The sequence below is a fragment of the Pantoea sp. MBD-2R genome, assembly GCF_039134845.1.
In the GTDB taxonomy this organism is placed as follows: domain Bacteria; phylum Pseudomonadota; class Gammaproteobacteria; order Enterobacterales; family Enterobacteriaceae; genus Erwinia.
Map to the genome: position 1 here is coordinate 1,773,480 of NZ_CP152417.1, position 57,671 is coordinate 1,831,150.

Consider the following 57,671-nt stretch of genomic DNA (forward strand, 5'->3'; position numbering starts at 1 on the left):
TTTGCTTTTCAGCAGCGCGGGCATGAAGTAGTGGACGCAGTGGAAAACCCCATCCAAATCCACCTTCATCAGGTTTTTCCAGTCATCCAGGGAGACTTCATGAATTCGTCCCTGCACGATCACGCCAGCGTTATTAAGCAGAACGTCAACCTGACCATATTTTTCCAGCACCTGGCGTGACAGAGCCTGTACCTGTTCCGCTTCACCCACGTCACACGGGGCGACAAGGTGATTACCCTGAGGCAATATTGCCAGCGTTTTTTCCAGCTTCTCTTTTGTACGCCCTACCAGCACCACCGAAGCGCCTTCGCTGGCAAAACGTTTTGCGGCCGCCTGGCCAATACCCGATCCTGCGCCGGTCACGACAACGACTTTTTGCTGAAAACGAGCCATTTTAACCTCCTGTTGCATGTTAACTGTTACCGATAACTTTGGCAGTCTCAGCCGGAAGCGCAAGGTAAAGAGAAAGGGTTTTTAATTAAATAGCTGATAGTAATAGGTTTTTTAGCAAATCATAATGTAAGCAGATTTAACGGAGGAAGGACAGAAAACCTTATTCAGGAAGATCGATTACCATCTTCATGCAGGCCAGCTCACCCGCCATGGCCGAGTGATAGACGGCTTTTTTAACCAGCCGAAAGCCCTGATGCTGATAAAAGCGCCAGGCGTTCGGCGTTGAAGCCAGGGTTAAGGTGGTAAAACCGCGCGCCAGCGCTTCTTGTTTAATAGCCTGCAAAATAGCGGTGGCGTAGCCAAAACCCATATAGTCGGGCAGGGTAAAGATCGCTTCTACGCTGTGCGCTTGCAGATCCAGAAAGCCCGTTGCTACCGGGATCGCCTGATCCGGCGCATCCGTCACAAAAAAAGGGTTTTGGACGATCGCACTAACGAAACCCGGCGGCATCTTATCCGGCGTCCAGGCCGCTACTGCTGCATCGCCATAGGCTTCACGACAGCCTCCGCGGATAGCCAGGTTACGTATGCGCCACAAGGCTTCGGCTTCTTCCGGTCGCGCGCGTCGGGTTCTCATGCCTTCCTCACCGTTTTTCTCCACTGGCATCGTAATAAATGATGGAAAACCCTTCGTCAGGCTGAGGCGTGACAAAGTAGCGACTGATTAAATCGTACTGTGCTTCGGTAGCCTCAAAATCATGCTCACCGTTTTGATTTCTGGCGAGAAGGCGTGCTTTACAAGTGGCATCGGGCACATTAAGAAAGTGCAGCCTGTGATGGCAGTTTGACGTGATAATGATGTCTTTGATGGCTTCGCGGTGGGCGAGGGTATTGGCCGGGAAATCAAGCACCACCGAGACGCCAGCATTCAGTAAATCAGTCAGGTGCGGCTTTATCGCTTCCCACAGTCGTGCGGAACAATCAACGTAATCTGCAACGCTGGTCATCCTGTCAGCGTAGAGCGCTGCCAGCCAGCGATCTTCGCTTAACAACACGGTTAGCGGCGCGTTGGCCAGTTTTCTGGCCAGAGTGGATTTACCGGAGGCGATTTTCCCACAGAGCAGATGAAGCATGGCGGGTTGTTGGCTGAAATGGTGTGACATACAGGCACCTCTTTCGTTACCGACACGCAAAAATTATTCTTCGCGATGTCGCAAAATGAAGGTCGCGATTTCGAACAGCATATCTTCAACTTTTATCATCAATGGGCTGGAGGTAAACACCCAAAAAATCAGCAGTACTACGACTAAAGCAAGGCACACGTACAAAAGGCCTCGAAGCATTGTCAGTCCTCGACTATCCTGGTTCTGTTGATCCAGTAAAACCGGATAAAATCATACAGATAGTTAAATGTTATCGTGTACGGAAGAAAAAACGCAACCAGACCAATCTGCAAAAAAAAGGCTTTCATTAACGAGATACTGAACCACCAGCTCGCCACCGGCATCAGCACGCTGATGAGGCCCGCTTCAAAAAGCACCGCATGGATAATCCTGACGTTCAGGGTTCTTTTGAAACCTTTTCGCTGCTGAACTCTGTCAAAAACACGATTAAAAAGGCCGTTCCACAGCATGGCCGTCGCCGCTGACAATGCCGCCAGGACGGCTGATTTTGTGACGGGTACCGACAAAACCAATGATAGTCCGACAGCAATAATTATGTTAGCTAATACCTCGAACAGAATGGAGTGAAAAATGCGTTCTTTGAGGGATTTATTTAATTCGACTTCCATTTAGCTGCTCCAAAACTGTCGTTAGTTATCGCGATTCACGCAAAGCCATTTAGCGGATTTTTGGGGGCGTCAGCGTAGCAGCGTGGGATGAGACAAACGTTGTTTCACGTCATCGCAGCTTCCAATAAATTTTGCTTTCCGGCCGCACGGCCAGTTTTATAAGATAGCCATCAATGCTGAAGTGCTTCGCTATAACGCCATAATCTGTCGACAGCGACGGGGAAAAGTTGATAAAAACCTGGTCATATCCGTTGCCGTTCTGATGGCCCGCTGCGTACGCGTATCGCGGCCGTCAGCCAGCCGCTTACCCTGACAGCGGCAGAGACTGCTGTGGCGCAGGAAGACGCCATTCTTTTATCCAATATAAAGAAAGCTATCAGGGCGGATTATTATTGCACCATACGAAAATATGCGGTTATTAATTCCGTAGAATCAGCTCCATAAATAATTTTATAAAGCGCTCACGCGTACGCAATTAGCAGGCTAAGGTAATAACATCAATCACTACATTACGGTGAGATGGCTTTTTTGCCCGGCCCTGCCGGGTTTTTTGTTTCTCAAATGCTGAGAAGACGCTGAAGCAAGAGGGGGCTCTATGTTCGTTCATGAGATTGCAATTAGCATTGGGGCAGTATCTTCATCAGGAGCGAGTGTGGTGAGCCATTTAGGAGGCATAAATTACAGCGTGCTGTTTGGTGCATTCGCCGGGGCTGTTTTTTATGTCGCGGGCGCAGCCGATTTAAGTTTGCTGGTGCGGGCGGCCTATTTTATCGTTTCCTGGATTGTCGGGGTTTTTGGAGCCGGACTGGCCGGGGCTAAACTGGCCGATCTTTTAGGCTATAGTGAACACCCGCTCGACGGTCTGGGAGCCGTGCTGCTGTCTGCATTGGCAATCAAAACGTTAACTTTCTTTAGTCAGCAAGATCCCGGATCCTGGCTGGCGCGCTTTAAAGGAGGTTTCCATGGTCACAAGTGATCCGCTGGTTATCACCAACGTTGTGACGTGTTCAGCCATTGCGCTGCGGATAATGTTTTTCCGTAAGCCTGGCTCACATCATCAATGGTGGGCTTCATGGCTGGCCTATCTGCTCGTCATTGCCTATGGATCGATCCCATTCCGCTATTTTTTTGATCATTACGATCATACAAGCTGGTCATCACTGCTCATCAATTTAATTATTGGCGCAGCGGTGTTTCGGTCAAAAGGTAATGTGGCGGTAATTCTGGCAGTACTACGTCCTCCGAAGAAAAACTGAAGGTTCCGCAAGGTCTGTAGGTGACAATTCGTCTGTTAACTCGGTTATAAAGTGGATCTGTCAACCTTTGTCCAGGTCTTGAATCTGGCTCCTCCCGGGGTGAACGTCTGCTGGTTTCTTTCCACGGATTTAAAGCGCGGCAATGACCATACAGACCTTGCGGAAGAGTGGTACTCAAAATTTTAACAACATTTTCTGCTGATTTTTCACGGGCGCGCCCCGCTAAAGGTTGTGTTTTTGTTAATTTAAATTAAGTTAAATGTTATTGGTGGTTATCGGAGCATTATGAAATATATGGCTTTTTGATCGTTTCCCGGTGGCAAGTAGCCTATCCTTTGGGATTTAACCGACTATTTATGCCAGGAATATTCTGCTTTTTTCTCTTTGTAAGCCTTATTCAACCGAGTTAGCCGTGTTTTACAGCTAAAATGCGTAAAAAAAGCGCGCACGGTGAAATCAAGGGTTGAGCTGGCAGCGCTTTCATCCGTAAAATAGGGCCAAAATTCAAATCGGGAGAATTCTGTGTCTGAAGCTGCGTCCATTGCACAAAGTCTGGAACGACTGGAAGAAGCGAAAAATATCGCTTTAGGCTGGCGAATTGTGGGTCAAATGGAGCCTGAGTCGCTGGAGGATGCCATCCAGATGTTGCGGGACGGTTCAGCCTATGCGGCACAGGTTTATGAGCTGCTTTACACCGAAATCAGCGAGCGCGCCAAAGCGTAATAACGCATGAGATCGGGCCGTTTATGTCAGATTAACGGCCCGATAAGAAGCCCACTGCTCCCAGCAGTTCAGCGGATCGATATCACTGTATCCGCGTGAGGGTTCTAAATGCCGCGCAATATTATCCGGTACAAAAACACAGGTCGCATTATCACGTACCTCTTCCACTTCCTGCTGTGTTAACAAGCTTCCCTTCTGCCGTTCCGCTCGTATCAGCAATGCTGCCAGCGACGGGATAAAAACAATCGTCATGCTCACTTCCTCTGCCTCTTCCGCTTTCAAAGATCTTCGGCCTTGCGGTAAAAAACTTTAGGCAAAGCAACGCTTGCGGCAGGAAAGGGGAGAGGACCGGACTCACTGGTGCAGTGTATTGTCAGAAAATCGTCAGGAAAGCGTCAGAAGCCGGTGAAAGATATCAGGAAAGATTGAGTTTCAGGTAAAAAAATGCCCGCAAAAGGAACATTACGGGCCAACACCAGGGAAACTTAATGATTAAATTCTGGCATGCTGGCCGCAAAATGCAAAGAAAAAAAGACAAAAAAACCGCGTTTATTCAGTTAATTTGCTGAAGGAATGCGATCTGATTCAAAATTCTTCAGAGATCAACCACTGGTCGGCTTCATCGAACATTTCTTCAATAATTCTCAACATTACTGATTTGTCGCTTTTGCTGGCATCGGTTTTTACGCCATTCGCCTGCATTGGCTTCACTTTCACTTCTGCATCAGGAAAAACGCGCTGAATACGCTTTTCCAGCTCGCTTAAAATCAGCTGCTGCGCATTGGGTAAGCCAGCAACGTTACGCTTATCATAAATCAGTTCAACAAACATGAGGGGATCCTGGTTAAAGATGCTGGATAAAAATACAGTATTCTCGCCGCGTGTTCAATGAAAATTCTGTTTAGGGGGCAGCAAAATGGCTTATCTGGCAAGGCCTCACGGCGTTGCGCCATTTATCCTGCGGCAGTCCAGGGATGTTCCGATTGTCAGGCGGCGGCGAGAGGGGCAGGATGTTGCGCCAGGCATTTCGTCTGCCATAAGCCAATTTATAAGAAAATAACGGGAGTAACCTGCTCATGTATCGCCTGATCGCTGCTGGAAGCCTGCTTGTCTGCACCACTTTCGCTGCCTGGGGATCCGACGCCTCGCCGCCTTTACTGAACAGCAAGTTCCAAATTACCTGCCCTGGCCGCCCAACCATGACCGTCAGTAACGCTCAGTATGGGCTAACGACGGTGATGTGGGCAGGCGATCACTTCCAGATTGCTTCCGGCACGCAGCAGTCAAAAACCGACAACGGCGACAAAGTGTCTATTGTGCTGTTTCGCAATGGCGATCAAATGATCGTGAATAAAACGGACAGTGAAACTTTTTTCTCCTACAGCGGTGAAAAAAATCTGGTGTCGTGTAACCGGACAGGCGAGCGGGAAAACAGCACTGTCACCTTGCAGCGTACCGATGCCAGCGGCAACGTCGAATCCTGATGGCTTAATAAGCAATTATAAAGATCTTATGCCTCTTATACTTACTCGTTCTTAATGCGGTAGCGGCCATGCGCAATAATCGCATTTTCGTTGGGCTGCCCCGTCCAAAGGTTACTCTCCTGGCCGCTGGCGTAAATCCAGCGGGGTGTTTTCCGCTTCATCCAGTAACGCCAGCCATTCCCGCATGGTCACTTCCTGCCAGGAGAGATGCCCGGTCGTCGTGCCCATCAACACCACATCCGGCCGCAGCGCCCGGTAAAACTCCAGCGTCTTTTTTAAATCAGCTTCGTTACTTTCCGGCACCCGCACCGTGACCCAACGATCGTGATAAAGGCTGATGGTATCGCCAACGAACAGGTAAGTTTTGCCAAAGGGAGAAGCATACAAATAGGTGGTGCTACCCGGCGTATGGCCCGGCGTCGGGACGACGTGGAAGCTGCCACAGTGAACTTCCGCCTGGTTAAACGTATCGTCTGCTTCGGCGAAGGGGCTGATCGGCCCCAGCGCACGATTGTGACAATAAAGCGCTGAATTAAAACGCTGCTGTAAAATACGTGTTCCCGGGCCGGCTTCATGCCAGTGGGTAAGATAGTGACGAATGATGCCGCCAAGGTCATCAATCGCCTGGTGATCATCTGGATTTTCAACTCTTGAAATCAGTAAGTTACCCCGGAGATGCGCGAGCAAAAAACCATGCATCATCCGTTCTGGATCCTGTTCATCAGGTGGAAACTCCGGCGTAGAGACCCAGAGATCCTCATACAACTGCTTCATGCGTGCTCCCTGAAAATTAACGCAGCGTAGGATGACCTGATAACGTCAGCGAACCGGCTGTTCCGTTCACCTGTAAATGCCCTTGCGCACCCAGCGGCAGCGTCACGGTATTCCAGTGATGACCAAATTCCAGCCCGGTAACAATCGGCAGGCCGGTTATCTGCCGTATCAGTGTCCACACGCTGTCAAAATCGTAGCCGTTATCGTATTCGGTGAGTTTTACACCGGTGAAGCTGCCGGTGACAATGGCTTTCTGCCGCGCCAAAACGCCCTGTTGAGCCAGCTGTAACAACATTCGCTCAACCCGGAACGGATGTTCATTAATATCTTCTATTACCAGGATGCCATCCTGAATCTGCGGCATCCAGGGGGTTCCTGCCAGTGAAGCGAGCATGGCCAGATTGCCGCCCCATACCGTTCCGCTGACGGAAACTTGTTGCGGCTCCGTTTGCCACTCCAGCGTTAATTTAGGCGAAGTCAGGGCGCGCCAAAAGTGCTCAATGGTGAATTCAGACAATGTCTCAGCGCCAAAATTACCGGCAAGCATCGGGCCGCTAAAAGTAAACGCGCCCTGTTGCAACAGCGCCATCTGAATAACCGTAAAGTCACTGTGGCCACAAATTGCCATCGGCTGCTCACGCAGGCGGGCGGTCAGCCGGGCGCTGTCGAAGTGGGGAAGCAAGCGGGTCGCGCCGTAGCCGCCACGCACTGGCATCACAATATCTGCCTGTAAATCCTCTTGTGCCAGATCCTCTAAATCTTGCAGACGCGCACTGTCACTCCCGGCGAAACGGCTATCGCGACGTGAAATGACCTGCACGTTGTTGATTTTATGACCCTGATCGCGCAGGCGCTGCACGCCAAGCTGCGCGGCCTGCTGATTTTGACAATAGCCGGAAGGAGCGATGAGATGAAAAGAACGTGGAGAAACGGACATAATATTCACTTTATTCGCTCCATTGGTTAAAGATTAGCCATGTTTCAATAAGATCCTGTAAGAGGATGAGTAAGCTGTTCGCCTCTGGTCGCGCCGTAGCGAATTTTTGACGTCCCAAAGTGAATTATTTTATGTCACTGACGGTCCAATACGCCTGATGATGACGAAAAGGTTGGCTGAAGTCATCAGTGCTGGCGTGAAATTCAGAGTTACGGTAATTTTTTCCAGGCAGGCAGCCGCTATGATAAAGCGCGAGGCTAAGGCTCAGAGGAATAATATAGCGTGAGAAGCGTGAAAACAGTTGCAATATTAAGTGTGCTTTTGCTGGCAGGGTGCGCCAGCCAGTCACACAAACAGGCTAACAATCAGCAGCAAACGCCATTAACCAAAGCGCCGCCGCACAAAGTCGCACAGGCCTGGTCGCTGTTTACAGAGGATGCAGCACACAATTACGGCATCGATCAGAAACTGGTAGATGCGATTATTTCGGTCGAATCGGGCGGCAATCCAACGGTAGTCAGCAAGTCGAATGCCATTGGATTGATGCAGATTAAAGCTTCCACCGCAGGGCGTGAAGTGTATCGGGTGCAGGGACGTCACGGGCAGCCAACGAACTCAGAGCTGCGCGATCCGGTGAAAAACATCAACATCGGCACGGCATACCTGAAAATTTTGCAGGAACAGCCGCTGGCAGGCATCCGTAACCCGGAAACGCTACGCTACGCCACGATAGTCTCTTACGCCAACGGGGCTGGCGCACTGCTTCGCACTTTCTCGCGTGACAGAGATCGGGCTATTGCCATGATCAACGCAATGACGCCGGAAGAGTTTTATCAGCATGTGCAAAACAAGCATCCTGCGGCGCAGGCACCGCGTTATTTGTGGAAGGTCACGACGGCTTACCGCACCATCTGATGTTATCCGGCATGCCTCGCATGCCGGTTCGCTTTTCAGGCTGGTGTAACGTGACAGGCACCCTGTACATCACTCAATGCAGGAAACGAGCTTTGCCCGCCATATTTTTGCACCGAGAGTGCGCTCACGCGTGAAGCAAAACCGATGGCATCCTGAAGGGCGTTCCCCTGGACGATGTTATAAGCCAGTGCGCCAATAAATGAGTCGCCAGCACCGGTGGTATCCACAACCTGCTTGCAGGGCGAGGCCGGAAAATGCTGGAGCAGCGACGCTGACTTCACCACCGATCCTTTTTCTCCCAGCGTGATGATGACCACGCCGTTAATTTTCTCAAACAGCTGTCCGGCAGCACGGCGAGCGGCTTCAACATCGGTCACCGATTCACCCGTCATCAATGCGGCTTCGGTTTCATTGATCACCAGGTAATTGACCTTCTTCAGCACCGCCTCATGGATATGCCGCGCAGGGGCATTGTTCAGCAGCACCGGGCAACCGTGCGCAGAGGCTTGTTCAACGACATCATTGACGACGCTTTCTGGAATTTCAGATTGCAGGATCACCAGCGGAGCATGCTGAAAAAAGGCCGGGCTGATATCGTTACTGCCAATAAGATAGTTAGCGCCTTTGATGATGGTGCTGCAATAGTCACCTTCACTCAGGATCTGAACGATACCTACGCCTGACGTACCGCTGCGTTTAATATTGGCGGTCTGAACACCGTGTTTTTCCAGCGACTGGATAAGCTCCTGACCATAGAGGTCCTGACCGACACAGCCAACCATATTCACCCTCAGCCCCAGGCGAGCGCACTGAACGGCCTGATTAGCGCCTTTTCCCCCGGGCATCGTCATCAGCGCATTACCGGTAAAGGTTTCACCCAGCTGCGGTAAACGATCCTGCTGAATAAGAATATCGTAATTTAAACTACCGACGACCAGCACATCATATTGCATAATTTCCCCCGGTTAATCAGACGCTCTTTTGGTTAAAATAGAATTTCGTGTTTTTTGCAGATTCGACTGGCTTAACTGACTACGTTTATGGGCGACAACCGTGAATAATGCATCGAGGATAGTTAAATGCACGATACGGGTTGATGCATTTTCACCGGTAATAGGGTTATTACGTACGGCGGAAACCAGTGCGTAATCTGCCATGCGGCTTAGCGGGCTGTTAAGATAATTGGTCAGGCAAATCGTTTTTGCCTGATTGTCTTTTGCCGTTTTCATCATATTAATAATGTCGGTGGTTTTCCCGGAATGCGAAACGCCTAACAGTATATCTTCTGGCTGCATTAACGAAGCCGCCATTTGCTGCAAATGGGAATCGTGATAAACGTTAGCAAAAATTCCAATCTTCAATAATTTATGATGGAAGTCGTCACAAATTGCCCCCGACCCTCCACAGCCTGCAAGAATAATTTTTCGTTGCCCCTGTCCGTTGGCTATTAATTCAACGACCTGATTAAAAGTCTCCATATTGACCGTCGCCAGCGAATCCTGAAGCGCAAGGATAGCGCTGAGAAAAGACTCTTCAACAATCGCCCGGGAGCTGCCGCTCTGTTCAGGGAAGGACTGAAAGTAGTCGTCGTCGCGATCGACAACAATTGCCATATGGCTTTTCAACTCATGAAAACCGGTAAAGCCTAATTTCTTGGCGACTTTAGTAATACTGGAAACGCTAACTTTTAAGAACTTCGACATGTCGGTTATACAGGTCTTGGCCAGCGTATCCGGATTATTCTCAATAAAGCGCGCGATAGCCCGTTCTTTTTTACCTAAAGAGGGCGCTAACGTTCGTGCCAGAAGCACAATTTCATTACCATTGAGTTTTTGCTGAATCATTTTTAAGTTCCGTCAAAACGTGGCGAGCCGTTGCAGTATTTGACAGTAGCACAGCCGCTGCACAGGAAAGTGTTAACTGGCTCACAATAAAAGTGTTAATTTTACTCATATATTTTACTCATTTTACTAAGAGTAAAATTATGGCCGTTAAAAACTCACCTTAAAAAAACTTTCGGTAACGCTTTCATATTCTGCTTTCTTTTTTTAAGCGGTGGTTCATAGAATGTTTCATCGCTATCACACCGAGGAAAGAATATGAAATTTTCATCCAGAATTAACTCTTTTAAATCACGCCCTGATTTATATGGCGGTCAGGATAAATTAACCACGCTGGATTTAATTAAGCGTATGGCTACGGTAAAAGGCCTGACGCATATTGAGCTGAATTACCCTGAGCATTTTATTAATCAGGACGTTGGTCAAATTAAAGAAACCATTGCCGCCGTTGGACTGAAAGTGGGGGGTATTGCCTTACGCTATCAGAAAGATTTTGCCGAGGGCGAATTCAGTAACCCGGAGGCGGCCCTGCGCGAAAAAGCCGTGCAGATTACGCTTGAAGCGGCTGAGGTTTGTAAAATACTTGGCGGAAACACCGTGACGCTGTGGTTTGCCAATGACGGTTTTGATTATCCCTTCCAGCTGGATTACACCCGTGCTTACGACAACGTAGTGGCGTGCCTGCGGCGCGTTACCGCTGAACATCCGGATATGACGTTTAGCTTCGAATATAAGCCTTATGAACCGCGCACGTTTTCACTGATTGGCGACGTGTCGTCCACGCTGATGCTGATTGACGATGTTGGCGCGCCCAACCTGGGCATTACGCTCGATTTCTGTCATATGATCATGAAAAAAGAGAATCCGGCCTTTTCGCTGTTTTTATCAGCGCGGCGCAACAAGCTGGTTGGCTTTCATTTGAATGACGGCTACGGACATTTTGATGATGGTCTGATGCTGGGTTCTGTACATCTGATGCAAACGCTGGAATATATCTATTATGCGAAAAAAGTGAATTTCGACGGGCTGGTCTATTTTGATACCTTCCCAAGCCGTGAAAACCCGGTGGCGGAATGTGAACAAAATATCAGGATGTATCAGCTGCTCGCCGGCTATATCGACAAGCTGTCCATCAATGAAATCGAATCTATTATCCAGTCGCAGGATGCCATCCGCGTACAAAAAATGCTGCTGTCGCTGATTGCAGGCAATAACGAATAACGGACTCCGCGCGGCGCTTTACGATCTGACTCACTACCTTACCGATATCTTTCCGCCAGCGTAACGCAGGTTACGCTGAGGAGGCGCTATGTTAGAAAAAATGGGTTTACCCGCCAATTTGTTCTGGGGATATGTTGGCCTGACGTTGTTTATGGTCGGCGATGGCGTCGAACAGGCCTGGATCTCCCTCTATCTGGTCAGTAAAGGCATGAGCGTCTCTGGCGCGTCGTTCTTGCTGACCTTTTATGGCATCACCGTCACGCTGGCCGCCTGGTTTTCCGGCGTGCTGGTGCAAACGATGGGACCGCGAAAAGTGATGCTCTGGGGGCTGGCCACCTTCTTTATTGGCAGCATCGGCTTCATTGGTTATGGCCTGCCGCAGATGAATATGGCAGTGATGTTGCCGTTTTACGCCATTCGTGGCATTGGCTATCCGCTGTTTGCCTATTCATTCCTGGTGTGGATTAACTACAGCTCTCCGCTTGAAAAGCGGGCGACGGCGGTGGGCTGGTTCTGGTTTACCTTCTCGCTGGGGCTGAGCGTCATCGGCCCCTGGTTTTCATCAGTGGCGCTGCCGGTGATGGGCGAAATGAAAGTGCTTTGGGCTGGCGTGGTATTCGTGGTGGTGGGGGCGTTTCTCGCGGTGGTGGTTAACCGTGATAAGGTGCCGCCGGATGAAATCCATCCCTTTAATCTGCAAGAGCTGATGATGGGGATTACCATTTTGCAACGGCCCCGTATTGCCATCGGGCTGGTAGTGAAATCGATTAACGGCATTGCCCAGTACGGTCTGGCGGTATTCCTGCCGCTCTACCTGATGGATTTCGGCTACAGCAAAACCGAATGGCTGCACATGTGGTCGGCGGTGTTTATCGTGGCGATTTTTGCCAATCTGTTTTTCGGCTTTTTTGGCGATAAATTTGGCTGGCGGAATACGATTATGTGGGTTGGCGGCGTCTGTTACGCGTTGGTATTGATGCTGGTGTGGCTGGTGCCGCAGATGGCAGGGCATAACTTCTGGCTGATGACGTTTGTGCTTTGTTTGTGCGGTATTACCATGGCTGGCTATGTCCCGCTTTCGGCACTGTTTCCGCTGCTGGCGCCGGACAATAAAGGGGCGGCAATGTCGGTGCTGAACCTGGGGGCCGGATTAGGTGCGTTCCTGGCGCCTGCCATTGCGGGCGCTTTTTACGGAAGCTGGGGAGCGGGCGGAGTGCTGAGTATTTACGCCGGGCTCTATATTCTCAGCGCCGTACTCACGCCGTTTTTGAAAACGCCGGAAGAGTTGAAAGGCGAAATGGTGTTAAAAGATCGGATTATCTGATTGAAACAGGGGCGTCCATGGCCCAGGACGCGTTGTTCCAGGCCTGTGCTCCCCGCGCTTTGAGTTTGTCATCAGTCTGCACAGGGCCGCTTAAGCGGCCCTGATTGTTGTTACTGGAAGCGGGTCGCTTTCTCGCGAGCAAGCCTTTCCAGCGAAAAAATAACCTGTTGCAACAGCCGTTCCTGGGCAAAATTCAGCGTTAAAAAGCGGAAGCTCAGGCGGGGCGTTACCACGGTTTCATTTTTATTGCCCACCACGCTGCGCTGACCGACGTTGATCAGATTCGCATCCACTTCAAAACGGCCATATTCCCCCAGCTCAACACGCAGGTTTTTGAAGCTTTCCCCACCCTCCAGCGTTTCCGGGATAGGGGAATCGCTGAGCACGCCGATGCCGCCCAGCGAGAGATCTTGCAGACGCATCCGGCCTTCGCCACTGCCGTCCGGCCACTTGACGTAGCAGTAAAAAATAGGGTCGAGCGGGGCGGAAACGCGGAAATATTCACGCCGTTGGATCATCAAGAGTTCGTCGGGCAGACCGGCACCAAACGCGGGCAGACCGTCATAGCGCTCTTCTTCCAGTTTGCTCAGGGCGAACTCGACTTTTGCACCGTGGGTTTCGGCCGTCAGATGCAAATCGGCGGTTTCCAGCGCAAGCTGGTTTTCGTAATCATTACTGCCCAGATCGACAACCAGACGTTCTTTATCGGCATACAGCAAACGGGTGATAAACTGACCGCGGGCATGGGAAACCATAATGGGGGTCTGACTTTTTAGCAGATTTTTTAAAACTGCCAGCACGGCCAGCGGACCGCGCTTGAGATACTGTTCTTTGTCTTCTTCTTCTTTCACATTCGACTCCAGTTGAATGTCAAAAAACGCGCGCCTGGCGGTGATACGACCAATTATCGGCATTCACACGTGACGCTTTAGGTTTTTTAAAAAAAAATTGAAAAAAGTTTGGCTTTAAATCACGGAGTTAGAATCTTGCTCTATACTCTTTGCGTCTGATTTTAACAAACAAAGGAGCAGTAAATGGGTATTTTGTCATGGATCATTTTTGGTTTGATTGCCGGGATCATTGCTAAATGGATTATGCCAGGGAAAGATGGCGGTGGTTTTATCATCACGGTAATCCTGGGTATTGTCGGTGCCGTAGTAGGCGGTTGGATCAGTACTTTAGTCGGATTTGGTAAAGTTGATGGTTTCAACTTCGGCAGCTTTATCGTTGCGGTGATCGGTGCCATCGTGGTTCTGTGGATCTACCGTAAAGTCAGAAGCTGACCTGCATAATATTTGAATGAGGGAGACGAATGTCTCCCTTTTTTTTGCCGCGAAATCAGAAATCATAGCCAACGGTAGCCACTACCGAGCGTTCTGCGCCCCAGTAGCAATAGCCCGTGCCGTAACAGGCCGAGACATACTCTCTGTCGGTCAGGTTATTGGCGTTTACCTGCACCCAGGCACCTTTCAGGCGGCTGTTCCAGGCAGAAAGATCGGCGCGCACCGAGGCGTCAAATAGCGTAACGGAGGGCAGACGAGTGGTGTTTTCATTATCTGCCCACTGCTTACCGATGTAACGCACGCCAGCGCCAATGCTGATACCGTAATCCAGCTGGTATTTTGCCCATGCAGAAGCCAGAGAGTTCGGCGTGACGTAAGGCGTGTGGCCGTCATTACCGTCCGTCGCATCTATGTAACGCACATGATTCAGCGTGTAGCTGGCCAGCGTACTCAGCCTTGGCGTTAGCTGGTTGTGTGCTTCCAGTTCAATCCCCTGCGAATGCACTTTCCCCACCGGCTCATAGTAGGAGAACTGAACGTTGCGGCTTCCGACATTTTTCTGCGTCAAATCATACAGCGCCAGCGAGTAGAGATCGGCACTGCCCGGCGGCTGATATTTCAACCCGGCTTCATACTGCTCGGCCGTCGTGGGTTTCAGCAGGTTCTGATCGGCACCGGAAAGCGACTGCGGCGTAATCGCCTGACTGTAGCTGACATAAGGAGAGAGGCCGTTGTCGAAAGCATAAAGCAGCGCCGCGCGTCCGCTAACGTGATCGTCCTGACGGCGGTATTTTGTATTGGCTGAGTTATCTTTCGTCTGCGACACGATGCGATCGTAGCGGCCTGAGACATCCAGATGCCATTTTTGCCAGATCATCTCATCCTGTAAGTAAACACCCGTCTGATAATAGCGTCGTTGCGAATCTGAGAACGGATTACTGACAGCCGGCCCAACGGCCTCGCCGGTTAGCGCATTCAGCTGATTCGCATAGCCGCTGGCATCGCTCAGCGTGTTTTTGTATTGATGATATTCTGCGCCCAGCACGACGGTATGCGTCACGTCGCCCGTAGCAAAATCGGCTTCCAGCTGATTATCCAGCGCAAACGCATCGAGAGAAGAACGTGAGCCGGAGTAATAACGGTTGAGCAGATCGGGGTTCGCGCTATCCCAACCGATTTGATAAACCTGATCGAGATCGACGTTCGAATGGGTATAACTGGCATTAGATCGGAAAGCCCAGGTGTCATTAAAGCGGTGGGCAAATTCCAGACTGTAGAGCTGTTCGTGACGTTTAAACCGATCCAGCGAACTGTCACCGTCGTAAAAACCGTTGCTCAGCTTGCGGCCGTTGTGTTCAGTGATGCTGCCGTCACCCGGCACCGCACCATGGTAGCCGCCAGAGGGATCTTTCTGTAAATAGGCGCGTAACAACAGCGAGGTATCTTCATCCGGCTGCCAGAGCAGGGAGGGTGAAAGGGCATATTTTTCTTCACGGGTATGATCGTACTGCGTATCGCTGTTGCGGGTAATACCCGTCAGGCGGAATGCCCACTGGTCGTTAATCGCATTGGTGTAGTCAAAGCCGGTGCTGTTGCTGTTATTGGTGCCGGTCGAAGCGCGGAAATGACCTTCCTGACTAAACTGCGGTCGTTTCGAACTCTCCATTACCAGACCGCCAGGCACTGTCTGACCATACAGCGCCGAAGAGGGGCCTTTGATGACGTCGATGCGTTCAAGGAACCAGGGATCGACCTGCAACACGTTATAACTGCCGGGGTCGCTCATCAGACGCAAACCGTCTAAAAAAATGTTGTCGACGTCGCCACCATGAAAACCGCGTAATGACACCGTATCGTAACGCGTTGCCGCACCCGCGAAGTTAGTAAATGCACCTGCCGTATAATTCAGCGCCTGATTCACATCCATTGCGCCCTGGTCTTCCATTTGCTGACGAGTCACCACGGAAACGGACTGGGCGGTTGTAATCAATGGGCGATCGGTTTTCATCGCGCCCTGGCTGGTTTTGGCGGTATAGCCGAGGGTGGGCGTTGTGGCGGTTTCAGTTGGTTCGGCAGTCACCACCAGGGTTTGAGCCGCAAAAGCAGGTGAAGCCAGCGCGAGGGTACAGAGGAGGACGGAACGCTTTTGAGTAAAAGGCATTCTCATTATTTTTCCCTTCAGAATGCGGATAAATAAAACCCGTCTACGCCAGATTACCGCGCAGTAACGGAAATGTAAGGATTATGATAATCGCAATGAGAATTATTATCTTTTCTTGCAAGGCAGGCAATCGGTGATTTTTCCGATAATTTCCGGCCGAAGAAGGGAAACGCGTTTTCAGGCGGCGCTGAGCCGCCTGAAAAGGGTTATTGACCTTTAGGGATATCGCCCACGTTATTGCAGACCACCCCTTTCGGACAGTAGAGATCCATCAGTTTTAGCGTAACGCCATTGGTCCAGCCAAAGCCGTCCTGCAACGGATATTCGCCGCCGCCACCGCCGCCCAGACCTTTACCTTCCACCACGTATTTTTCTACCAGCTTGTGTTCCTTGTCATAAGTCTGCTGCACATTTTGCAGAAAACGCATGCCAATATCTTTTGCCAGCGCCTGTTTGCCGTAATGATTCAAACCTTCAACTGCCGCCCATTGCAGCGGCGCCCAGCCGTTCGGTGCATCCCATTGCTGACCATTATTGATATTGGTCGTCACCAGGCCACCTTCTTTCACCAGATGGGTCTGTACCGCCGATGCGGTGCGGTTAGCCTGATCCTCGGTGGCAACCTGAAGATAGAGCGGGAACAACGTGGCTGCCGTCAGCTGAGAGCGGAGGGTCGCTTTCTGCCAGTCATAGTCTGCATACCAGCCCTGTTTATCGTCCCAAAAATAGCGGTTGATCGCCTGCTGACGCTTGCTGGCGCGCTCATCAAACTGTTTTGCGGCATCACTATGCTTAGCAACGGTATTGGCGTGTGCCAGCGTCTTTTCCAGATGGAACATCAGGGCGTTCAAATCCACCGGCAGGATCCGCGTGGTGTGTATGGATGAAATATCGTCCGGTTTGGTAAACCAGCGGGAGCTGAAGTCCCAACCGGAAGCCGCGCCAGCACGCAAATCACGATACAGTTCAGCTTTATTTCGCCCGGAGGCTTTGTCCGCTGTAGCAATATCATCCATATAAGATTCGGTACGCGGTACGTCACGCGCATCCCAGTAACGGTTCAGCAACGTGCCATCTTTCAGTTTTACCAGTCGCTTACTGGCCTGACCGTTCGTAACCTTATCCGCATCGGCCATCCAGTAGTCGTACTCTTTCTGCAACTGCGGCAAATATTTGCTGTAGACGCTCTCTCCCTGATGCTGTGCCAGTAGGTCAACCATCAAGCTGAAAAAGGGCGGCTGGGAGCGGCTGAGGTAATAGCTGCGGTTGCCGTTAGGAATATGGCCATATTTATCGAGAAGGGACGCAAAATTGTCCACCATATCCTGCACGCGGTCCCAGTGGCCGCTTTCAGCCAGGCCTAACATGGTGAAATAGCTGTCCCAGTAATAGATTTCCCGAAAACGACCGCCGGGTACTACGTAGGGTTTGGGCAACGGCAGCAGGGAATCCCACTGGTTAGCCTGAGTCGCCGAGCGGGTCAGCACCGGCCACAGGCCATCAATATGCTCACGCAGGCTCTGCCCGGCAGGCGGCACGTAGGTTTCACCTGCCACCGGCAGCGAAAAGTTAGCATTTACAAAATGATGCAGATCGAAGTTGCGCTGCTTCCGTTGCATCTGCCAGTCGGCAAGGATCGAGCTCGGATTAAATTTTGGTACAGCATCCGCGAAGGTTTTTTGGTCAGGGTAAAGTTTTGCCGCCTGTACAGCGTGAAACAGTGGCCCCAGACGAATATCAGGTGGCTGAGGCGCGTCGCTCAACATACGTTGCTGTGTTTCAACAGGGGCCGCCCAGGCTGTCTGAGCAATTGCAACGGCCAGCAACGGCAGTGCCAGCGCGGCTTTCCATTGAGTTTGCTTAACTCTCTGCATCAGTAGTTCTCCCTCTTCCAATCGGATGATCTGTAAGTTATTGACCCTGAAACAAACTTTAGACGACATTTCACCCTTTGTGGTGAAACTAGCGGGAAATGTGATGCTATCCGGGTTTTGCCCGGCGATATTTATGTCGTCAGAGGCAGCCTTCACAGAAGACGCTCACTCAGTTTATTTGCCATGCGTAATAATAGGGGCTTAAGCGTATTAAGACGAAATTACGCATATTTTGACTATTACTGTTAATGCAGTGAGGTTAAGTTCCGATTATTTCGTTACATGAACCTTTTTTTGGTGCTAATTTCCGAATAAGGATAATTTTAGAGAAAATGGGCATTTTACCCGGCGGTTAACACTGAAATGTAATTATTCATTAAGGGGTTGTGTTACTTAAAGCGCCAATTAAAAATTTCTGTTGGAACAATGTTTCCAGATGGGGTTAAACCGTTTGTAATAATGCGGGGGGCGGTTTATTATCGCAATATTAACTATCATGCTGATAACGCTGTTTTCTTTATCAACGCAGGTTGATTTTATTTTTTGTCGATCGGGTTTGTCACAGGAGTGCCACAAAAATAGCTGGAAAGTGAGTAGTAAATTTTTAAGGTAATCAAAACGACCAGGGAAGAGTAAAGCCTCAAGTTACAGGGAAAATAACGCATGACAGCACCCATAAGTCATATCCTGCATACCGGCGGTGATCCGCGCACGCTGGCGGAATTTATCGCGCTGCGTCAGGAAATTACCCGGATGAATAACGCTGCATCAGAAGTCGACTGGCTGAGAGTGGAGCAGTTAGCCATTGCGCTGTTCAGAGAGAACGGCATGGATTTGCAAAGCGTGGCCTGGTATACGCTCGCCCGGGCCTGGCGAACCGGCCTGATGGGACTTTGTGAAGGGCTCGAGATTGCTACGGCAATGATGAAACATCAGTGGTCGACGCTCTGGCCGCACCCGTTATCGGCACGTCTGGCCATTATTACCTGGCTGAGCGCCGGCATCCAGCAGGTGCTGCCTACGCTGTCGCTTACTGAGGAAGATCTGGCGCTGCTTCAGCAGCTGCAAAATCAGCTGCAACAGAATGTTGAAACTCTGGAAAAACTGGCGCAGAAACACTTGAGCCAGCTGGATCGCTTAATTGTGCAGGTTAGCAGTATGATTGAGCAGCTTCAGAGGCCAGAATTGAAAATATCACCTGTGGCCCAACCAGAAACGGAACTTAGCACTGACGGCCCGCTACCCTTATGCAGTGGCGAAAAATTTACGCCGCTAATCTATGTGCCACATGACTTAACCTCCTCTTCGGGGCTCAACGTCAGATTCAGTTTTTGGGCGCGTAGCCAGAGGTTTTTCGCAGGCATGGTTTCGATGGCCCTGCTAAGCGGGATCATTGCGTGGGGCTATTATCTGCTTCAACCCGAGCCCGGCAAAGGAGAGAGGATCGCACTGCTCGCACAACAAATCACGCCTGAACGGGTTCATCAGTATCAAAACTGGCAGCAGATGATTGTTTCGACTGCATTACCGGTGGAACAACTGCTGCTATGGAATACGGCGCAGCTAAGGCTACAGAAACTGGCGACAATGATTAACGAGTCGGATATAAATGCAGAGACCTGCCTGTCCGTAACGGAAATAAAAGCGCAGCTTGTCACTATTCAGCAGCCTTTACAGGCGGCATTACCCGTAGAGGAGTTGCTGCGTCAGTTGGAAAAAAATAAACAGTCGCCGGTATTGCGGGGCAAAATTGACCACCGCTTACAACAGCTGATGGCGCGCTATGCATTAATTTTACAGGCTGATGAAAGGGAAGGTCAGTAAAATGACAAATCACGACTTTTACTTTTTTTTTCAAGGCAGATAAAACTATTCAGCCAGCTTCTTAATTCGAAGCTGGCTGTTATATCTTTATTTAGCGCATTTATTACACTGGTTCTGCTGAATTAACTGGAAAAAATCGTTGCCTTTATCATCAACAAGAATAAAGGCAGGGAAGTTTTCAACTTCAATTTTCCATACGGCTTCCATTCCCAGCTCCGGATATTCCACACATTCCAGACTCTTGATGCTCTGCTGTGCCAGCACCGCTGCCGGACCGCCAATGCTCCCCAGATAAAAACCCCCATGCTGATGACAGGCATCTGTAACCTGCTGGCTGCGATTTCCTTTTGCCAGCATAATCAGGCTGCCGCCATTGGCCTGCAGGCGGTCTACATAGGAGTCCATGCGGCCAGCGGTAGTCGGGCCAAGTGAGCCTGAGGCGTAACCCTCCGGTGTTTTTGCCGGACCGGCGTAATAAACAGGATGATCCTTGATGTACTGCGGTAAACCTTCGCCTCTCTCGAGACGTTCGGCCAGCTTCGCATGAGCAATATCACGCGCAACGATAATTGTACCGCTCAGTGAAAGGCGAGTGGAAACCGGGTATGCCGACAGCTGGGCCAGGATTTCTTTCATCGGACGATTCAAATCCACCTTCAGGACGTCACCTTCCCCCTGCTGACGCAATGCCGCCGGAATGTACTGGCCGGGATTGTGCTCCAGTTTTTCAATCCAGATACCGTCACGATTGATTTTGGCTTTGATATTTCTGTCAGCAGAGCAGGAGACGCCCATACCGATTGGGCAGGAAGCGCCATGACGGGGCAGGCGGATGACGCGAATATCGTGGGCAAAGTATTTTCCGCCGAACTGTGCGCCAAGACCCAACTGCTGTGCAGCAAGCAAGAGTTCCTCTTCAAGCTGAACATCGCGGAAAGCCTGGCCGTGTTCGTTGCCTTCTCGCGGCAGCGCATCATAGTAGTGCGTTGACGCCAGCTTAACGGTTTTCAGGGTACTTTCTGCCGAGGTACCGCCAATAACAAAAGCAATATGGTAAGGCGGGCAGGCTGCGGTGCCTAATGTGCGCATCTTTTCCGTCAGGTAGTCTTTCAGCTTGCCCGGATTGAGCAGCGCACGCGTTTCCTGGTAAAGATATGTTTTATTAGCGGAACCGCCACCTTTTGCCATGCAAAGGAATTTATATTCCTCGCCATCCACGCTGTATAAATCGATTTGTGCAGGTAGATTGGTGCCGGTATTAATCTCTTTATACATATCCAGCGCCACGTTTTGCGAGTAGCGCAGGTTATCTTCCCTGTAAGTGTTGTAGACGCCCTGTGACAGTGCCGCCTCATCACCGCCGCCGGTCCAGACGCGTTGGCCTTTTTTCCCCATAATAATGGCCGTGCCGGTGTCCTGGCAGGTCGGTAAGACGCCTTTCGCGGCAATCTCTGAATTTCTCAGGAATTGCAGGGCAACATACTTGTCGTTTTCACTGGCTTCCGGATCGCTCAATATCTTAGCCACCTGCTGCTGATGGGCAGGACGCAGCATAAATGCAGCGTCATGAAAAGCCTGTTGTGCCAGCAGAGTCAACGCCTGAGGTTCAACTTTAAGTACTTCCTGGCCAGCGAACTCGGCGATGGAAACATAGTCGCTGCTCAGCAAATAGTATTCAGTATCTTCATGTTCAAGCGGGAAGGGAGACTGATAAACAAAAGGTTTGGTCGACATTTTATACTCACTTAGTGACGTAAAGCCGGGCTCCGGGCGGGGTCTGGCAAAGTGACTGCAAGGGTTGTGTTATCCAACCCGCCTGTCGCGATGTCAGGCGGGTCAGGGCAATGACTGAGGAAGCCAGTGCAATCAGAACATCATCACCATCCAGGGATAGCCAATGAGCATCAGGCCACCAAGGAAGATTGCGCCGAAGATGGTTCCCAGTCGCCAGTAATCTTTTGTGGGCAAATAGCCGCTGCCATAATAGATAGGGCTTGGACCGGTGCCGTAAGGGGTAATAATACCCATAACGCCCAGCGAGGTGACCATCATCAGGCAGTAGACCGGCATATTAATGCCCGGAATCGCTGCGGCGATAGTCAGCATGGCAGGCAGCAGCGCCGTTGTATGCGCCGTGGTGCTGGCGAACAGATAGTGCAGCAGGAAGAAAGCCACCAGCAGCATGACCGCCGCGACCTGCGGATCGATACCCGTCAGCAGCTGTCCGCCTTCTTTACCCAGCCAGGCAATAAAGCCAACGCGTGCCAGACCATCGGCCAGCGCCACCAGCGTGGCGAACCAGGCGAAAGTGTTCCAGGCCGGTTTATTGCTGGTAATGTCATTCCAGTTCAGCACGCCGGTCCACAGCATCAGAACCACGACCAGCAGGGCCGCCATAGCCGGCTCGATCCAGCTGGTAGCAAAAATCCACATCAGCAAGGCGCAGACGACAAACACCAGCAGCAAAATTTCATTACGTGAAAGCTTGCCGAGCTTTTCCAACTCGCTCTTCGCCCAGCGAGGAACTTCATCATTAATTTTCACTTCCGGAGGATAGAACCAGTAAGCCAGCAGCGGCATGGTCAGGATTAACAGCACGCCCAGCGGCAGGAAAGCCAGGAACCAGGTGCCCCATGAAATCTCGAAACCAACAATGCTTTTCACCAGCGCCAGTGCCAGCAGGTTAGGTGCCAGAGCGGACAAAAACATTGAGCTGGTGATACAGGCTGCGGTAATCGCCACCCACATCAGATAAGAACCAATTTTACGCGCGCTGGGGTCGTTAGGCTTGGAACCGTACAGCGGCGGCAGGTTGGCAATAATCGGATAGATTGTCCCGCCGCTGCGCGCGGTGTTGGACGGGGTAAACGGTGCCAGCAACAGATCGGCAAAGGTAATGGCATAGCCCAGCGTCAGGCTCCGCCGCCCAAGGTATTTCACCAGAATCAGCGCCAGACGACGACCGAACTGCGTCTTGTCATAGCCCGCGGCGAACATAAATGCGCCGAAGATCAGCCAGACGGTAGAATTGCCAAAGCCACTGACCGCCCATTTAAAGGATTCGGTAGCCATCTTGAATTTAGGGTTAGCCAGCTCAGCCGGGCTAAACAGCAGCCACTGACTGAATAGCGCGATGACCACCACGCCGGTCAGACCAATTACCGCGCCGGGCAGGGGTTCGAAGATCAGCCCGACGATCACCCCAACGAAGATGGCAAAGAAATGCCAGGCGTAAGGTTCCAACCCGGCAGGCGTGGGAACCAGTAATAACAGGACCGCTACCAGTACGGGCAGGAACAGCATAATCAGGCGTTTTGATCCTGAAGAAGCAACGGGCGCTTTTGGAGGTTCGCTCAAATCAGATCGTGGTTTCATAGTATGTGTCTACAAGTTGTGAGGAATAGGTTCAGGGTTCGGTTGAGTGTATGTCTTTTTATCTCTTTATTCTTTCTTCGCTAATCAACCGGACCATCTTAAACTGGTGGAAGTGTTTTTCTTGCTCTTATTTTTAACACATAATTAAGTCCCCGTGAAGATATTGCGATATGGCTTAAATATAATATTGATCTGGATCAATAAATATTTCTGAACGCATTTAATTTTAAGTAAATGTAATCTTTTCCTTTTGGTTTAATGCGGTAAAGGAGGGGTGAGAACGGCAGCTTTGGGCGCTTAATTTCCAGAAAAGGGCGAAGCTGTTCATGTAACTAGTTGTTTTTAATCGTTTTTATTTTGGTGTTAATCAAAAGTTGATTTAAGTCAACTTCTGATTAACAATAGAGTATTGTTGTGCCCAGAGCTTATGAATTAAATAAACGTAGGGTTTAAAAAGTTTAATAACTAAATTTATCGCTTATAAAAATAAAGAAATTGTTATATTTGGCGTATGAAATCGGACCACTTAATTAATTGGGAAATAGCGCGTCCGCACAGAATCTAAAAATTTTTTAATTTTGGAGTTGATAATAATGAATACGCTAACCCCGATCCTTAATCCTCTGACGCTGCCAAAAGGTGCGGTGCTGAAAAACCGTTTAGTGATGGCGCCAATGACCACCTGTACCGGTTTTTACGACGGCACTGTAACCAGTGAGCTGGTGGAGTATTATCGTGACCGTGCTGGCAGCATTGGCACAGTGATCGTTGAATGCGCTTTTATTGACCCCAAAGGCCCGGCATTTCCTGGCGCGATCGGCATCGACAGCGACAACAAAATCTCAGGACTGAGTAAAATCGCCTCGGCCATTAAATCGAAAGGCTCCAAAGCGATTTTACAGATCTACCACGGCGGCAGAATGGTGGAACCCGAGCTGATTGGCGGCAGAACGCCGGTTGGGCCCAGCGCGATCGCCGCGCCGCGTGAAGGCGCCACGACACCGCAAGCGCTGACCGCTGAAGAAGTCGATGTGATGATTACTAAGTTTGGTGATGCGGTTAACCGTGCCATCAAAGCCGGTTTTGACGGTGTAGAACTTCATGGCGCCAACACTTACCTGATCCAGCAGTTTTACTCTCCTAATTCCAACCAGCGTGACGATAAGTGGGGTGGCAGCCGCGACAACCGGGCGCGTTTCCCACTGGAAGTGTTAGAAATCACGCATAAAATGGCCGAACGCTTCGCAGATGCTTCATTTATTATCGGCTATCGTTTCTCACCAGAAGAGCTGGAAGTCCCCGGCATCCGTTTTGACGACACAATGTATTTGCTGGAAAAACTGGCCGCGCGTGGGCTGGATTACGTTCACTTCTCCGTTGGCCAGCTGCTGCGTCCTTCCATCGTCGAGCGTAACGATCCTACGCCGCTGATTACCAAATTCCTCGCTCAGCGTTCCGCTACGCTGGCGAAAATCCCGGTGATTGGTGTGGGTGGCGTGGTGAACAAAGCCGACGCTGAAAACGCGCTCGAACACGGTTTTGATCTGGTGGCAGTGGGTAAAGCCTGCATCGCTTACCCGGACTGGACAGACCGCATTGTTAACAACGAGCATCTTGAGCTGTTTATTGACAGCAATAAGCGTGAAGAGCTGAACATTCCTGAACCGCTGTGGCGCTTCTCGCTGGTTGACGCAATGATCCGCGATATGAGCGCGACCGGGCGCAAATACAAAGCTGGCGTGTATCAGGAAAAAGTCGAAGCCGAGGCGCTGAAGCTAAAAATCAACGTCACGCTGGATACGGACCGCATCACCGATATCATGCTGGTGCCGGACGATACGCTGGATGTCGATTTTACCACGACCTTTGAAAGCCTGCGTAGCCGCATCCTGGTGGCAAACAGCCCGCACGTTGATGCCGTCACCGGCGCAACCACGCAGAGTGAAGCACTGAAAAAAGCGGTTTCGCGCGCGCTGGCCACCTCCAGTAAAGAGCAGGTCATTGATGAAGGGGGTAATCCACAAGCGCCGCAAAACTACGATGTGGTCGTGGTGGGCAGCGGTGGCGCAGGCCTGGCCGCCGCGATTCAGGCGCACGACGAAGGTGCCCGCGTGGTGATTATTGAGAAGATGCCGACCATTGGCGGCAACACCATTAAAGCCTCGGTAGGGATGAACGCGGCGGAAACCCGTTTCCAGAAGCTGAAAGGCATTGTCGACAGCAAAGAGCTGTTCTATCAGGAAACGCTGAAAGGCGGCCAGTTCAAAAACAATCCCGTGCTGCTGAAAGAGTTTGTTGAGCTGGCACCCGAAGCGATTGAATGGCTGGCGGCCAAAGATATTGAACTGAACGACATCACCATTACCGGCGGCATGAGCATTGACCGCACCCACCGCCCGGCGGATCGCTCAGCGGTTGGCGGCTTTTTGATCAGCGGACTGGTAAAAAATATTAACAAGCGTGAAATTGAAGTGCTGCTGGAGACCTCGGTTGCAGAAATCATTTTTGAAAACGGTGCGGTAACGGGCGTTAAAGTGGTTGATGAATACAACGACAGCCGCATTCTTAACGCGAAAAGCGTGATTGTTGCCACCGGCGGTTTCAGCGCCAATCGTGAAATGGTGGTGAAATATCGCCCCGAGCTGGACGGCTTTGTGACGACTAACCATAAAGGCGCAACCGGCAGCGGTATCGCCATGCTGCAAAACATTGGCGCGGACACGGTCGATATGGGCGAGATCCAGATTCACCCGACCGTAGAACAAACCACGTCTTATCTGATCTCTGAAGCGATTCGTGGTGGCGGTGCAATCCTGGTCAGTCAGGAAGGGAATCGCTTCTTTAACGAAATGGAAACCCGTGACAAAGTCTCTGCCGCTATTATCGCGCTGCCGGAAAAAAGCGCCTGGGTGATTTTTGATGAACAGGTAAGAAAAAACAACAAGGCGGCAGATGAGTATATTGCCAAAGGCTTTGTGGTCAGTGCGCCTTCACCGCAGGAGCTTGCCACCAGGCTGAATATGAATTTCCATACGCTGCTGGCGACGCTGGAACGCTACAATCTGTTCGTTGATAAACAGGAAGATGAAGACTTCGGTCGTAAAACCGCGCTGCGTCACCCGCTCAATCAGGGACCGTTCTATGCCATCCGTATCGCGCCGGGCGTGCATCACACCATGGGCGGCGTCACTATCAATGCCGATACCGCCGTGCTGGATGCGCAAAAACAGGTCATCAGCGGTGCCTGGGCGGCTGGCGAAGTGGTTGGCGGTATTCACGGCGCGAACCGCATTGGCGGCAACGCGGTGGCCGATATCATTATCTTCGGCACGCTGGCAGGCCATAACGCAGCCGCTCACGCGCTGCGTTAACGAGGCGAACCATGGTTCAGGAGCAGGTTTCTTATTCGGCGGTCCTGATGGGATCGCCAATCCTTCTCAAACTGTTTGTTGATGACCAGGCCCTTGCTGCACAGGTGTTTCGTCTGATCAAACATCAGGAAAATCTGCTGACCGTGAACCGGGCGCAGTCTGAAGTGATGGCCGTTAACCATGCCGCAGGCCAGCAGGCAGTCAGCGTCTGCGCGCCGGTTTTCCAGCTAATTAAGCAGGCGAAAGCCGTTAGCCAGCTGAACGGCTGCTTTAATTTTACCATTGGGCCGATAGTCAAACGCTGGAAGATCGGTTTTCAGGGCAACAGCGTGCCGCCCGCAGCAGAACTGCAACGCCTGCTAACGCTAACGGATCCGGCCGATGTGCAGCTGGATGAGCAGGCGCAGACGGTATTTCTGCGTAAAGCAGGGATGGAAATCGATCTGGGCGCGATAGCCAAGGGCTATATCGCCGATGTGGTCAGGGATTTTTTACGTCAGCAGGGCGTGACGCGGGCGCTGATTAATCTGGGTGGTAATGTTCAGACGCTGGGCGCGCCGGATGAGGCAGGGCAGGGTTGGGCGATTGGCTTGCAGCAACCCTTCGCCGGGCCGGATGCGTTGATTGGCGTCATCCACGTCAGCAGTAAATCGGTGGTGACCTCTGGCGTCTATGAACGCTATTTCGAGCTGAACGGACGCCGCTATCATCATATTCTCGATCCCGCTACCGGCTATCCGCTGGATAATGAACTGCTTAGCGTCACCGTGATTTGTGACCACTCGATAGACGGCGACATCTTCACCACGCTGCTGTACGGCATGGGTGTCCGGCAAGGTCTGGCTTACCTGGGCCAGAACCCGCAGATTGAAGCTATTTTTGTTACCAAAGACCGTCAGGTGATTTGTTCCTCACGGCGGCAGTTTAGCTTCCAACTGTTACACCAGGATTACCGGCTTAATGCAGTTACTGACAGTACTGCTTGAGTAACGCGCTGTATTCCGGCTGTAACCGGTAACGATAGACCGGACGGCCCGTCGCACCGTAGTGAATGCTGGTAAACAAAATATGGATCTGCGCCAGCCAGATAAGGTATTTACGGCAGGAAACGCGCGAAATATTAACTGCGGCAGCCAGTTCATCGGTTGAAAACTCTTCTGCCGGGTGCGCATCAATCCACTGGCACAGCGTACGCAGCGTTTGCGGCGTCAGGCCTTTCGGCAGCCGTTTATTATCGCTTACCGTATTGTCGCCATGGATCAGTCGGTCAACGTCCGCCTGCTGATAATATTGCTGGTTATCCATCAACAATTTTTTTTGCCGCCAGCCGGTCAGCGCTTCTTCAAAGCGTGAAAACTGGAATGGCTTAATCAGATAATCGACCACGCCATAATGCAGCGACTGCTTAATGGTGCTGGCATCCGCCGCTGAAGAAATGACAATCACATCGATAGCACGCTTTGCCGCGCGCAGCTCCGGCAGCAAATCCAGTCCGTTATCCTGCTGCATATAAATATCCAGCAAAATCAGGTCGACATTGCCATGCTGCACCCACTCTTTGGCCTGCTGCAAAGTCGACGCGACGCCGCAGCAGGTAAATCCCTCCAGCTGGCTGATGTAGACGCGGTTTAGCTCTGCCACCATGGCATCATCATCGACGACTAAAACATTGATCATGCGATTTTACTTTCTCCATCCCAGGGCAGTTGGACAAAAAATTGGGTATAAACATCGGGTTCGGACTCTACAGCAATTTTTCCGCCAAGGCTTTCGGTTTGTTGTCTGGCAAGGAATAACCCCACCCCTCGATTATCGCCCTTCGACGAGAAACCTTTATCAAAGATAGCATCAAGCCGCTCGGCAGGAATACCCGGCCCGTCATCGCTTACCACGCAGGCGAGAGAACCGTTCTGATAATGCAGAAGCACGGTAATTTCACCTTCGGATTCGCCGGCGGCATCCAGGGCGTTTTCAATCAGGTTACCCAGTACGGTAATCAGCGTTGCCACCTGCTGTTCGCTGCCGCTGTCGGGCAAATCGCTGTCTTCATTGATGGTCAACCGGTGGCCCAGATCCGAGGCCCGATTGATCTTACTCAACAGAAAGCCCGCAATCACCGGCGATTTTATCCGCAGCAGCAGCGAGCCAATTTCATTCTGATATTTACTGGCCGTTTTCAAAATATAGTCTTCCAGCCTGGCATAACTTTTCATATGCAGCAGGCCAAGAATAACGTGTAGCTTGTTCATAAATTCGTGAGAGCGCTCGCGTAATGCATCGGCGTAATTCACCATGCCGTCGAGTCGCAGCATCAGCTGACTCACTTCGGTTTTGTCACGGAAGGTACAGATGGCGCCAATAATAACGTCGTTGCTTTTCACCGGCATGGTGTTGCTGATCAGAACCCGGCCTTTGAAGTTGATCTCGACGTCCCGTTTCGGCACGCCGTCGGCTAACACCTCCCGTAAATGGGTCAGCAGAGGCGCGGCCCGGTCGATCATATCGCTGCTGTTGCCGTTTAGCGCCTGCTGCGCGCCGGTTTCCAAAAACAGCTGGCGGGCGGCCCGGTTAGTCAGCGTCACCTGCGCGCGATCGTTAACGGCAATCACCCCTTCCTTAATGGATTGCAGCATCGCCTGGCGCTGCTCAAAGAGAGTGGAGATTTCATAGGGCTCCAGCCCAAACAGAATACGCCTTAAGGCTTTTACCAGACACCAGGTGCCGATCGCTCCGGCGACAAGACCAAATAACACCGTCCAGAGAATGTACCAGCGGCTCTTGTTGATTTGATGCGTAACTTCGCTTAATGAGATGCCGATAGCCACCACGCCGATTTGCCGATGCTGCTCATCGTAGACCGGGGTGAATACCCGCAGGGCTTCGGCGAGCTGGCCGCGATTTATCGCGACGTTTTCCTTTCCGGCCAGCGCAGGTTGCAGATCGTCGCCAATAAAATGCTGACTAATTGCCTTTTTATTGGGGTGTGAAAAGCGGATGCCCTGCATATCGGTGACCACCACGAACAGCAGGTCATTACTTTGCTGAACGGCCTGCGTCAGAGGCTGAATGATATTGCTGTCAGAAGGCAAGCGCAGGCCGCGTTGTATTTCCGCCGAATCAGCCAGGGTGCGTGCCACCGCCAGCGCTTTATCCCTGACGCCGTCGCGGGTGATCTGACTGATCTGTAAAAAGTAGAACAGATGGACAACCAGTAATACCGCAGCAATCGCTGCGCTGACCATCAAACTGACGGAAGTACTCAATTTCATCGGGCGTTTCCGCCGCCGATTGCGTTGCAAGTCGCTCATTATCACTCCATGAATAATCAGGCCGATTCTTTGCTGACACTGTTTTCAGTGAGCCGATAATATAGCGCGAAGGCGCTTGCGGATCAGATTTAATTCCACAAGCGCCCGGCCTTTTAACCACCTGTTGGCTTAGCGTAACTGCCGATGATTACATTTCCATGCTTTCGACCGGCACGGGGGAGGTAAAGGTCACAAGGCGATGCGGACACGCCAGCCCGATGCCGGTTTCTTCCAGATATTCCTTGATACGGATATTAATTTCCTGCTGGATATCCATATACTGATTGTAATCAGAAAACTTAAGAATATGCACCACTTCAAACATAATGCGGTCCGCTTCAAAAGAAGCCAGGTGTGCACGGTCGAACTGGGTTTTCTCAATCTTGTTAATGACACCTTCGATCATCGGGCCAATCTGACGTAATTTTTCTGCGGGCGTCGCCAGCGGCACGCCGAAATTAAAGACAATCCTGCGCGTTTGCATCCTTTTATAATTATGAATAGTTTGCTGAAGCAGAATAGCGTTAGCGCAAACGATCTGCTCTCCGCTCAGGCTGCGGATGCGCGTTGTTTTTAAGCCAATATGTTCAATGGTTCCGGCAACGTCGTTAAACACCACAAAGTCGCCAATTTCAAAAGGCTTATCAATGCCTATCGAGAGCGAGGCAAACAGATCGCTAAGCACGGTTTGTACAGCCAGCGCAATGGCAATCCCCCCCACGCCAAGGCTCGCGACCAGCGCGGTAATATTCACGCCCGCGTTAGCCAGAATCGACAATATCATTACCGACCAGACAAGGGCACGACACAATAATCCCAGAATAATCGTGGTGACGGGATTACGGTGATGATCGGAGCCTGAAAGCGTGAGGGAGTAGCGTAGCCATGACTGTACGGCCTGATCCAGCCACAAGGCAATCTGTATTGCCACCACCAGGAACCAGGCGTGCGGAATACTGCCGCTGACCCGGCCGGGTAAAACAATAAATTGCAGGCTAAATAAAAAAGAAGCGAAAAGAATTAACGTAACGCGTGTTCTTTTTAATACGTCGAGAAACACTTTGTGCGCGACGCGGTTATCATTATTGGTTGCCCAATAGGCCACGCGCTTTTGCAGAATAGAGATAAGTTTAGTGATAATAAAAAAAGTAACGGCAGTAATAACCACTACCAGCAGGATGTTTCCCCAGAATGTGAATGATGTTATCAATCTCAAATAATCAGCATGAAAGAGTTCCTTCACGTCGCCCCCTTTGTTTTTTGTGGAAATACAGCCTGTTAAGTATAGTACAAAAAAGTGAGGGTTATTGTCCTGGAATGACAGGTGAAGTTCTTTTAAATTATAAATAAGATGAAGTTTAATTGAAAATGATAATAACCTCACGTGGAGTAATATACAGACCACTCTCACCTGACCGTAGCCAGGCTGCCCATATTATTTGCGGAAATCAGGATGTTATGTGCGGTGCGCATAAGTGCGGGAAGGGTGTTGGAGAGGGCGGCGATAACGGCGCCCATCTCCAGCGCGGTGGCTTCGGCAGTGGCCGCCAGCGCAAGGTTGCTGAGCAGAGCCGAAGCGGCACCGGCTACCACCGGTGCGAGAAAAATGGCCAGCGCCACGACGGCGACGGCGGTTACGCCAACGGCCAGGTAGCCGAGCATTCTTTTCAGGTCGGCGGAATTATCACGCCAGTACTGGTGATAATCGCCCAGCGGCAGCAGCTCCAGACGGGTTTCCCTTTTTTTTTGTTCCTCCAGCCATTTTGTTAGCTTCTCGAAAACCTCAACCGGCACGGGCGCGCCCCTGACGGCTTCATGATAGCTATAGAGGATCAGGCCACGGGCAGGCGAAGCGGGATCTTCCAGCTGGAAGTTGCCAATCGGCATCGGCCGATAATTGTAGGTCGGCCCGAAACAAATCCAGCGGTATTTAAACGATGCTATCGCCGTGCCGGGCTGGGGAAAAATGGGCACAATCATCAGTTCTGGCGGAATAATCCATGGTGCACCGTTGGCGATGAACGCTTTTGGTGCTGAGCTGTTCAACGCCAGACCGCTTAACCAGTCATCAACGAAGGTTTTTACCGGCCCGCGCAGCAGCGCCAGCTTGGGTTCCAGATCGCCTTTAATGGTGTTTTCCGCCTGATCGACCGTACTCACTTCCAGTAACTCACAAACGATAGTGACCTGATAATTATCCAGCGCCAGTCCCAGTACGTCAGGCCGCAAAGCACGGCCTTCGGTCAGTTCAGCGGGCGGTCTGCCTTTCGCGATCAGGTCTCTGTTTCTTTTGTTTTTTGCATAGTAGTTTCGCAGCTCTTTAACAATGATCGCCAGCGCACGATCGGTAAACGCCTGGCCGGTGCCGACCAGCCGAATATCCGATTCCGGGTAGATTTCTCCCCCGGGATAGCGGCGGCGAAAGTCGTTGCGATACAGCGCGGCGGCATAGCACTGGGCCAGCCAGGGGATTGCGGTACGTGGCGGCACTTTGACCCGGTTGCCGCCGCATAAAACATCAAATTCAGTCGTGCTGAGCACGCCGCCATCAGGATGTTCACTCACAGCGCCGCCTTAAATCGTCAGGGGAAAGGCAGGTAATGCGGCATCGCTTTGCAGCCATACCAGCGTCGTCGGCAGCGTAAAATCCCAGCCGTTTTGCGCTTTCGGCTCGACCGCTTGTGCGCCGTAGAGATCGTCGGTGCGCTTACGGATCTCATTAACGATGGATTTATATTCGGGATCGTCAAGCGTCGGCGGCTCGCCGCCCAGCCACAGTTTACTTTCCAGCGGGATCCCCGGCTGGCTGTTTTTTTGCAGGAAAAAGAGTACCGCCGCGCTGTACTCTAAAGGAACCGGCACGATAACGCGCGCAGCGCCAGCTTGCAGAAAGCTGGCGAAAAGCGCATCGCTGTCGGTCAGATTACTGACCCCGACCCAGTTTTTTTTGCGTCCCCAAAAATAGGGATAATAGAGCCAGGTCAGCTGTGGCCAGTCAAACGCCTGTTCAAAAAACTGGATATAACGGCCCTCTTTTAAGGCTTCCAGCGGCTTCATTTCCGGCAAATCTTTCGGCTGATCCTCAGGGCTGGTCATGGCGTCAAACTGATTAAAATGCTGGCCGGTCATCATCGTAATGCAGAGCTTTTTCAGTTCGCATTTCTCAATTTCCAGATTAGCGGCCGGGTTGCGCCCTTCGATAATGACCGCATCTGCCGCTGCCTGAGCCTGGGTGATTTTTTGATCGTAAGCGGTTTTCAATGCCTGCCAGGCGGTATAAATCGCGGCGAAAGAAGTGGACTGCCACTTTTGATATTTTTCAGGCGTGCGGATGCAGTTTGCCGCCACGTTCACGGCATAGGCATTCACATCGTAGCCTGCCACACTCAGCGGCACGATGCCTGTCGGGGCCAGCGCTTCTCCGCTGAGCGTCATGTAATCAAGCGGATTCATCCCTCTCTCAATGTGGCTGGCGTGGTAAGTGTGGGTATTATTTAAAACATGCCAGCCCCATTCGCCAAATTGCAGAATAAACTGCGGATAATTATGCCAGGTCACGGCGGCAGTGACGGTAAACATCTGGAGCTGATAGCCATCGGCGATCACCAGATCCTTCACCGATTTAGAAACGGTTGCGCCGTCCTGAATACCGCTCTGATCGATGGAGGTGCCAACGTAGGTCCAGGCGGGAGGCGGGGGTTCAACGGTGGCGTTGTAGCGACTGGCGAAAATCTGGTAATTGTTTTCGGTAATATCTTCCGCTGTCAGTTCATGCCCGTTGAGATCGAGAAAAGGCACCGGTGGCGTCAGTCCGGCAACCTCGACAGCCTGCTTACGCTGCGAGGCGCGGTAGTAGGCTGCCGGCTCCGGCAGAATAAACTCCAGCATCAGCCGCCGGCCGTAATTATAAATCTGCGCGTGATACTGCTTATCCACCCAGCGGTAAACGCCGATAATGTGTTGGTCACCGTCCTTATTATCAATACCGTGTTTGTTAGTCTCTTCCACTTCATGAAAGGTTTTATCGGTGCGCTCGGTTTTGATTTTCTTTTCTATTTTGCTGATTGACCGGTCGATGACCTCATGGGCGAAAGTACTGCTGTTTTTTGTCGACTCCTCGCTGGCGGTCTTATAGGCGAAATCGCCCTGAGCGGTAATTTTCACTGGCCCATAGCCGCCCGTTACCGTTACCCCGGCGCTGACGCTCATCTCTTCTTTGACGGTCTTTTCAGCCTCTTTTTTCAGCTCAAAACGGTCGGTAGACTGCGTGTCACGTTCCACGCTTTGGTTATCTTCCGTGGAGCTGAACAGAATCGTTTCGGTGCGATCAAGCATGCGATGAGTACGTTCGCGAAACTCACCTTTCAACACGTTTTCAATGTGTGCGACTTCGCCAGGCTGATAGGCGATCAGCTGCTGTTTTACGACCAGAAGATCGCCAATGCCCAGCGGCGTGAGTTTACCGGACATATCAACATCTGCCGCCGATTCTGCCTGACCCGCAAAAATTACCGGGGAATCGGCGGGGATCAGTTTGCCGATTTCGGTTAGCTGGTATTCCTGAACTAGCGTTTTAAGCGACGCGCTGGCAGGAAGCAGTGCCAGCTGACGATTTAGTTTTTGCAGATGATTTTTTAAGACGGTATGGGCCTGTGGCAGGCTGCTGCTGTCATTCAACGTCAGTTGTTTCATCAACGAGCGTGCCTGAACAGGCGTTTGCAGGCCCATGACTTCACCAAAGCGTACCTGATTAGAAAGCATCAGCCGCTGACTGCCGTTAGTCACTTCGCTGCTGGTCTGACGTACCGGCAACCGGCTACCGCTGTCGCCCTCGGTGAGCGAAAGCAGGCGCTGGGTGGTGGCATATTCCTCAAACAGCGGACGCAGTCTGGCTTGTTCCGCGCTGGCCTGCTGTTCAGCCGCCAGCTTTCGCTCTTCCGCTGCATGATGATTTGTTGTCTCCGATGCAGGCGTAAAAGCACTTAAGCCTGGCGGGATGAGCGGACTTGCCTGTAATGCCGCACGCGCTGAAGCGACGTCCGGCAGCTTGTCCTGCTGACGCAGACGCAAATAGTGCAGCAGACGCAGAGCATCCATGGCTATCGGCAGACGTTTACCCGCATCCGGGCCACTCATCCAGGCGGCATAAAGCAGATCGAAGGCGTTAGCCGACTGTTCTTCGATATCCTTATCGGGCTTGTCGTCGGTAGTTGGCGGTGCGTCAGTGTCGCCTTCCTGCGGGGGTAGCGGTTCCTCTGCCGGACGAGCGCGGTAGGCTGCCAGCATTTCATCGCGCCGATCGCTTAAGGGTTGTAGCGCCTTGATGTCTCCAGCCTGATAAAACGCTAATGCCTGAGCGGGCGTTGCCAGTTTGCGCGCCAGCCCATTCAGCGTGCGCTCACCAAAAGATGTGTTAAGCCGGGTATCGTGAATAAAGTGCAGATCGGTTTGCGCGTCGGTAATCAGGTCGGCAGGCCTGACCGCCACGAATTTGAAAACGTCTGTAATGACAGGGTCGGTCATACCGATACCTCACAGAAAAAAGGGAAGGTGTCCCTGGCTCTGCGGCCGCGATTTAAGGCTAGCAGGGGGAAACGTCTTTGCCTGCGGTGCGCTTAACAATCATTACATAACGTTATTATTACGATTTGCAAAACAGGCGAGGGGCGTGGTCATGGACAGAAGGCAGGTTTGTTTCGGGTGAGAAAAGATATTTTGCAGGCGGGCGGTAACGACGTCTGAAACGCGAAGTCAGCTTGTGCAACGCCTCCTGAAAATGGCCTGCGGCTGCCCGCAAGCCAGAAAGGTCTTAACGCCCAACGCGGGCCTGTAATGACGCCGGATAACGGTCGCCAACAATTTTCACCGTTTCGAGCGCCTGGCTGATTTTGCGCAAGTCATCGGCGGCAAGCGTGATATTTGCCGCATGCAGGTTCTCCTCCAGACGATGCAGTTTAGTGGTGCCAGGAATAGGCACAATCCACGGTTTCTTCGCCAGCAGCCAGGCCAGGGCAATTTGCGCCGGCGTTACGCCTCTCTCAGCGGCGAGATCGGTCAGCAGCGCCACCAGTTTTTCGTTGGCTTCAATCGCTTCAGCGGCAAAACGCGGGACTTTACTGCGGAAATCATCTTCGCCGAAAATCGTGCCCGCGTTGATCGCGCCGGTCAGAAAACCTTTGCCCAGCGGACTGAAAGGAACAAACCCGATCCCCAGCTCTTCCAGCATCGGCATGATTTCCTGCTCAGGCTCGCGCCACCAAAGGGAGTATTCGCTTTGCAGCGCGGCGACAGGCTGTACCGCATGCGCGCGGCGGACGGTTTGTGCACCTGCTTCAGACAGGCCAAAGTGTTTAACCTTACCTTCGGCAATCAGATCTTTTACCACGCCGGCCACGTCTTCAATGGGCACCTCAGGATCGACACGGTGCTGATAAAGCAGATCGATAACCTCGGTTTTGAGACGACGCAGTGAGCCTTCCACCGCTGCACGAATATGCTCCGGTCGGCTGTTCAGGATCTGCTGCTTGTTATCGTCACCAAAGGTAAAGCCAAATTTGGTGGCAATCACCACCCGGTCGCGGAAGGGTCTTAAGGCTTCGCCGACAACGTCTTCATTCAGATAGGGGCCATACACCTCGGCCGTATCGAAAAATGTCACGCCGCGTTCAACCGCAGCACGAATTAATTCTACGGCCTGACGGGTATCCGTCGCCGGCCCGTAGCCGTGGCTCAGCCCCATACAGCCCAGACCTATTGCTGAGACTTCAAGGCCGGAATGACCGAGATAGCGTTTTTGCATTGCTAAGTTCCTCGCGGTTTAGGTTAAAGGATCAGACATCCAGCTTGCGGCCGGTCAGCCACTCCACTATCGCGGGATGGCGATGAGAGAAGAAGGCGCTGGTCGCCGTGTCCAGCGCGGTGATGCGCGTTAACTCTTCACTGCTAAGTTCAAAGTCCATAATGTTGATGTTCTCTTCCATACGCGCTTTACGGACTGTTTTCGCCAGCGACACAATGCCGCGCTGATAAATCCAGCGCAGGACAACCTGACCGATGCTTTTGCCATGCTTTTCACCGATGCTGGCTAATAGCGGATGCTGGAACAGACCGTTTTTACCTTCTGCAAACGGTGCCCAGGCTTCCGGCTGAATGCCACGGCTCTGCATCCACGGCACGGCATGCAGCTGCTGGTTAAATGGGTTTACTTCGATCTGGTTTACGGCGGGGACGATACGATTAAAGGCCATCAGGTCAGCCAGCCTGTCCGGCTGGAAATTGCTGACGCCAATCGCCCGAATTTTTCCCGCCTGATGCAGCTCTTCCATCGCACGCCAGGCACCGTGAACATCGCCATAGGGCTGGTGGATCAGATAGAGATCGACATGATCCAGCTGCAAGCGGTTCAGTGAACGCTCAAACTGCGCTTTCGCGCCTTCGTAGCTGGCGTCCTGCAACCAGAGTTTGGTCGTGATAAACAGATCTTTACGCGCCACGCCGCTCTGTTTAAGCGCATTTCCCACCTGCGTTTCGTTCTGATAAGAGGCCGCGGTATCAATTAAGCGATAGCCGGTTTCAATCGCGTCAATCACCGCGCGTTCGCATTCGCTGGCATCCGTCATCTGGAAGACGCCGAAGCCCAGCAGGGGCATGTCAATACCGTTGTTCAGTTTTGTCGTTTGCATAACGTTATCCTTCAGCTGTCGTCCAGAAAAAGCATAACGTAAAGTGATTTATTCGATTAGATGCGGTAATCAGCTAGAGCTTATTAAAATTATTCATTAATGTGCTGGTATCTGACGGGCAACGTTGTGCCAGAAGCGGGCATCACAAACGTCATGCCGGGATCATCATTGAGGGGGAGGCCCCCCCTTTAGTTCGGTTCCAAATTTTACCGGGAAAAGAACCACCGGATATCAGTCATCAAGTCATGCATTTTCTGCCGCTCAGTTGACTAACTGCGGTCTAAAGGCATTCCCGGAAGATTTTGCAGGCAAGGACGCTTTGCCAGATCGGTCGCGCTAAGCCAGATCCCTGGCAACATTCATAAGCGTCTTCTTTACTGAATATTCTTATCCAGAAACGCATGGATAGCAGGAATAATTTCCTTGCCGTGGGTTTCCAGCGCGAAGTGTCCGGTGTCGTAGAAGCGAACGTCCGCATTGGGAAGATCGCGTTTCCAGGCCTCTGCGCCAGCTGGAAGGAAAAACGGATCGTTTTTTCCCCAAACCGCCAGCAGAGGGGGTTGAACCTCGCGGAAGTACTTCTGGAAGTCAGGATACATTGCCACATTCGAGGCGTAATCCAGCAGCAGATCGAGTTGAATATCCGCATTGCCCGGTCGCGATATTTGCACTCCTTCCAAAGTGTATCCATCTGGCGAAACGGAACTCTTATCGGCAACGCCCTCAAGGTATTGCCACTTAATCGAGGCCGGTGTCGGAAAGTCATGCAGGGCATGCCGGTTCTGCTGCGTGGGTTCGTGCCAGTACTTCCGGATAGGTGCCCAGCTCTCGCCCAGTCCTTCCTCATAAGCGTTGCCGTTCTGGGAAATGATGGCGGTCACACGTTGCGGATGTGCAAAAGCAAGACGCCAGCCCACCGGAGCGCCGTAGTCGTGAACCATAAGCGCGTAGGTAGTCAGCTTAAGCTGTTCGGTGAACAGTCCGATGGTTTTCGCCAGCTGGTTGAAAGTATAGGCGTACTCATCTCGTGCCGGCGCTTCGGTAAAGCCGAACGCCGGCAGATCTGGCGCGATGACGTGATAGCGATCGGCAAGTGCGGGGATTAGGTCGCGGAACATGAAGGATGAGGCCGCAAAGCCGTGAAGCAGCATTATCGTGGGCGCTTTTGGATTACCGGCTTCGCGGTAGAAAATCTTAACGTTATCAACCTGTTCGTAGCGGTAGTGAACCGGATTTACTGCCGCGGCGGCAATTGAATGAGAAACGGTCATGATTATCACCTGTAACCATTAAAGTTTGAATTTGAAGGTTACATGTATTTTTGGTAACCTGCCAGAAAAAATTTATGGGTTACATAGCAGCATGAATTCAGACAGCACTTTTTCCGACGCCCCGTTTCTGGCTGATAACCTGGCCCTTGATTTCATTAACAGCGAATATGGCGTGGACGATAAACGTCATGATTGTTTTATTGATGATCAAAGCGTTGCCGACTGGCTGAGTAGGGCCGAAGTGTTGCCCGACATCAATGGCCAACAGCTACCGGATGGACTGCTTACCGAGGCGCGTGAACTTCGCGACACGGCAAGGAATATTGTGCACGCCGCCATAAGCGGTGCTCCGGCAGAACTGGCCGTAATTAATCGGGTGCTTGAGGTGGGATGCCCAATCAGGAAGCTGGAATGGCACGACGACGTGCAGCACTTCCGGATCGCCGTTTATCAAAATACCAGAAGCCCGTCCGGCCTTCTCTGGCCTATTGCCGATGCGCTGGTGAGTCTGATCACCAGCGAGAAATTCGAATTCGTTCGTCAGTGCGAGGCCCATGACTGTATTCTGCTGTTCCACGACCTGAGTAAATCTCACCGCCGACGCTGGTGCAGCATGGCAACCTGCGGCAATCGCATGAAAGTGGCGGCATTTCGCTCCAGAAAGAAAACTGATTAAGGCAGATTCGCCATGACTGCGCGGAAAGCCTGAGCGACCTTATGCGCATAATCGAGGTTTTTATCGCAAAGAGGGGCTGCCGGACTATACATCACGTTGCCCCAGCCTTGTCAGGCGCTGTTCCCCTGGACAACGTTTGCCTGACAGCGATGCAACATATTGGGAAAGGCCAGATGCAAGCTTTACAAAAACCGCCCGTTAATCGAAGAATGAGTCGTCAGCTGTTTGTTTCTCTGGATGGGCCGAAGGGCGCCGGTAAAACCACACTGTTGGAGGCCATGACGAAAGTATTGAGGGCTGACAATAAGAAGGTGATCCGACTTTGCGAGAAAAAAAGCGATCCCTTCAGAAGGGAAACAATGGCCCTCGTCAACAGGCTAGCCAGAAATCCCACTCTGGATTTGGAATGGGAGATTTGTAAACGTTTTGCTGATAGCCGTGCCTGGATTTCCCAGCAAGTGTTGCCTGAACAGCCACCGGACAGCATTATCTTGATGGATCGCTGGTATCCGTCGGATGCCGCGTTTCGCCGGATGGTTCCATTTGCAGAGATTTTACAGCTTAACATTGAACGAAACGTGCGAACGCCTGACCTGCATGTCGGGGTGGTTACTGCACCTGATATTTCATGGGCAAGAGCCGCGGCCCGCTCGCGGGGGCTGAACAGTACGGTGATGTATAAGCTGGAAGAACACGTTGCTTGTACCAGGGCATTTGAGCAAGAGATTGCAAATCACGAATGGGTTTTATGCCGTAATGAAGGAATGCTCGAAGACGCAACGATGCAGATAATTACTGAGATCTACAGATTACCTGGATGCCCGTAGGCATCGGTTTTGCCGCCGCATGCCGCCAGCAGGGGGGGCATCAACGAGGTTCGGCTATTTTTTGTCCGGCTTTTTAAATATATATTGCCTGCGTTTTAATCACGAAAAATATCCGCAGAAGGACTATGCTATGAAAACATTCTACCAGACCCGAGCCACGCCAACCGGCGTTGTCGCCCACGCCGTTTGTCTCTGTGGCTACGCGCGACGTGGCACTGTCGACGCCAAAATGGTTCTGCTCTGAGGATTCGACATGACCACCTTTCATCAACTCACTGCCACCAGTTTGCGTGGACAACCCATCTCTATGGCCGACTACGCTGGCAAGGTGGTTTTGGTGGTTAATACCGCCAGCCATTGTGGCTTCACGCCACAATACGCAGGTCTTGAAACACTTTACAGGAAGTACGCAAGCCAGGGGCTGGTGGTGCTTGGATTTCCCTGCAACCAGTTCGGTAAGCAGGAACCTGGCGGCCCCGACGACATCGCGCAGACCTGTCACATCAACTATGGTGTGAGCTTCCCGATGTTCGGGAAAGTGGAGGTCAACGGTGCCGCTACGCACCCGGTGTTTCGTTACCTGAAAGACGGGTTGCCCGGCGTGCTGGGTAAGCGGATCAAGTGGAACTTCACTAAGTTCCTGATTGGACGCGACGGCAAACCGCTCAGGCGTTTTGCACCGATCGCTACCCCAGAGAAAATGGAAGCGGCAATCCTTGCAGCACTGGAAACCTGAGTGCTGCGGTAATTCAAACCGTCCACTGTCAGAAAACCTCCGACAAACAAAACGATTATAATTTTTTTCTCATAAAGACGGTCGTTCCACCTTTGAAGGGTTCATATCTATCGATTTCATATCCTGCCGCCGAATATAATGCAATGTTCGCCCCGAACGCCGGGTTTGTCTGCAAGCGAATTTCCCCAGGCTTAGCTTGAGCTGCTCCGCAATTGTACTCAATTGTTATATGTCACTCCCTGTTCTCCTGATTAAAATCCTTGATCAGAATTGATCTGTGCCATTAATTCTTTTTCATCTACGGTCATCGTTGCAAGGAAGTCCGCGCGGGGAGGGATATATTTACACAGATAATATTTCATATCGATTCCTGATGGATTGAACAAAATGAGTGCAGACTGTAGTTTTCACTTTCAGGCGGTCTTCACACTTTTCAAAATGGCGCTTTCGAATTCTGCTTCATCAATACCCTTCTGCGTCGCTGCAGCAGCCTTTTTACGGTAAAGCTCGTAGTCAGAAATTTTATTGCCGTGCGCCAGCGCTGAATTATGGGCGAGGTCAGTTTTAAACCAGGTTGGCTCAACCATGCTCACACTGATATTGAACTGCTCCAGTTCAAAACGCAGCGACTTGAAGTAGCCCTGAACGGCATGTTTTGAAGCGGTGTAGTAGGCAAGGTTTGGTGGTCCGATCAAACCCACAATTGAGCTGACAGTTATTATTTTTCCATTCTTCTGAGCCCGAAAACGAGGGAGAAGCGCATTCGTTAATCTGACGGTTCCCCAGAAATTGGTTTCGAACTGCTGTCTGCCCATCTCAACAGGCGTCTCTTCTGCCACTCCTGTCACCATGTAACCTGCGTTATTCACGAGCACATCCAGCGTATCCACCCTGGTATAAAGTTCCCGTACAAAGGCGTTCACCGACTCATCACTGTCTGTATTGAGCTTTAGCAAGGTAAACGGAATGCCTGATGCATGTTTATCAGGTTCCCGTGATTAAAACGGTTTTATTCATACATCCCTTCCGCATCCGGACATATGCCGGAGTAATGTGAGTTTGTGGGAACACCGGTGCTCAAAACGCCCTGGATGATTTCGCAGGGATTTAGGCGTGCTTTTGTAAGAGCTACGTGGTGCACTGCTGCTTTGAAGTAAATACGAGCTCAAGTTAGTATCGTTTTATAGCCGGGAGTGTCGCTTTTCCTGGTGATGCATGGACAATTCTTATCCTGAGGGATGCAAACTCCGGTTTGACCCGTTTTGATCAGTTCCGTAAAAGTCTGGGAATTGCTCCTGCCATGCTGACAAAACGCCTCAATACGCTGACAGAAGAGAAGCTGCTTGAAAAAAGGCCCTATGCCAGTCGCCCGCTGCGCGAAGAGTATCTGCTTACACAAGCCGGGCGCGATTTTCTACCCGTACTGGTTATGATTGGCGCGTGGGGTCGTAAACATCGTAGTGAAGGAAATCTCCTGAGACTGCTTGATGCCGAAACGGGCAACGACATCAGGGCTATTGCTATCGACGCAAATACAGGCGCTGAAATAGGGACCCGACCGATGGACGTTTTGCTCCCTGAGACGGAATGATAAGTTAGCCCGCTTTCTGTCAGTTGCGCTCAATGAAGCGTACAGAATACCTTTTTTAAGATCGGCATCAGAAAAATGCGCCTGTATATTTAAACAAGGGGATGGATGTTGTTCATAATGTCCCTTACAACGGCAATGCATTGATGGTGGCTGAGATTGAGAGTCTAAATAACACGTTTAGGGAGATTAGATGAAAGTTATCAAATCATTCTCAGGCGATAAGGGCGTCTGGATCAACAAACCCACGGTTTCTACGGTAAAAGAAAACCAGTTAAGTTTAACCACAGAATTGAATACTGATTTCTGGCAACGAACTTACTATGGGTTTCAGCGCCATACAGGACACGCCTATGGCTATTACCTCGACGGTGATTTCTCACTGCAGGTGAGAATCAAGGCTGATTTTTGTGAGCTTTATGACCAGGCGGGCATATTAATTCTGGATGATGACGAGCACTGGGTTAAGGCAGGTATAGAATTTAACGACGGTCAGTCCTCAATCGGCTGTGTGGTCACACGTAAAATGTCCGACTGGTCAACAGGACTATTTCCAGGGAACCCAGGCACTTTCTGGATGCGGGCTACGCTTGAAAACGATGCGCTGAGAATACAATATTCGACTGATGGTAAAGCATGGCCGTTGCTCAGACTGTGCTACTGGCCGACAAATCAACGGCATTTCGTCGGAGTGATGGGTTGTACTCCTGAGCGAGAGGGTTTAGATATTGCCTTTGATGAATTCTCGATTGATTACCCTTCTGGTAAGGCGTTGCATGATTTGACATAAATCTTGCCTGCCGGGGCATCAAGCCGGATTCGTACCCGGCATAAAGATATTCAAGCCTTCAAACGACAAAGCTGGAAAAGAGAGATTTAGCTTCTGCGCGTAGCTGAGTTGGGGAGCCACCGCTTAGCTTAAAAATTTAATACTTCTGAGTCATATACGCTGCTCTGGTATTAGTGTCCGCTGTTCGCTCATTACGGCCAAAAAATTTGGACGCAGGCGGTTAGTACATGGGTGATAAATTCATACGCACTGCTCAGAAAATAATACCCGCAGCCCGGCAGATTCAGTCGGTATGAGCATTCTGATTGAGAAGCCGTGTACGGCACACATCCAGAATTTCATCAGCCAGTGCTGAGTTGTCAGGGCAGGCACGGGATAGCACCAGGGCGCCAACAAGATGCGCAATGTTATCAATCAGGTCAGCGCGCGTTACATTTTCATTTCCCAAAACTGCGAGCTGACGTTCAATCCCGGCCGCAAATTCCGCCTTTATTGACTCAGACTGACGGGCTGTATCGGTGCCGAGTGCCGACATCACACACCCCTTTCCCATATCATCGCGATGTGGTCGGGAAAGGTAGTATTCAATAAATTTTTCCCGATCAATACTCGCCGTGCTTTCTGCGGAGCGTGTGAAACCGCAGTTCATTGCCTCGACCATTAGATCAGCCTTGGAACCAAAGTGTTTGTAGAATCCGCCGTGGGTTAAGCCTGCGGCCGCCATCAATTCAGCCACGCCCACGCCATCGTAACCGCGCTCACGAAAAAGTTCTGAGGCCGTTGCAACAATGCGCATTCGGTTTTCCCGAACCTGCTCTTTCGACACTTTCATGTTTTTAAATCCTCTCGAAATCTATGGCTGATTATACATTGATTATGGTCATAATCAAACCAGTTGACTTTATAGATTATAGTCATCATCATTAAACCAGTGCCTTTAGTCATCACTTAACTGGAGATTAAACATGACGAACAGAGAACTATTTCAACCCTATGAACTTGGCTCACTAACACTGCCCAACCATATCGTTATGGCTCCGCTGACGCGCAACCGTGCTGGAGTAGGCTTGGTTCCGGGCGACCTGGCGGCGACCTACTACGCCCAGCGTGCATCAGCAGGATTGCTGATTACCGAAGCGACGCAGATCTCCGCACAGGCGCAGGGTTATCAGGATACGCCGGGGATCTACACGCAGGCTCAGATCGATGGCTGGCGCAAAGTAACTGACGCGGTGCATGCAAAAGGCGGTCGCATATTTGTACAGCTGTGGCACGTGGGGCGCATCTCGCATGTCGATTTACAGCCTGGCGGCGCTGCGCCGGTCTCACCGTCTGCCATCCGTGCTGAGACTAAAACCTTTGTAAACAACGGTTTTGCTGACGTCTCTGAGCCACGTGCGCTGGAATTGCATGAAATACCGGGGATTATCGACGATTTCAGAAAGGCATCGGCTAATGCCATCGCCGCCGGATTTGATGGCGTTGAGATCCACGGCGCGAATGGTTATCTGCTGGAACAGTTCCTCAAAGACGGTGCAAATCAGCGTACTGATCGATACGGCGGCTCTGTCGAGAATCGTGCACGTCTGCTGCTTGAAGTCACAGCGGCCGTAAAAGATGAGATCGGCGCAGAACGCACCGGCGTGCGCATTTCACCGGTTTCACCTGCTAATGCGATTTCATGCAGTGACCCGCAGCCACAATATGATTATCTCGCTGAACAACTCGATGCATTAGGCATTGTGTACCTCCATGTGGTTGAAGGTGCAACAGGCGGCCCGCGTGATATATCACCGTTCGATTACGACTCCCTGCGCCGGCGTTTTAAAAACACCTACATCGCTAACAATGGCTATGACCTGGAACTGGCCTCTGATCAGCTTGCGCAGGGCAAAGCCGATCTGTTCGCATTTGGTCGCCCGTTCATCTCTAACCCTGATCTGGTCGAAAGGCTGAAGACGGGCGCACCTCTGGCCTCAATCAATCCTGAAACACTTTATGGCGGTGGCGCAGCGGGATATACCGATTACCCGTCGCTTCCTGAGAACAGCAGGTAAAGCATCGGCGTCCCTGTTCTGCACACATCGCACATTGCGGATTCTGTTTACACTTTAATGAAGAAGAAAAAATTATGACTAAAGCTTCAGTTCTCATCACAGGTGCATCCACGGGTATTGGTGCTGTTTACGCGGAACGGTTTGCCCGCCGGGGCCACGACCTGGTGCTGGTCGCGCGCGACAAAGCGAAGTTAGAGACGCTGGCCGCGCGTCTGCGACAGGAAAATTCTGTTTCTGTCGACGTTCTGCCTGCCGACCTCACCCAAACGAGTGATTTAGCCGCGGTCGAAGCCCGTCTGCGTGAAGACACACGGATAGGCATCCTCATCAATAACGCGGGTATCGCGCAGTCCGGCAGTTTTACACAGCAGACGCCTGATTCCATAGAAAGCCTTATCGCGCTTAATGTCACCGCCCTGACGAGACTTGCCAGTGCCGTGGCACCACGGCTGGTAAAAGCCGGAGAAGGCGCGATCGTCAACGTCAGTTCCATCGTCGGACTCGCCCCGGAATTTGCCATGACGGTTTACGGTGCAACTAAAGCCTTTGTTCTTTTCCTGTCTCAGGGAATGAATGTTGAGCTGTCATCTAAGGGCGTTTATATCCAGGCGGTGCTTCCTGCCGGCACTTACACGGAAATCTGGGACCGGGCGGGTATCGACATCAGTAACTCGACAAAATTCATGGAAGTGGGCGAGTTAGTGGATGCCGCATTGGTCGGCTTTGATCGCCGTGAACTGGTCACTATCCCGCCTTTGCATAATGCAACCCGCTGGGACACCCTCGATGCTTCGCGTCAGGCTCTGCTTTCAGACATCAAACAGGATGAAGCCGCCGAGCGATATAAAGCACTTTAGTCCATGGGGTGCACTGTGCAGAACGGTCTTCCGGCTGTTCTGCACAGCGGTAAACTATCTGGGGCAGGGGCATGCGAAGGGCAAAGTGGTCGTTAAAATTTAGGCGTCATAATAAGTGAAATTAGAATCTCTTACAGAAAACCGTTACAAATGTGACGATAATATCCAGGCCATTCCGGTAGCTATGTTCATGCCACTCAGTGTCCGCGCGCGGGGTTTATCTGCAAAATTTTCGGACTGCCCTAATCACGCAACGGCAGCGTTGCGGGTTGGAAAAACTGATATGACCCATCACGTCGTGCTTTCGCCTGATACATCGCTATATCGGCATTTTCAAATAACATCCCGGCCGATGCCGTCCCAAACCGTGCGAGGCTGATACCAATAGCTGCCCCGATCCGTACTTCCATATCGTTGATGGCAAATGGCTTTTTCAGGCTGTCGAGAAGGCGCCGGGCAATAGCGGATGCTGCCCCGCGATTGCGGCACTTTGCTGCGACGACAAACTCGTCACCGCCCAGTCGTGCCACCGAGTCGCCCGGGCGCATGCAGTGCTGTAGCCGCTCGCTGACCTGTTGCAGTAAGGCATCTCCTGTGGCGTGTCCCATCGAATCATTGACGGCCTTAAACCCGTTCAGATCGATAAACAGCACGGTTGTGTAGGCCAGATCGTCATCCTGTGCAAGCATGCAGCTAACCTGGTCGTTGATCCAGGCCCGGTTAGGCAATCCGGTCAGCGTGTCGCGGGTGGCCAGTTCCTCAAGCTGCCGGATTTTTTCTTTGTCACGCGTAATGTCGCGCGAAACCAGCACTGCACCGATATTTTTGCCTGTAGAAGGGGTGCTGACGCTACAGGCTTTGCTGCCAAGCGTAATATAGTGGCCGTCGCGATGCAGCTTCCGTACTTCCACTACGTCTGGCCATACGCCATTATTGAAGATGTGTGCCAGTACGTCCCTGGCGGATGCACGATCGTCGGGATGCAGGAAATCCAACACCTGTTGACCTATCATCTCCTCGGCCGACCAGCCTGTCATTTGGCTGTAAGACGGCGAGATCGACACATATCTGCCGTGGGTGTCGCAATGGGCGATCAGGTCAGTGCTGTTTTCAATCAACAGACGGTATTCTGCCGCCGTGCGTAACGCATCTTCAAGTGCCTTGCGCTGCCCGGTGATATCAAAAATGAAGCCGTTGTACTGCATGCGGGAAGCGCTGGGTTGGCTATCCGGCAAGCCTGAAATAATCACACGTCGCGTTGTCCCGTCCAGACAGTGGATCGGCACTTCGATATGAAAGGGAGTCATACATTCCAACGCCGCAGTAAGTTGCAGTGCGATTCTGGCATCATCGTCGGCCTGCGCGAGCCTCAGCCATGCACTAAGCGTTACGCCCTTCAGCGCGGGCATCAGGCCAGCTGGGCTTTCCTGACAGGCAATGCATGTGCCATAGGCGTCCGTGGACCAAACGGCGGAAAAGTTAGGTTTGATCACAGTATTCCTGGTCGATAACGAGATTCAAGGTTAGAAGTTAGATCATCATTTATCGGCCGATGTACCCACTATCTTTAATAGAGCAGGGAATGTCTGACAGGAAAGCAAAGGGCCGCAGGAACGCGAGCCCGACACCGCACGATCTCGCCTTTAAACAGTTTCTGACCCATCCCGCTACCGCAAGGGATTTTATGCAGCTGCATCTGCCCAAGGAGCTGCAGGCCGTCTGCGACTTCAGCACTCTTAAGCTGGAGTCCGGCAGCTTTGTTGAGGAAACGCTTCGTCCCTATTTTAGCGACGTGCTCTACAGCCTGAAAACCAAGACCGGCGATGTCAGACGCAGAGGCGTTTGTACGCGAACTGGCACAGCGTGTGCCGCAACATGGAGACGCATTGATGACCATCGCACAACAGCTTGAACAGAAGGGCATTGAGAAGGGCATTGAAAAAGGTCTTGAGAAGGGCATTCAGCCTGGCAGGCAGGAAGGCCGTAACGAAGGTAAACTCGAAGTCGCCCGTACCATGTTGCAGAACGGCCTGGATCGCAATACCGTCATGAAAATGACCGGGTTAACTGAAGACGATCTGGCGCAAATCCGCCATTGATAATTTTGCGCTGGATCTGCTGCCCGACCGGCAGGGTATGCTGATGAGGCAGGGATCACCCGCGGTTTAGCCTCAGCTTTCTCCTTTATGCAGTTAAAACCGCAATAGTGCAGAGGGTGATCAAATCCTTTTTTTAATGCCAGGCACCGCTGAGCTTTCAGCGGACGTTCTAAAAGCTTCCTTTTTTTTTAACAGCTTCTGACGGGCTAAATTGCCGTTAGGGCTTTTCAGTTTCAACTGAGCCCGAAAAACGATTCTTATCTTTCATTATACTGTCACAATGAAAACGAAGCTGGTCATAACCCTTTTTTTTCTGGCCTTTTACGTTTGGCGTGCGTCGCTCAAGATGGGCAGTCCGTTATGAGCGAGGAGCAGACATTTACTGATGACAACTAAATATTAAACATAAAGTCTCAGTCCCGAACCGCGTCAGATAGGCTCCGCTGTACAAAATTAGGCTTATTCAGATATGTTATTCCCTACTGCAACCCTGTTCACGGAGTACACCATGCCGGAGTTCTGCTTTTTTAAAAAGGGCAAGCACATCGCCGCCCTGGAAAGGACTGACGCGGAAAAATCCGCTCAACTGGCCGATGACGGCTGGGAAAAACAGTTTGAAGAGGTTCGCGCTGTCGATGCTGAAAGTGCGCTTGCCAGGCTAGCGGACGTGCGGAAAGAGGAAGTCACGACGGAGCGAGCTTTCGTAACGGGTTCCGTATTCAGCAGTCTCCTAATGGCCATTCTCAAGTAACGAACAGCGGGCAGCGTTATATGACTCTGCCAGCCCATCGCTTTAACATTAGAGTTCTTCACTGAACCGCCGCAAGCCCTCAGCGCAGTTGAAACTTAAAGGCAGTTTTGAGCGAGAAGCGGACGTTATTCGATTAATTTCAGTTAATTTCGTGAATGTGGAAAGCGGTCAGTAATGTGCCAGACCGCCATCTACAGCATACTGGCTGCCGGTAACATAGGATGCTTCATCGGACAGGAGGAAAAGTGCAACTGCAGCGGCCTCTTCTGCTGTTCCTGCACGACCCAAAGGAACCTGGCTTACCACAAAATCTTCAAACTGCTGACGAGACTCTTCTGGCATAAAGTGCCTGAAGTTAGTTTCAATCGGACCTGGTACCAAAGTGTTGGCGCGGATACCGCGTTCAGCAAACGCAGATGCCCAGCTTTTGACCATAGCGATAACGGCGCCTTTCGTCGCCGCATACAGGCTTGTCATCGCCGCTCCTTCATATACAGATGAGGATGATGTCACCAGAACGGACGCGCCTGAATTAAGTGATTTGGAGAGAGCTGCCAGCTGTAGCATCGGACCGCGCACATTAGCATTCATCATATGATTGAAAGAATCTGCCGTTACAGATTCCGGAGAGCCTACCTCTGCAAAGCCGGCATTAAGCCATAATCCATCAAGTGAACCCCAGCCTCTGATAGCTTCCCCCAGTACGTTTATGTCAGCTTCGCTTGCAGCATCGCTTTTTAAAATAAGTGATGTCGCAGGAAGCAAGCTGCGTGCACGTTCAAGCCTTTCTTCATTAAGCCCTATAATAGCTACGTTGCCACCTTCAGTAACAATACGCTGAGCCCCTGCCAGCCCGATGCCACTGGTGCCCCCCGTGATCAGTATACGTTTACCCTGAAATCTTCCCATGCTTACTTCCTTTATTTAGCTGCGGAATCAACATTTACATTACGTAAAAAGAACACTATTCGTCATCTGTTTCATTACGTAACTATGGGAACGAATGGATTGCGGCCTGGACGTCCGCTTCTGGCACAAAGCGGATACTGGTATCAACAACCTGATGGCCTCCTTCGGCTCCCCGGTACTGTCGGGTCGTCAAGCCCGCGCTTACCGGCATAGCCGGTAAGCTTAGCCGGATTGCGCAGGCGCGTTAAGAGTATTAAAGATGGTGGTTGTGCAAAAATTGTTGTCAGGCTGAATCTGGCCTGGCGGACAATAAGGCCCAAATGAGGAAGAAATTGTGAAATGAGCAGATGTCTCAATCTTCGTAATCAAATTGAAGGGCTGAAGGTCGGCTATGAACTAGAGAAAGTTATATTATTCAAAAGGAAGCGTAAATATTTTGTTTTTTAAAGGAAGTTTAGCTTGAGTGTTTGTTCGGCCGGTTAGCACCGGGTTTAAGAAGCACAAATCAGTATTCTGTAGTAACACATGACTTCAAAGCTTCAGAAGTTAATAATATTCTTTTTTGAATGTTGCAGATAATATAGCAATAAATCAAAGTGTTGCGAGTATCAATCCTGTTCTTTTATAAAAAAGTATTTTTTATCAAGAGGATGCTTTATTTCTCTTATGCTGCTTGCTCGTTAAGCTATTAGCGTAGCTAATGCTATAAATTAAGGTAAATCTTAAAAAAATGATGTTAAGCCAGTCTTGTAGGGTAATTTTTTATAAAAAAACGATAAATTTCATAGGGTTAATAATTAATTGTTGTCATCTTTTTGTGGATTTATTAAGTGAATCCTATGGATTGATTTTTGTTGTTTAAAGCGGTTTTCAAGTGACGTACATTAATATTTGCTTTGAAATTACCAGCTGGTTCTTAAAGTAAAACCGTAATATCAGTACGTTTACATTACCTAATGGTGACACTTATGTTAAATAATCAATTTAGCTTTGATAAAGATGCCATTATAATTTTCCCGGAAGAAAATAACCTCACTAATTTTCCTTACCCAAAAAATAGCTTTACATCGAAATCAGTAAGAGCAGCCCTACAAGATACTAGCGTTCCGAGTGATAATGCAGGGTGGGATACTGTATTTGCAGTTCCAGTATCCAAGGTAAATGATAAGTTAAAGGATTACTTTACAACGCCAATTGTATTTAGTCATGACATGGATGGTAATGTATTTGATGTAAATATTAATCAGGCAACATGCACCCTTTGGAAAATTGTGCCGGGCGGTAAAAATGGAAATGTATTCTTCGAAATAACCTTAACAGGAGGGCAGGCAATTATCAGCGGGAAAACCAGTAACACATATCCACTTACTGGAGGGGTAATCATTTTAGAAATAATGTTTTCCTATATTTCTGTGCCTCCATCAGGAAGTAATGGAGGGGCGAAGTATAATTTACTAGCTAATACAAACACTGCTTCTGGACAGGGTGGCTCTATACCTGGAGCTGATTATGAAAGTATAGGAGCGATTTCTGAAGCTTTTGCAGATTATTACAATAATAATCCTAATCAGCTGCTTTATGTGTTTAATACAGTAACTATCAATGACCAGGTTAGCGATCCTGGATTCCAATGGATTCAACCAACAACAGTTGGATATGCCTATGCTAATGGGTCATCAGATGATAACGCAGTATTTGCCGTTCTCTGCACTGTAAACGGAAGAGTTGATAGTTCACTAACTAATGTTCTAAACCCTTCGTCGATACCTCAGAACTGTGAGAGCAGTTTTAATATATCTCCTCAATGCTTCATTCAGTACATGGTGCTTCCTGTTTTACCCGCTGCATTCAATGCTAAAGGAACATCAGAAGTTATAGACTCATCTTATTTTAATGTTGATAATACAGGTATATCGATAACTAATTCTAAAGATATACCACTGGCACCTGTGACGCATTTGGGATTGCAGTATCACCCTGTCATCAAAAAATTCTCTGTAGAGTGGGCTGTAACTGAAGTAATAATAAGTTCTCATGTTGAGACAGAAGTGTCTCCTGGAATTACAGCAGTTGTAGATACAATTACTTATTATTATGTGACAGGTGAATCTAATACTTTGCAATATAATGTTGATACATCTAAAAGCTCAGTAACTAAGTCATATAAGGTTGCTACTGGCATAATTGTAAGCGCAGCTATTTTGGCAATCATACTTGCAGTGGCTGCTGTAGTTGCCGTTGTTTTTGTCGAGGGCGCTACACTTGTTATAGTCGGTGTAATACTGGCAATAGCAATAGGCTTGACAGAGGCGCTTCCGGGCATATTGATAGCTATCGCAGCAAAAGGTATTAATAATGAAATCCCATCGCTGGCAAATCTAATTAGTAATAGTGCTTCTAAGATATACTGGCCTGGTAGTTCCGATCTATACGTCAGCTTTGCACAGTTTTTTGGGACACTTCAATTAGGTGGAGTTGCATTCCCAAATAGCTGAAATAATAAGCGGTTTGTGAAAGAATATTTCTACACTGTAGATGAAAATATATTTACAGTGTAGTTATTATAATGTTATATAAAGCAATGGTTAGCTGCTACGACATGATTTATTGAGAGATAAATAAATACTCCTATTCTATTTACATTTACTTCGAAGATGTCATGATTTAAGCTATCAAGCGTTAATTTACGGCCCCGGTACATTTAACCTGCTATCATTCAATTACAGCTGAACAATGTAAACATTGTCCGCTTCTGGCTGTGAGTTCAACTGATAGATGCAACACATTGATTAAAACGCTCTGATATGCTGGAACCTCTGGCCACACCTCAATCAAGGATGATGCTATGCCCCTTCAGGACCAGATACAAAAATCTATTCAGGAAGCCAATGAAAGGGAACGTCACCTCTGGCGTCATACCCGCTGGCTGATCAAAGGGCTGCGAGTTGCCGTCTTTCTGTACCTGTTGTATCCCATTGCAATGTGGGTATTCCGGACTCTATAAGTGATGCGGTAATCCCATGCACCTTCTTTAAATACACCGTATTTGCCATAACATCTGTTTGAGGCCCTCAGAAACGCATCACGCGCGATTCTGCGGCAAGATGGCCGTTTACGGCACCTTTTGCTGGCTTCCGGCAATCGCATAAATCTGTTGTTTATACGAATTATCGCTCGTCTCAACGATGTCAGTACTCAGTTTTTCTATCATTGACGGTTTAACAGGGCTTTCATCCTTCATGACAGCCTATATATCAAACGCACGATTTAATTAAACATTATGTTGATTTGAAGCGGCATAAGCCTTAATTTAGTCAACATATTGTTTAATTGTGGCGAGTGCATTATGACTGATAACCATCCAGATGAATCTTATGAGGATGATGTGTTGCGTATACTCGCCGCAGCCGTCCGTGCTATTGGAAGCATCATTTCCTCTAACACAGAGATTGCTCTTCATGACCTCCGCAGACCTGAGTATTCCATTGCTGAAATTGTGAATGCGCACATCACCGGACGGCGTCAGGGCGATTCCGTGCTTTCCGGCATGCGCACGGACAAAGCCTTTATCAGCGCGATGGAAGAAAGTCGGGAAGCCGTAACGCTTTTGACCGACTACGAGACGTTCAGCCGTTCAGGCACCCGCCTGCGCAGCAGCACGGCCATCTATCGGGGACGTAACGCCCGGCCCTTTGCCGCGCTCTGCATCAATGTCGATGATGAAAATATCCGTAAGGCCCTCAGCGTACTACAGAGCCTGACCGCTGTTATGCCGTCGCAACGCGAAGAAGCCATTCCACAGGAAGAAAGCGGCCCGTCGCCTGACAACATTGAAGATCTGATGCGCGACATTATCAACTCGGCGACGGCGCTCAGCCCCGGAGCCAGAAGAGCCGACGGTAAAAAGGCCAAAATTCTCGCCGTGCAGCAGATGCAGGAAAAAGGCATTTTCCTGATGAAGGGCGGCGTTGAAAAAGCGGCGGCGGCCCTCGGCGTCACTCGCTACACCATCTACAACTACCTTGATGAACTGAAAATGTTGGATGACGGGTCACGCCTCTCAGCGCAGAGGAACCGATGAAAAGATATCCCGGCTCGCTGCCATTTCCGTTTGCCCGTGCGGTGGAAGCCAACGGCTTCCTGTTTCTGTCCGGTCAGGTGTCCATGAATGCGCAGGGCGACCCCGTACGCGGCATCACAAAAAACAGACGCGAATCGTCGCCAGCCAGCTGGCATTCGGGCTTGATGTTGAAGTTGAAGTGATGGCACTGGCCTGACGTTCATTTTACCGGAGTAAACCCATGGCGCTTAGTATCACTACCCCACTGCTTGAATCCCTCCCGCTGGGTCAGCTGAACGACACCCGCGTATGGCTGAAAATGGAGGCGCTACAGCCTTCCGGGTCGTTTAAAATCCGCGGTATCGGCTATGCCTGTGAAGCGTATTTTTCCCGCGGTGCCCGGCGTTTTATCTCCTCTTCCGGCGGCAACGCAGGGCTGGCAGTGGCCTATGCGGGCCGCAGGCTGGGTGTCCCCGTCATCGTGGTCGTGCCTGAAACCACGCCGGAGCGCACCCGTCACCGGCTGCAGAGTGAAGGAGCAGAGGTTATCGTTCACGGAAAAATGTGGTCTGAAGCCAACGAGCTGGCTCGATCGCTGTTAACCGGTGACGACGCCTTTCTGCATCCTTTTGACGATCCGCTTCTCTGGGCAGGCCATGCCTCCATGATCGATGAGGTGGTCGCCGCTGGCGTACGGCCGGATGCCGTGGTGCTTTCGGTGGGCGGCGGCGGACTATTGGCAGGCGTTGATGAAGGGCTGCGCCGTAACGGGCTTGCGGATGTGCCGGTTTATGCCGCTGAAACGGAAGGTATGGCCTCCTATGCCGCCGCGCTGAAGGCGGGCGTGTTGACGGAAGTTCCCGTGCTGACCGGCGTAGCAACCTCTCTTGGTGCCCGTCAGGTCTGCCGGAGGGCGTTCGATCTTGCCAGTGAAAGAACCATCGTACCGGTGCAGGTTACCGACGGTGAGGCGGTGAACGCCTGTCTGGCATTCCTGGACGACAACCGTATTCTGGTCGAGCCGGCCTGCGGCGCCGCGCTGGCTCTGCTTTACGACAATAAAATTCCTGGCGGCAGCCACAAAAACATTCTGGTGATTGTGTGCGGCGGATCGACGGCCACCATCGACTCTCTTAAAGGTTTTACCGGCTGATTACTGCGGCAAGTCTCGCATTGACGGTCCGTTCCTCCTTCAATCTACAGCAAAATCCTGTCCACCCGGCGGACGGGAAAGAATGACTTATGACAGAAAGAACTTACTTCAGCAGCGATGCGTTAGAAATGACATCCTCCGTTATCAGCTGCGATCCGCAGGATGACGGCCGTTATCGCGTCATCCTCTCCGCCACAATTTTTCATCCCCAGGGCGGTGGCCAGCCCTCCGACCGAGGTACCATCGGTCATGCCAGCATGCTGCATGCCGTTCAGGAGGATGCGGAAGTTGTGCATTTCACGGATGCGCCGCTGGATACCGGGGCGGTGCAGCTGACCGTGGATGCTGCGCTACGCCAGCTTCATACCCGTTACCATTCGGCCGGCCACCTGATTGCGGTTGCGGGTGAAAAATATGGTTGGTATGGCAGCAAAGGCAACCATCGCCCCGGGGAAGGACGCGTGGTTTTTGAACCGCTGCGCCTGACTACGCCGGTGACGGCCGCGGAATTTGCCCGGGGCGTGTCAGAGCTGGTTAACCAGGCGCTGCCACGCCGTCAGGAGGAGGAGGGGGGCCGCCGTATGATCACGTGGGGCGAGTTGCCGGCGTACGCCTGCGGCGGCACGCATGTGCTGTTGACGTCCGACGTGGGTGAGGTTCAGATAACGCGCGTGAAGGAGAAGAAGGGGCAGCTCTCAGTACAGTATGAGCTGGCTGAAGGGTAAGAAGGCGGTAACTGAGCTCTGGCGGTGCCGGCGAAACGTTTACCGCCCGTGAAATCAATACCGCCGCGTCAGCTAAGCTGCTCAGCCAGCAGGCCCGCCGCAATGATGATCAGCGCACCGGAATCGGGCATTCAGTAGCGGTCTTGGTTTTGCCATCCGCTTTGAACTGACTGAAGGAAACCTGGCAGCTATTCAGTGTGTTCAATTTTAGCTGCGCTTTTACGATCTTGTCTGAAACGCTATAAAACAAAAAATCCACGCAATTGCGTGGATTTTATAAGATTTCGCGCTTCTTATGAGGTTCAATCAAACCTCATGAGACCACAATAACGATTTAGACGTTGAACTGCGTTTGTTTATTTAACCTATTTATTTTAAAGATGTTTTTATTTTTCACTTTAGCGTTATACTCATTTCCGTACTCACTTTTGATGTGATGCGGATTTTGTTATGTGTAAGCAGTAAGTGCGGCGCCCATTGCTGAGCCGCATCGAACTCTGTCCGCGTTTATTGAGTTCTACTCTTGTGCAACTGCCACTGTAGGTTTTAGCGCGACTTGCCCTGTAAAAATTTAATGTTATGATTCTATAGGAAATTCATCGTCAAGAATAAGTCCATAGTCATCTCGTAACTCTCTATCCACAAGGTGGAACCGATCCAGTTCTAGCGTCGTCCAGTGCTCTTTATCTATGTGCTCTAACAAGATAATCTGAAATCCACCTAGTTTATCCATGTCAATAACGAACTGGTTTAACTCTATTAATACCTTGTCTAAGCTTAGGATGTCATCATTGGGCTTCCCGTCACTTGAAAAGTAGGGTGTACTGACTTGGTCAAGTATCAAGAAAGACGTGAATCGCCACGGATAATCTAGACACTTCCGAGCCGTTGATAATACTGGTTTTCATATTCTGTCGGTGACATCTGATTGCTCGACCCATGCCGACGCTTACTGTTATAAAACATTTCGATGTAATCAAAAATATCGCTGCGGGCTTCTTCCCGCGTTCCGTAGATCTTTTTCTTTATGCGCTCTCGTTTCAGTAACTGGAAAAAGCTTTCTGCAACCGCGTTATCGTGACAGTTACCGCGACGGCTCATACTCCCTTCCAGGCCGTGTGATTTCAGGAATAACTGCCACTCATGGCTTGTATACTGACTGCCCTGGTCCGAGTGGACCAGCACCTTTCTTTGCGGATTACGCCGCCATACAGCCATCAGCAGTGCGTTCAGGACAATGTCCTTTGTCATCCGGGATTGCATTGACCAGCCGATAATTTTGCGTGAGAACAGGTCAACAACCACGGCCAGATACAGCCAGCCCTCGTGAGTCCTGATGTAGGTTATGTCCGTTACCCAACGCTCATCCGGAGCATCCGGATTGAACTGTCGCTGGAGCTTGTTGGGCGATACGATACTGGCCTCGCCTTTGCGTGCCCGCGGGCTCCGGTACCCGACCTGGGCCTTTATCCCGACACGCTTCATCAGTCGCCAGACTCTGTTCACTCCGCACTGTTGCCCGCTATCCCGCAAGTCCATATGGATCTTGCGATAACCATAAACGCAACCGGACTCCAGCCAGAACTGTTTGATCTTTCCCGTCAGTCTCAGATCTACCTGGTGGCGCTTAGAAT

General features: G+C 50.9%; 52 protein-coding genes and 3 pseudogenes (2 of these 55 cut by a window edge). 25 read left to right on the plus strand and 30 right to left on the minus strand.

The features are described from left to right. From AAGQ96_RS08290 to AAGQ96_RS08305, 4 genes are all read right to left on the minus strand, one after another. On the minus strand, positions 1-393 hold the 5' portion of the coding sequence (locus AAGQ96_RS08290; protein ID WP_147197052.1) for an SDR family oxidoreductase. The gene continues 372 nt to the left of window position 1, outside the view; the window shows 393 of its 765 coding nt (coding positions 1-393); it begins with the start codon at positions 391-393; its stop codon lies off the left edge, out of view. 160 nt (positions 394-553) lie between these two features. After that, positions 554-1,030 (minus strand): GNAT family N-acetyltransferase, encoded by a 477-nt coding sequence (locus tag AAGQ96_RS08295; protein WP_147197054.1) that lies wholly within the window; start codon positions 1,028-1,030, stop codon positions 554-556. A gap of 7 nt (positions 1,031-1,037) precedes the next feature. Beyond that, complete coding sequence (locus AAGQ96_RS08300; protein ID WP_147197056.1) at positions 1,038-1,556, minus strand: ATP-binding protein; 519 nt, start codon at positions 1,554-1,556, stop codon at positions 1,038-1,040. Between the two features lie 182 nt (positions 1,557-1,738). Continuing rightward, on the minus strand, positions 1,739-2,185 hold the full coding sequence (locus AAGQ96_RS08305) for a PACE efflux transporter (RefSeq protein ID WP_147197058.1): 447 nt from the start codon (positions 2,183-2,185) through the stop codon (positions 1,739-1,741). A 595-nt stretch (positions 2,186-2,780) separates the two neighbouring features. Between AAGQ96_RS08305 and AAGQ96_RS08310 the strand changes: the two genes are divergently transcribed. The 3 genes from AAGQ96_RS08310 (at position 2,781) to AAGQ96_RS08320 (ending at position 4,164) form a co-directional block, all read left to right on the plus strand. Then, positions 2,781-3,161: a putative holin gene (locus AAGQ96_RS08310; RefSeq protein WP_147197061.1), complete on the plus strand. Its 381-nt coding sequence runs from the start codon at positions 2,781-2,783 to the stop codon at positions 3,159-3,161. Continuing rightward, complete coding sequence (locus AAGQ96_RS08315; RefSeq protein ID WP_342755246.1) at positions 3,148-3,441, plus strand: phage holin family protein; 294 nt, start codon at positions 3,148-3,150, stop codon at positions 3,439-3,441. The genes AAGQ96_RS08310 and AAGQ96_RS08315 overlap by 14 nt, the downstream gene beginning before the upstream one ends. A gap of 522 nt (positions 3,442-3,963) precedes the next feature. Further along, positions 3,964-4,164, plus strand: coding sequence for a hypothetical protein (locus AAGQ96_RS08320; protein ID WP_342755247.1), 201 nt, complete (start codon positions 3,964-3,966; stop codon positions 4,162-4,164). A gap of 21 nt (positions 4,165-4,185) precedes the next feature. On the opposite strand, the gene AAGQ96_RS08325 is transcribed toward AAGQ96_RS08320, so the two are convergent. Both AAGQ96_RS08325 and AAGQ96_RS08330 read right to left on the minus strand, forming a co-directional pair. Continuing rightward, a complete protein-coding gene (locus AAGQ96_RS08325) occupies positions 4,186-4,416 on the minus strand; it encodes a hypothetical protein (protein WP_342755248.1) in 231 nt (76 codons plus the stop codon). Positions 4,417-4,749: 333 nt separating this feature from the next. Beyond that, the gene (locus AAGQ96_RS08330) at positions 4,750-4,995 is read right to left on the minus strand and encodes a DinI-like family protein (RefSeq protein ID WP_147197068.1); all 246 of its coding nucleotides are present in this window, start codon (positions 4,993-4,995) and stop codon (positions 4,750-4,752) included. Between the two features lie 245 nt (positions 4,996-5,240). Here AAGQ96_RS08330 and AAGQ96_RS08335 point away from each other — a divergent pair, with 245 nt between their 5' ends. Further along, positions 5,241-5,648 carry a hypothetical protein gene (locus AAGQ96_RS08335; protein WP_342755249.1) on the plus strand — a complete coding sequence of 136 codons (408 nt, stop codon included), beginning with the start codon at positions 5,241-5,243 and terminating at the stop codon, positions 5,646-5,648. A 111-nt stretch (positions 5,649-5,759) separates the two neighbouring features. On the opposite strand, the gene AAGQ96_RS08340 is transcribed toward AAGQ96_RS08335, so the two are convergent. Both AAGQ96_RS08340 and ldcA read right to left on the minus strand, forming a co-directional pair. Further along, the gene (locus AAGQ96_RS08340; protein ID WP_147197071.1) at positions 5,760-6,422 is read right to left on the minus strand and encodes an MBL fold metallo-hydrolase; all 663 of its coding nucleotides are present in this window, start codon (positions 6,420-6,422) and stop codon (positions 5,760-5,762) included. Between the two features lie 16 nt (positions 6,423-6,438). Continuing rightward, positions 6,439-7,359, minus strand: a complete 921-nt coding sequence (gene ldcA, locus AAGQ96_RS08345; RefSeq protein ID WP_342755535.1) for a muramoyltetrapeptide carboxypeptidase — start codon at positions 7,357-7,359, stop codon at positions 6,439-6,441. Positions 7,360-7,641: 282 nt separating this feature from the next. On the opposite strand from ldcA, the gene emtA reads away from it, so the two are divergent. Beyond that, a complete protein-coding gene (gene emtA, locus AAGQ96_RS08350) occupies positions 7,642-8,274 on the plus strand; it encodes a membrane-bound lytic murein transglycosylase EmtA (RefSeq protein WP_147197073.1) in 633 nt (210 codons plus the stop codon). 35 nt (positions 8,275-8,309) lie between these two features. Here emtA and AAGQ96_RS08355 read toward each other — a convergent pair whose 3' ends face one another. Together AAGQ96_RS08355 and AAGQ96_RS08360 are read right to left on the minus strand one after the other, a co-directional pair. Then, a complete protein-coding gene (locus tag AAGQ96_RS08355) occupies positions 8,310-9,227 on the minus strand; it encodes a ribokinase (RefSeq protein WP_342755250.1) in 918 nt (305 codons plus the stop codon). A gap of 12 nt (positions 9,228-9,239) precedes the next feature. Then, the gene (locus AAGQ96_RS08360; protein ID WP_254446325.1) at positions 9,240-10,118 is read right to left on the minus strand and encodes an SIS domain-containing protein; all 879 of its coding nucleotides are present in this window, start codon (positions 10,116-10,118) and stop codon (positions 9,240-9,242) included. Between the two features lie 255 nt (positions 10,119-10,373). On the opposite strand from AAGQ96_RS08360, the gene AAGQ96_RS08365 reads away from it, so the two are divergent. Then, positions 10,374-11,336 carry a sugar phosphate isomerase/epimerase family protein gene (locus tag AAGQ96_RS08365; protein WP_342755251.1) on the plus strand — a complete coding sequence of 321 codons (963 nt, stop codon included), beginning with the start codon at positions 10,374-10,376 and terminating at the stop codon, positions 11,334-11,336. Between the two features lie 88 nt (positions 11,337-11,424). After that, positions 11,425-12,660, plus strand: coding sequence for an MFS transporter (locus AAGQ96_RS08370; protein ID WP_342755252.1), 1,236 nt, complete (start codon positions 11,425-11,427; stop codon positions 12,658-12,660). Between the two features lie 110 nt (positions 12,661-12,770). On the opposite strand, the gene AAGQ96_RS08375 is transcribed toward AAGQ96_RS08370, so the two are convergent. After that, a complete protein-coding gene (locus AAGQ96_RS08375) occupies positions 12,771-13,523 on the minus strand; it encodes a flagellar brake protein (protein ID WP_254446350.1) in 753 nt (250 codons plus the stop codon). A 171-nt stretch (positions 13,524-13,694) separates the two neighbouring features. Here AAGQ96_RS08375 and AAGQ96_RS08380 point away from each other — a divergent pair, with 171 nt between their 5' ends. Next, positions 13,695-13,943 carry a GlsB/YeaQ/YmgE family stress response membrane protein gene (locus AAGQ96_RS08380; RefSeq protein ID WP_147197084.1) on the plus strand — a complete coding sequence of 83 codons (249 nt, stop codon included), beginning with the start codon at positions 13,695-13,697 and terminating at the stop codon, positions 13,941-13,943. A 55-nt stretch (positions 13,944-13,998) separates the two neighbouring features. On the opposite strand, the gene AAGQ96_RS08385 is transcribed toward AAGQ96_RS08380, so the two are convergent. Both AAGQ96_RS08385 and treA read right to left on the minus strand, forming a co-directional pair. Next, a complete protein-coding gene (locus tag AAGQ96_RS08385; protein ID WP_342755253.1) occupies positions 13,999-16,110 on the minus strand; it encodes a TonB-dependent siderophore receptor in 2,112 nt (703 codons plus the stop codon). Positions 16,111-16,310: 200 nt separating this feature from the next. Then, positions 16,311-17,978, minus strand: coding sequence for an alpha,alpha-trehalase TreA (treA, locus tag AAGQ96_RS08390; RefSeq protein ID WP_342755254.1), 1,668 nt, complete (start codon positions 17,976-17,978; stop codon positions 16,311-16,313). Positions 17,979-18,641: 663 nt separating this feature from the next. On the opposite strand from treA, the gene AAGQ96_RS08395 reads away from it, so the two are divergent. Continuing rightward, positions 18,642-19,802, plus strand: coding sequence for a type VI secretion system ImpA family N-terminal domain-containing protein (locus AAGQ96_RS08395; RefSeq protein ID WP_147197090.1), 1,161 nt, complete (start codon positions 18,642-18,644; stop codon positions 19,800-19,802). Positions 19,803-19,889: 87 nt separating this feature from the next. Here AAGQ96_RS08395 and fumA read toward each other — a convergent pair whose 3' ends face one another. After that, positions 19,890-21,536: a class I fumarate hydratase FumA gene (gene fumA / locus AAGQ96_RS08400; protein WP_342755255.1), complete on the minus strand. Its 1,647-nt coding sequence runs from the start codon at positions 21,534-21,536 to the stop codon at positions 19,890-19,892. Positions 21,537-21,668: 132 nt separating this feature from the next. Continuing rightward, positions 21,669-23,177 carry an anion permease gene (locus AAGQ96_RS08405; RefSeq protein ID WP_147197094.1) on the minus strand — a complete coding sequence of 503 codons (1,509 nt, stop codon included), beginning with the start codon at positions 23,175-23,177 and terminating at the stop codon, positions 21,669-21,671. Between the two features lie 593 nt (positions 23,178-23,770). On the opposite strand from AAGQ96_RS08405, the gene AAGQ96_RS08410 reads away from it, so the two are divergent. Both AAGQ96_RS08410 and AAGQ96_RS08415 read left to right on the plus strand, forming a co-directional pair. After that, positions 23,771-26,548 carry a flavocytochrome c gene (locus AAGQ96_RS08410; RefSeq protein WP_342755256.1) on the plus strand — a complete coding sequence of 926 codons (2,778 nt, stop codon included), beginning with the start codon at positions 23,771-23,773 and terminating at the stop codon, positions 26,546-26,548. Positions 26,549-26,559: 11 nt separating this feature from the next. After that, complete coding sequence (locus AAGQ96_RS08415; protein WP_342755257.1) at positions 26,560-27,534, plus strand: FAD:protein FMN transferase; 975 nt, start codon at positions 26,560-26,562, stop codon at positions 27,532-27,534. On the opposite strand, the gene dcuR is transcribed toward AAGQ96_RS08415, so the two are convergent. From dcuR to AAGQ96_RS08455, 8 genes are all read right to left on the minus strand, one after another. Continuing rightward, complete coding sequence (gene dcuR / locus AAGQ96_RS08420) at positions 27,515-28,225, minus strand: two-component system response regulator DcuR (protein ID WP_147197100.1); 711 nt, start codon at positions 28,223-28,225, stop codon at positions 27,515-27,517. The two genes, AAGQ96_RS08415 and dcuR, sit on opposite strands and share 20 nt — an antisense overlap. After that, positions 28,222-29,856 carry a sensor histidine kinase gene (locus AAGQ96_RS08425; protein WP_147197102.1) on the minus strand — a complete coding sequence of 545 codons (1,635 nt, stop codon included), beginning with the start codon at positions 29,854-29,856 and terminating at the stop codon, positions 28,222-28,224. Before AAGQ96_RS08425 ends, dcuR begins: the two co-directional genes overlap by 4 nt. Positions 29,857-30,004: 148 nt before the next feature. Further along, entirely contained in the window at positions 30,005-31,099 is a 1,095-nt protein-coding gene (locus tag AAGQ96_RS08430; RefSeq protein WP_342755258.1) for a mechanosensitive ion channel family protein, read from the minus strand. Positions 31,100-31,263: 164 nt separating this feature from the next. Then, positions 31,264-32,421 carry a hypothetical protein gene (locus AAGQ96_RS08435; protein ID WP_342755259.1) on the minus strand — a complete coding sequence of 386 codons (1,158 nt, stop codon included), beginning with the start codon at positions 32,419-32,421 and terminating at the stop codon, positions 31,264-31,266. 9 nt (positions 32,422-32,430) lie between these two features. Beyond that, positions 32,431-35,379 carry a hypothetical protein gene (locus AAGQ96_RS08440; protein ID WP_342755260.1) on the minus strand — a complete coding sequence of 983 codons (2,949 nt, stop codon included), beginning with the start codon at positions 35,377-35,379 and terminating at the stop codon, positions 32,431-32,433. A gap of 286 nt (positions 35,380-35,665) precedes the next feature. Continuing rightward, on the minus strand, positions 35,666-36,655 hold the full coding sequence (locus AAGQ96_RS08445; protein WP_342755261.1) for an aldo/keto reductase: 990 nt from the start codon (positions 36,653-36,655) through the stop codon (positions 35,666-35,668). A gap of 31 nt (positions 36,656-36,686) precedes the next feature. Then, positions 36,687-37,538 (minus strand): aldo/keto reductase, encoded by an 852-nt coding sequence (locus AAGQ96_RS08450; protein ID WP_342755262.1) that lies wholly within the window; start codon positions 37,536-37,538, stop codon positions 36,687-36,689. Positions 37,539-37,912: 374 nt separating this feature from the next. Next, on the minus strand, positions 37,913-38,809 hold the full coding sequence (locus AAGQ96_RS08455; RefSeq protein ID WP_342755263.1) for an alpha/beta hydrolase: 897 nt from the start codon (positions 38,807-38,809) through the stop codon (positions 37,913-37,915). A 91-nt stretch (positions 38,810-38,900) separates the two neighbouring features. Between AAGQ96_RS08455 and AAGQ96_RS08460 the strand changes: the two genes are divergently transcribed. Then, complete coding sequence (locus tag AAGQ96_RS08460) at positions 38,901-39,485, plus strand: ABATE domain-containing protein (protein WP_342755264.1); 585 nt, start codon at positions 38,901-38,903, stop codon at positions 39,483-39,485. A 35-nt stretch (positions 39,486-39,520) separates the two neighbouring features. On the opposite strand, the pseudogene AAGQ96_RS08465 reads toward AAGQ96_RS08460, so the two are convergent. Next, positions 39,521-39,595: pseudogene (locus AAGQ96_RS08465) on the minus strand (hypothetical protein); the annotation flags it as partial. 99 nt (positions 39,596-39,694) lie between these two features. Between AAGQ96_RS08465 and AAGQ96_RS08470 the strand changes: the two are divergent. Next, a complete protein-coding gene (locus tag AAGQ96_RS08470; protein WP_342755536.1) occupies positions 39,695-40,312 on the plus strand; it encodes a dTMP kinase in 618 nt (205 codons plus the stop codon). A 253-nt stretch (positions 40,313-40,565) separates the two neighbouring features. Beyond that, positions 40,566-41,048, plus strand: coding sequence for a glutathione peroxidase (locus tag AAGQ96_RS08475; RefSeq protein WP_147197136.1), 483 nt, complete (start codon positions 40,566-40,568; stop codon positions 41,046-41,048). Between the two features lie 55 nt (positions 41,049-41,103). Here the strand turns inward: AAGQ96_RS08475 and AAGQ96_RS08480 are convergent. Continuing rightward, positions 41,104-41,253 (minus strand): annotated as a pseudogene (locus AAGQ96_RS08480) (GNAT family N-acetyltransferase); the annotation flags it as partial. A 208-nt stretch (positions 41,254-41,461) separates the two neighbouring features. Beyond that, positions 41,462-42,004: an SDR family NAD(P)-dependent oxidoreductase gene (locus tag AAGQ96_RS08485; RefSeq protein WP_342755265.1), complete on the minus strand. Its 543-nt coding sequence runs from the start codon at positions 42,002-42,004 to the stop codon at positions 41,462-41,464. Between the two features lie 296 nt (positions 42,005-42,300). Here AAGQ96_RS08485 and AAGQ96_RS08490 point away from each other — a divergent pair, with 296 nt between their 5' ends. Both AAGQ96_RS08490 and AAGQ96_RS08495 read left to right on the plus strand, forming a co-directional pair. Further along, complete coding sequence (locus AAGQ96_RS08490) at positions 42,301-42,639, plus strand: helix-turn-helix domain-containing protein (protein WP_342755266.1); 339 nt, start codon at positions 42,301-42,303, stop codon at positions 42,637-42,639. Positions 42,640-42,829: 190 nt separating this feature from the next. Continuing rightward, a complete protein-coding gene (locus tag AAGQ96_RS08495; protein WP_342755267.1) occupies positions 42,830-43,426 on the plus strand; it encodes a DUF1349 domain-containing protein in 597 nt (198 codons plus the stop codon). A 283-nt stretch (positions 43,427-43,709) separates the two neighbouring features. Here the strand turns inward: AAGQ96_RS08495 and AAGQ96_RS08500 are convergent, their stop codons facing one another. Beyond that, positions 43,710-44,258, minus strand: coding sequence for a TetR/AcrR family transcriptional regulator (locus AAGQ96_RS08500; RefSeq protein ID WP_342755268.1), 549 nt, complete (start codon positions 44,256-44,258; stop codon positions 43,710-43,712). A gap of 133 nt (positions 44,259-44,391) precedes the next feature. Here AAGQ96_RS08500 and AAGQ96_RS08505 point away from each other — a divergent pair, with 133 nt between their 5' ends. After that, a complete protein-coding gene (locus AAGQ96_RS08505; protein WP_342755269.1) occupies positions 44,392-45,483 on the plus strand; it encodes an alkene reductase in 1,092 nt (363 codons plus the stop codon). Positions 45,484-45,557: 74 nt separating this feature from the next. Next, complete coding sequence (locus tag AAGQ96_RS08510; RefSeq protein ID WP_342755270.1) at positions 45,558-46,340, plus strand: SDR family oxidoreductase; 783 nt, start codon at positions 45,558-45,560, stop codon at positions 46,338-46,340. A gap of 242 nt (positions 46,341-46,582) precedes the next feature. On the opposite strand, the gene AAGQ96_RS08515 is transcribed toward AAGQ96_RS08510, so the two are convergent. Then, the gene (locus tag AAGQ96_RS08515) at positions 46,583-47,833 is read right to left on the minus strand and encodes a diguanylate cyclase (protein ID WP_342755271.1); all 1,251 of its coding nucleotides are present in this window, start codon (positions 47,831-47,833) and stop codon (positions 46,583-46,585) included. An 89-nt stretch (positions 47,834-47,922) separates the two neighbouring features. Here AAGQ96_RS08515 and AAGQ96_RS08520 point away from each other — a divergent pair. Together AAGQ96_RS08520 and AAGQ96_RS08525 are read left to right on the plus strand one after the other, a co-directional pair. After that, positions 47,923-48,439 (plus strand): annotated as a pseudogene (locus AAGQ96_RS08520) (Rpn family recombination-promoting nuclease/putative transposase). Positions 48,440-48,947: 508 nt separating this feature from the next. Beyond that, entirely contained in the window at positions 48,948-49,190 is a 243-nt protein-coding gene (locus tag AAGQ96_RS08525; protein ID WP_342755272.1) for a hypothetical protein, read from the plus strand. 168 nt (positions 49,191-49,358) lie between these two features. Here the strand turns inward: AAGQ96_RS08525 and AAGQ96_RS08530 are convergent, their stop codons facing one another. Continuing rightward, complete coding sequence (locus tag AAGQ96_RS08530; protein WP_342755273.1) at positions 49,359-50,099, minus strand: SDR family oxidoreductase; 741 nt, start codon at positions 50,097-50,099, stop codon at positions 49,359-49,361. A 968-nt stretch (positions 50,100-51,067) separates the two neighbouring features. Between AAGQ96_RS08530 and AAGQ96_RS08535 the strand changes: the two genes are divergently transcribed. The 5 genes from AAGQ96_RS08535 (at position 51,068) to AAGQ96_RS08555 (ending at position 56,037) form a co-directional block, all read left to right on the plus strand. Then, positions 51,068-52,594 (plus strand): TULIP family P47-like protein, encoded by a 1,527-nt coding sequence (locus AAGQ96_RS08535; RefSeq protein ID WP_342755274.1) that lies wholly within the window; start codon positions 51,068-51,070, stop codon positions 52,592-52,594. A gap of 851 nt (positions 52,595-53,445) precedes the next feature. After that, positions 53,446-54,180: a PAS domain-containing protein gene (locus tag AAGQ96_RS08540; protein WP_342755275.1), complete on the plus strand. Its 735-nt coding sequence runs from the start codon at positions 53,446-53,448 to the stop codon at positions 54,178-54,180. After that, entirely contained in the window at positions 54,177-54,362 is a 186-nt protein-coding gene (locus AAGQ96_RS08545) for a hypothetical protein (RefSeq protein ID WP_342755276.1), read from the plus strand. The genes AAGQ96_RS08540 and AAGQ96_RS08545 overlap by 4 nt, the downstream gene beginning before the upstream one ends. Positions 54,363-54,400: 38 nt before the next feature. Beyond that, complete coding sequence (locus AAGQ96_RS08550; protein ID WP_147197146.1) at positions 54,401-55,312, plus strand: pyridoxal-phosphate dependent enzyme; 912 nt, start codon at positions 54,401-54,403, stop codon at positions 55,310-55,312. An 89-nt stretch (positions 55,313-55,401) separates the two neighbouring features. Then, positions 55,402-56,037 (plus strand): alanyl-tRNA editing protein, encoded by a 636-nt coding sequence (locus AAGQ96_RS08555; protein WP_342755277.1) that lies wholly within the window; start codon positions 55,402-55,404, stop codon positions 56,035-56,037. Between the two features lie 870 nt (positions 56,038-56,907). Here the strand turns inward: AAGQ96_RS08555 and AAGQ96_RS08560 are convergent. Then, positions 56,908-57,671, minus strand: a protein-coding gene (locus tag AAGQ96_RS08560; RefSeq protein ID WP_342755229.1) for an IS3 family transposase; it runs 384 nt beyond the window's last position. Within the gene, positions 56,908-57,671 belong to an annotated coding region that runs on past the window's edge; the region does not span the whole gene.

Excerpts from the sequence above, each read along its gene's own strand:
- AAGQ96_RS08510 (WP_342755270.1), top strand. The coding sequence starts at position 45,558 with ATGACTAAAGCTTCAGTTCTCATCACAGGTGCATCCACGGGTATTGGT.
- AAGQ96_RS08340 (WP_147197071.1), bottom strand. The coding sequence starts at position 6,422 with ATGAAGCAGTTGTATGAGGATCTCTGGGTCTCTACGCCGGAGTTTCCA.
- AAGQ96_RS08335 (WP_342755249.1), top strand. The coding sequence starts at position 5,241 with ATGTATCGCCTGATCGCTGCTGGAAGCCTGCTTGTCTGCACCACTTTC.
- AAGQ96_RS08330 (WP_147197068.1), bottom strand. The coding sequence starts at position 4,995 with ATGTTTGTTGAACTGATTTATGATAAGCGTAACGTTGCTGGCTTACCC.
- AAGQ96_RS08300 (WP_147197056.1), bottom strand. The coding sequence starts at position 1,556 with ATGTCACACCATTTCAGCCAACAACCCGCCATGCTTCATCTGCTCTGT.
- AAGQ96_RS08410 (WP_342755256.1), top strand. The coding sequence starts at position 23,771 with ATGAATACGCTAACCCCGATCCTTAATCCTCTGACGCTGCCAAAAGGT.
- AAGQ96_RS08450 (WP_342755262.1), bottom strand. The coding sequence starts at position 37,538 with ATGCAAACGACAAAACTGAACAACGGTATTGACATGCCCCTGCTGGGC.
- AAGQ96_RS08355 (WP_342755250.1), bottom strand. The coding sequence starts at position 9,227 with ATGCAATATGATGTGCTGGTCGTCGGTAGTTTAAATTACGATATTCTT.
- AAGQ96_RS08440 (WP_342755260.1), bottom strand. The coding sequence starts at position 35,379 with ATGACCGACCCTGTCATTACAGACGTTTTCAAATTCGTGGCGGTCAGG.
- AAGQ96_RS08305 (WP_147197058.1), bottom strand. The coding sequence starts at position 2,185 with ATGGAAGTCGAATTAAATAAATCCCTCAAAGAACGCATTTTTCACTCC.
- AAGQ96_RS08315 (WP_342755246.1), top strand. The coding sequence starts at position 3,148 with ATGGTCACAAGTGATCCGCTGGTTATCACCAACGTTGTGACGTGTTCA.
- AAGQ96_RS08380 (WP_147197084.1), top strand. The coding sequence starts at position 13,695 with ATGGGTATTTTGTCATGGATCATTTTTGGTTTGATTGCCGGGATCATT.
- AAGQ96_RS08365 (WP_342755251.1), top strand. The coding sequence starts at position 10,374 with ATGAAATTTTCATCCAGAATTAACTCTTTTAAATCACGCCCTGATTTA.
- dcuR (WP_147197100.1), bottom strand. The coding sequence starts at position 28,225 with ATGATCAATGTTTTAGTCGTCGATGATGATGCCATGGTGGCAGAGCTA.
- AAGQ96_RS08475 (WP_147197136.1), top strand. The coding sequence starts at position 40,566 with ATGACCACCTTTCATCAACTCACTGCCACCAGTTTGCGTGGACAACCC.
- AAGQ96_RS08500 (WP_342755268.1), bottom strand. The coding sequence starts at position 44,258 with ATGAAAGTGTCGAAAGAGCAGGTTCGGGAAAACCGAATGCGCATTGTT.
- AAGQ96_RS08495 (WP_342755267.1), top strand. The coding sequence starts at position 42,830 with ATGAAAGTTATCAAATCATTCTCAGGCGATAAGGGCGTCTGGATCAAC.
- AAGQ96_RS08525 (WP_342755272.1), top strand. The coding sequence starts at position 48,948 with ATGCCGGAGTTCTGCTTTTTTAAAAAGGGCAAGCACATCGCCGCCCTG.
- AAGQ96_RS08395 (WP_147197090.1), top strand. The coding sequence starts at position 18,642 with ATGACAGCACCCATAAGTCATATCCTGCATACCGGCGGTGATCCGCGC.
- AAGQ96_RS08540 (WP_342755275.1), top strand. The coding sequence starts at position 53,446 with ATGACTGATAACCATCCAGATGAATCTTATGAGGATGATGTGTTGCGT.
- AAGQ96_RS08460 (WP_342755264.1), top strand. The coding sequence starts at position 38,901 with ATGAATTCAGACAGCACTTTTTCCGACGCCCCGTTTCTGGCTGATAAC.
- AAGQ96_RS08555 (WP_342755277.1), top strand. The coding sequence starts at position 55,402 with ATGACAGAAAGAACTTACTTCAGCAGCGATGCGTTAGAAATGACATCC.
- AAGQ96_RS08425 (WP_147197102.1), bottom strand. The coding sequence starts at position 29,856 with ATGAGCGACTTGCAACGCAATCGGCGGCGGAAACGCCCGATGAAATTG.
- AAGQ96_RS08535 (WP_342755274.1), top strand. The coding sequence starts at position 51,068 with ATGTTAAATAATCAATTTAGCTTTGATAAAGATGCCATTATAATTTTC.
- AAGQ96_RS08415 (WP_342755257.1), top strand. The coding sequence starts at position 26,560 with ATGGTTCAGGAGCAGGTTTCTTATTCGGCGGTCCTGATGGGATCGCCA.
- AAGQ96_RS08360 (WP_254446325.1), bottom strand. The coding sequence starts at position 10,118 with ATGATTCAGCAAAAACTCAATGGTAATGAAATTGTGCTTCTGGCACGA.
- fumA (WP_342755255.1), bottom strand. The coding sequence starts at position 21,536 with ATGTCGACCAAACCTTTTGTTTATCAGTCTCCCTTCCCGCTTGAACAT.
- AAGQ96_RS08370 (WP_342755252.1), top strand. The coding sequence starts at position 11,425 with ATGTTAGAAAAAATGGGTTTACCCGCCAATTTGTTCTGGGGATATGTT.
- AAGQ96_RS08295 (WP_147197054.1), bottom strand. The coding sequence starts at position 1,030 with ATGAGAACCCGACGCGCGCGACCGGAAGAAGCCGAAGCCTTGTGGCGC.
- AAGQ96_RS08405 (WP_147197094.1), bottom strand. The coding sequence starts at position 23,177 with ATGAAACCACGATCTGATTTGAGCGAACCTCCAAAAGCGCCCGTTGCT.
- AAGQ96_RS08455 (WP_342755263.1), bottom strand. The coding sequence starts at position 38,809 with ATGACCGTTTCTCATTCAATTGCCGCCGCGGCAGTAAATCCGGTTCAC.
- AAGQ96_RS08545 (WP_342755276.1), top strand. The coding sequence starts at position 54,177 with ATGAAAAGATATCCCGGCTCGCTGCCATTTCCGTTTGCCCGTGCGGTG.
- ldcA (WP_342755535.1), bottom strand. The coding sequence starts at position 7,359 with ATGTCCGTTTCTCCACGTTCTTTTCATCTCATCGCTCCTTCCGGCTAT.
- AAGQ96_RS08530 (WP_342755273.1), bottom strand. The coding sequence starts at position 50,099 with ATGGGAAGATTTCAGGGTAAACGTATACTGATCACGGGGGGCACCAGT.
- AAGQ96_RS08445 (WP_342755261.1), bottom strand. The coding sequence starts at position 36,655 with ATGCAAAAACGCTATCTCGGTCATTCCGGCCTTGAAGTCTCAGCAATA.
- AAGQ96_RS08550 (WP_147197146.1), top strand. The coding sequence starts at position 54,401 with ATGGCGCTTAGTATCACTACCCCACTGCTTGAATCCCTCCCGCTGGGT.
- AAGQ96_RS08505 (WP_342755269.1), top strand. The coding sequence starts at position 44,392 with ATGACGAACAGAGAACTATTTCAACCCTATGAACTTGGCTCACTAACA.
- AAGQ96_RS08385 (WP_342755253.1), bottom strand. The coding sequence starts at position 16,110 with ATGAGAATGCCTTTTACTCAAAAGCGTTCCGTCCTCCTCTGTACCCTC.
- AAGQ96_RS08310 (WP_147197061.1), top strand. The coding sequence starts at position 2,781 with ATGTTCGTTCATGAGATTGCAATTAGCATTGGGGCAGTATCTTCATCA.
- AAGQ96_RS08325 (WP_342755248.1), bottom strand. The coding sequence starts at position 4,416 with ATGACGATTGTTTTTATCCCGTCGCTGGCAGCATTGCTGATACGAGCG.
- treA (WP_342755254.1), bottom strand. The coding sequence starts at position 17,978 with ATGCAGAGAGTTAAGCAAACTCAATGGAAAGCCGCGCTGGCACTGCCG.
- AAGQ96_RS08470 (WP_342755536.1), top strand. The coding sequence starts at position 39,695 with ATGAGTCGTCAGCTGTTTGTTTCTCTGGATGGGCCGAAGGGCGCCGGT.